Here is a 54002-nt window from a genome sequence, read left to right as displayed (position 1 = left end):
CCGTCGTCGTACTTGCCCCTCGGGAAGGCGATGGCCGTGCCGGAGCCGTCGCGGGCCGCCCGGTCGATGTAGGGGCCGCCGGGGAAGGGCAGGCCGAGCACCCGCGCCACCTTGTCGAACGCCTCGCCCGCGGCGTCGTCCACCGTGGAGCCGAGCGAGACGACGTCCTTGGCGACGTCGGGGACCAGCAGCAGGGAGGAGTGACCTCCCGAGACGAGCATGGCGATGCACGGCTTGGGCAGGGCGCCGTGTTCGAGCTGGTCCACGGCCACGTGGGCGGCCAGGTGGTTCACCCCGTACAGCGGGACGCCGAGGCCCAGCGCGTACGCCTTGGCGGCGGCGACGCCGACCAGCAGCGCGCCGGCCAGCCCCGGCCCGGCGGTCACCGCGATCGCGTCGATGTCGGAGAAGCGCAGACCCGCCTGCTCCAGCGCCCGCTCGACGGTGGGGGTCATCGCCTCCAGGTGCGCCCGGGACGCCACCTCGGGCACCACCCCGCCGAAGCGGGCGTGCTCCTCGACGCTGGAGGCGATCGTGTTGGCCAGCAGGGTGTGCCCCCGGACGATGCCGATCCCGGTCTCGTCGCAGGAGGTCTCGATGCCCAGGACCAGGGGTTCGTCACTCATCAATGAGATCCTTCCGCATCGTGATCGCGTCGGTGCCGTCCTGGTAGTAGCGGCGGCGCAGGCCGAGCCGGACGAAGCCGAACCGCTCGTACATCGCCTGCGCGGCGGGGTTGTCGGCGCGCACCTCGAGGAAGACCGACCGCGCGCCGCGCCTGCCGGCCTCGGCCAGCAGCTCGGTGAGCAGGGCGCCGCCGACCCCGGTGCGCCGCCGGCCGGCCGCGACGGCGATGGTCTGCACGTCCGCCTGGTCGCCGGCGGCGAAGAGCCCGGCGTAGCCGATGATCCCCTCACCGGTCTCGGCCACCACGTAGTGACGGGTCCCGGGCTGCCCGGCGAGCTCGTCGCGGAGCATGCCCTCGCTCCAGGCGTCCGCCGGGAAGGTGTCCCGCTCGATCTCCATCACGGCGGGCAGGTCGTCCCCGGTCATCGGGCGCAGCGTCACGGCCATCAGGTGACCTTCTTGGGCGCGGCGGGAACCTGCGCGTCGGGGCGGCGGAGGTACACCGGGCGGGGCAGGCTCAGCACGGGGTGCGTGCCGCTCTCCACGACCTCGCGGACGTCGGGCTCGCCGAGCTGCTCGGCGGCCAGCGACGCCAGCGCCCCCGCGAAGGGGTACTCGGGGGCGTCCGCCAGCCGGGAGGCGCCGACGACCTCGGCGTACATCCGCGCGCCCGCACCGACGAGCGGGAGGTCGCCGGGCAGGTCGTGGGGGCGGCTCACCGCGGGGCCGGACAACCGGGTCCGCATGTCCTCGTAGTGGCCCCAGAACACCTCCTTGCGGCGGGCGTCGGTGGCCACCAGGAACGGCTCGGACAGCCCGCTGCCGTAGGCGACGGCGTCGAGCGTGCACACGCCGTACGCCGGGACGCCGAGCGAGGCGGCGAGGGCCTGGGCGGTCATCAGGCCGACCCGCAGGCCGGTGTAGGGACCGGGTCCGGCGCCCGCGACGACGACGGTGACGTCGGCGAGCGCGGCGCCGGCCTCCCGCAGGACGGTCTCGATCGTGGGCACGAGCAGTTCGCCGTGGCGGCGGGCGTCGACGGTCGTCGACTCGGCGAGGACCCGTTCACCGTCGTGCAGCGCTGCGGTGACGGCGGGGGTCGCGGTATCAAAGGCCAGGACCAGCACGAACAGTTAGCCTAGTCCGTCGCGCGGGAGCCGGGACCGCCCGGGCGGATCAGGTCCTGGGGTCGGCCCGTTTGACCAGGGTGGCGTAGACGATGACGTTGTCGCGGTACTCGTGGCGGTCCCAGTCGAAGTCCCCGCCGCAGGTGATCAGCCGCAGGCCGTCCTGGAGGTAGACCTTGTCCGCCGGGAAGCGGTCCTTGCTCACCCGCTCGACGGAGTCCACCCGGTACTGGGCGACGTCGCCGTCGCTGCGCCTGACCTTGACGACCTGCCCCTCACGGATGTCCTTGAGCCGGTAGAAGACCGCGGGGTCGGTCTTGGTGTCCACGTGCCCGAGGATCACCGCGGGGCCCTCGTCGCCGGGCACCGCGGTGCCCTTGACCCAGCCCGCCGCGTTCGGCTTGTCGTACGGCGGGAGCTCGACCTCGCCGTTCTTGACCCCGAGCCTCATCAGGGGCGCCTTGATGCCCAGCGAGGGGATCTCCACGCGTTCGGGCACCACCGGGTCGCGGATCTCCGGGACGTCGACGCCCGCGCCCCGGAAGAGCACCATGACGAGGCCGGTGACGAGGCCGGCGGTGATGACGTGCGACCAGCGCGTGGGTGCGGCCATCGGCGGCTACGAACGCCGTCGCCTGGCGATCGCGACCCCCGTGCCGCCCACCAGGGCGGCGGCCAGCAGCACCCCGGGCACCCCGAGCGGCGAGCCGTCGTCGTCCGGGCCGCCGGCCGCGGTGCCTCCGCCGCCGGTGGAGGGCGCGCGGGTGCTGATGACGGTCCGGGTCGGCCGGGGCCTCGGCCTGCGGGTCGGCTCTTCGGACGCCTCCTCGGTGGGGGCGGCGCTGGGCCTGGTCTCGCCGACCACCCGGAGGCTCGCCTTGCCGGTGTCGTTGGTGCCCTCGCAGCGGGCGTTGACCTCGTAGACGCCGGCCGCGGTGCCGGGGGCCACGGTGGCCTGGCCCCGGACCCACGGCCGCGGGGTCGGCGTGGCGCTCGACGAGGGGGCGGGGCTGGGCGTGACCAGGATCGGGTCGAGGGTCACCGCGGTACGGAAGATCCGGGACGACCCGGTGCCGCGATGCTCCGGCCCGCCCTGCGGGATCGGGCAGTTGGCCAGGATCCACACCTTCTGCCCGGCCTTGACCCGGGCCGGCTGGAGCTGGACCTCGATGTCGCCTCTGCCGGCGGACGTCTGCGACGCCGCGGGTGAGGTGGTCGCCCCCGGCTCGGAGTCCGCCTCGGCCGTGCACCCGGTCACCCCGAGCAGAGCGAGGCCACCCAGAGTGGCCCCCAGAACCGCGGCATGCTTGACGCTTGGCACCGTCGCACTCCACTTCCACTCCGGCCGACGACCCTCGCCCGGCACCACTGCACCTGTTCCCCTTAAAACAAGGGCAAACCCGCTTGGGTCAATCATCGATTTCGATGATCTATACCAACTCGGACGCGGAACGGACGCTCCGGGTTCCGGTCAGACGACACCCTCCCACCGGGCGCCGACCCCGCGCAGCCGTACGGCGCGCTCCTCGCCGGTATCGCCGCGCTCGATGGAGATCTCCAGCCGGTCCTCGGCGAGTCCCTCGACCAGGCCCTCGCCCCACTCCACGACCGTCACCGACTCCTCCAGCGAGGCGTCGAGGTCGAGGTCGTCGACCTCCAGGTCACCGCCCAGCCGGTAGGCGTCCGCGTGCACGAGCGCCGGCCCCCCGGACAGCGAGGGGTGCACCCGGGCGATGACGAACGTCGGCGAGGTGATGGGGCCGCGCACCTTGAGGCCGTCGGCGATCCCCTGGACCAGGGTCGTCTTGCCCGCGCCCAGCGGCCCGGACAGCACCGCCAGGTCACCCGGGCGCAGCAGCCCGGCGAGCTCCCTGCCCAGCTCCCGCATCTCCTCGGCGGTCGCCGCGATTCTCACTTCTCGATCAACTCCCCTGCGATGGTCACGTCCCGCGAGCCGCGTCCGGCGGCCCGGTCATCCGCGCGGGCCTCAGGCATCGGTCCCGCCGGCCTCGCCCGTCCCGTCGGAGTCGGTCCCGCCGGTGCCGGCGCCGTCGGCATCGGCGGCCTCGTCGGCGAGTGCCCGCTTGATCAGGTCGCGCAGCGCGTCGTTGACCACGGCGGGCCGTTCGAGCTGGACCAGGTGCGAGCTGTCGGGAACCTCGGTGAACCGGGCGCGGGGCAGCGCCGCCGCCATGGCCTTGCTGTGGTCCACCGGCGTCAGCCAGTCCTTGTCCCCCACGATGATGGAGGTCGGCACGTCGTCCAGCACTCCCAGGGCGGCCAGCTTGTCGTGGGACATCAGCGCCGGGTAGAAGTCGGCGATCACCTCGAACGGGGTGGAGCGGATCATCGACTCGATGAAGTCCACCACCGTGGGGCTGACGTTCGCGGCGTCACCGAAGCCCAGGTGGCGCAGCATCAGGAAGGCCAGGTCGTTGGCCGCCTCCCGGCCGCGGTCCACCAGCGCGCCCCGGCGGCCCAGCAGCGAGACCGTGCCCGGGGTGACCGTGTGCACGGCCCTGGCCAGCAGGGCGGGCAGTCCCAGGGAGACCTCGCCCAGCCTGCCGGCGGAGGTGGAGATCAGCGCGACCCCCCTGATCTTCTCCTCGAACAGCTCAGGGCGGCGGTCGGCCAGCGCCATGATCGTCATGCCGCCCATGGAGTGGCCCACCAGCACGCACGGGCCGGGTACCAGTTCCTCGATCACCTCGGCGAGGTCCTCGCCCAGCCGGTCGATGAGGACGCCGTGGTCGTCGACCGACGCGCGCGGCGAGCGCCCGTGGGAGCGCTGGTCCCACAGCACCATCCGGTAGGAGTCGAGCAGGTCGCGCCGCTGGTAGTGCCAGGAGTCGAGGTTGAGGGTGTAGCCGTGGCAGAACACCACGGTCAGCGGGGCGTCCTCGGGCCCGTCGACCTCGGCGTGCAGGACCACGCCGTCGGAGGCGGTGACCGCGACGGGCCGGCCGCGCAGCTCGCCGAACGGCTCGCCGGCCTCCAGGTCGGGCCGGAGCCTGATGCGGCCGATGGCGTAACGCTTGGCGAAGGCCGCGGCGGCCACCCCGGCGGACGCGGCGCCGACGAGCGCGCCGGCGACCCCCACCCTGCGCCGTGTGGCGATGCCCATGCGACCCCCTGACGTGCCTCTCACCGGTGAACGCGCGGGACCCGCGAACCGATCCGGGTCACGATCTCATACGAGATCGTGCCGAGGGAATCCGCCCATTCCTGGGCGGTCGGCTCGCCGTGCGAGCCGTCGCCGAACAGGATCACCTCGTCGCCCTCGGCCAGCGGGTCGTCCCCCACGTCGATCATGAACTGGTCCATGCAGACCCGTCCGGCGATGCGGCGGCGCCGTCCACCCGCCATCACCTCCGCCCGATTTGTCGCATATCGCAGAACGCCGTCCGCATACCCGAGGGGCACCAGTCCAAGCGTGGTCTCGCGATCCGTGACGTAAAGGTGCCCGTAGGACACCCCGGATCCGGCCGGAACCCGCTTGGCCAGCGCGATCCGCGCGGTCAGGGTCATCGCCGGGCGCAGGCCGAAGTCCCCGAGGGCGGGCACCGGGCTCAGGCCGTAGACCGCGATGCCGGGACGGACCATGTCGTAGCGCGCCCGCGGCAGCGTCAGCGTCGCCGCCGAGTTGGCGATGTGCCGGACCACGTGGGAACCCGCGACGCCCGCCTTCTCCGCCATGGCCAGCGCGTCGTCGAAGACGGCGAGCTGGGATGCGACCGACGGGTGCCCCGGCTCGTCGGCGCAGGCGAGGTGCGACCAGATCCCGGCGACCTCGATCGTCCCCTCCGACTGCCGGGCCAGGGCCCGGTCGAGCAGCGCGGGCCAGTCGCCGAACGCCGCGCCGCCGCGCGACAGGCCGGTGTCGATCTTCAGATGCAGCCGGGCGGTCCGGCCGGCGCGGACCGCCGCCTCGGCGATCCGGTCCACCAGGCCGGGTGCCCCGGCCGACAGCTCCACGTCACGGCCGACCGCCTCGTCCAGCGGCTCGCCCGGAGGGATGATCCACGACATGACCGGCGCGGTGACGCCGGCGTCGCGCAGTTCGAGGGCCTCGCGGATGTAGGCGGTGCCCAGCCGGGCGGCCCCGCCCTCCAGCGCGGCCCGCGCGCAGGCGACCATGCCGTGCCCGTAGCCGTCGGCCTTGACCACGGCCATGACGTCCGCCCCGGGGGCCCGCCCGGCCAGCAGGGCGACGTTGTCCCGGATCGCGGACAGGTCCACCCGCGCCTCGGCGGGCGTCGTCGGGAAGCTCATCTTTCCAGTTTGGCAGCTCGGCCGTCCTCCCGGAGCCGGTCCGTGACCTCCCTGACCGCCTCCGGGACGCCTTCCAGGACGTCCCACGCCGAGACCGGCCCGTTCCGCCCGGCCAGGCCGTGCAGGTACGCCGCGCAGGAGGCCGCGTCGTACGGTCCCAGCCCGGCGGCCAGCAGCGCGCCCGCGACCCCGGCCAGCACGTCGCCGGTGCCCGCGGTGGCCAGCCACGGGCTGCCGGTGAGGTTGATCCTGACCGGCCGCTCGTCCTCGGCGACCACGGTGGTCGATCCCTTCAGCAGGGTCGTCACGCCCAGCTCGTCCGCGGCCCGCCGCGCGTACTCCACCCTGCGGGCCTCGATCCGCGATCTCGGCACGCCCAGCAGCCGCGACAGCTCACCCGCGTGCGGGGTGATCAGCACCGGCGCGGAGCGGCGCAGCAGCGATCGGTTCCCGGCGACCAGCGTCAGGCCGTCGGCGTCCACCAGCACCGGGACGTCGCTCGCCAGCACCGAGCGGGCCACGGCGAGCGCCTCCGGTCCGGTGCCCAGGCCGGGCCCGAGCACCCACGCCTGCACCCGTCCGACCTCGCCGATCCCCTCGCCCGGTTCGAGCGGGGTGATGACGACCTCGGGCCAGCGCGCCCGCACCTGGGCCACGGGCTCGGCGGGACCCGCGTAGCGGACCATCCCCGCTCCCGCCCGGACCGCCCCGCCCACGGCCAGCACCGCCGCGCCGGTGTAGAGGTGGCTCCCGGCCGCGACGCCCACGACGCCCCGGCGGTACTTGTCGGACTCCACGCCCGGCCGGGGCAGCATCAGCGCCACGTCGGGGCCGGTGAGCGCCGACGCCCCGGGGTCGGGGAGATACGGTCCCAGCCCGATGTCCACCAGCTCGACCCGGCCGGCGCGGGCCGCGCCCGGGTCGACGAGCAGCCCGATCTTGCGGGCCCCGAACGTGACGGTGACGTCCGCCCGGACCGCCGGCCCGTCGACCCGCCCGGTGCTCGCGTCCACCCCGCTCGGCACGTCCACCGCGACCACCGTCGCGGGCCCCTCGGCGGCCAGCCGGGCCAGGGTCGCGTACGGCTCGCGCAGCGCGCCCGTCCCGCCGATCCCCACGAGCCCGTCCACCACGAGGTCGGTTCCGTCGAGGAGGCGCCGCACCCCGGCGCCCACCGCCGCGCCCTTCCCGGATTCCTTCCCGGAGTCCTTCCCGGAGTCCTTCCCGGAGTCCTTCCCGGTCTCCCCCGCGGGACCCGTCGCGGGATCCGTCACAGGGCCCCGCGCGGGGCCCGCCGCTCCGGCACCCGCCGGGGCCTCCCGGGTCGCGCCGCCGAGGTCCGTCACCCGGCCCCCGGCCCGCCGCAGCGCCGCGAGCCCGCCCTCGTGGGCCCGCGTCCCGGCCAGTACGGCGTGCACCCGGGCACCCCGGGCGGCGAGCCGCGCCCCGGCGTACAGGGCGTCGCCGCCGTTGTCCCCGCCGCCGGCCAGCACCACGACGCGGGAGCCGTACACCGTCCCGAGGACTCCGGCGCAGACGACCGCGAGGCCCGCGGCGGCCCGGTCCATGAGCGTCCCCTCGGGCAGCCTCGCCATGAGCGCCGCCTCGGCGGCCCTGATCTCATCGGAGGTGTACGCGGTCAGCATGGCTCCGACGGTATCCCGCGACGATCTCCGGCGCGTGCTCCGGCGCGGCCCGCCGTACGGCCGGCCCGCCGTCGCGCGTTCCCGCGCCCGCCACGCCCCGCCGCGCCCTCACCGCCTTCCCGCGTCGCCGCGCCGTACGACCGGTCGGCGGGGCGGGGCGGCGGGGCGCGGTCAGGCTTCGGCGATCACGTAGGCGATGGCGACGCCCCCGTCGTGGGTCAGCGAGAGGTGCCAGCGCCCCACGCCCAGCCGCTCCGCGACCTCGGCGACCCGGCCGCTGACGTGCAGCTCCGGCCGGCCGTGCGGGCCGCGGCGCACCTCGGCCTCCAGGTGCTCCAGCCCCGGCGGGGCGCCGAGCGCCTTGGCCACCGCCTCCTTGGCGGCGAAACGCGCCGCCAGGGAGGGCACCGGCAGGTCCCGCTCGGCCTCGGTGAACAGCCGCTCCCGCAGGGCGGGGGTCCGCTCCAGCGCTTCTTCGAGCCGGGCGACGTCCACGACGTCCACCCCGATGCCCACGATCACCGCCTCAGGCTACAAGCCGCGCCCGTCCCCGCCCCGCTCCGGCGGCTACTCCACGGTCACCGACTTGGCCAGGTTGCGGGGCTGGTCGACGTCGTGGCCCTTGGCGGTGGCCAGCTCGCAGGCGAAGACCTGCAGCGGCACCGCGGCCACCAGCGGCTGGAACAGGGTCTCCACGGCGGGGACGCGGATCAGCGTGTCGGCGTAGGGCTCCACCGCGGTGTCCCCCTCCTCGGCGATCACGATGGTCCTGGCGCCGCGTGCCCGGATCTCCTGGATGTTGGACACGATCTTGTCGTGGATGACCCGCTGACCCGACGGGGAGGGGACCACCACGACGACGGGCAGACCCTGGTCGATCAGCGCGATCGGGCCGTGCTTCAGCTCCCCGGCCGCGAATCCCTCGGCGTGCATGTAGGCCAGCTCCTTGAGCTTCAGCGCCCCTTCGAGGGCGACGGGGAAGCCCACGTGCCGGCCGAGGAAGAGCACGCACCGCTCACCGGCCAGCGAGCGGGCCAGCGCGCGGACCGGCTCCATGGTCGCCAGCACCTCCTCCACCTGGGCGGGCATCCCGGCCAGCCGGTCCAGGACCTGGGTGATCTCGTCGCCGAACTTCACACCGCGGACCTGCGCGATGTACAGGGCGACGAGGTAGCAGGCGACGAGCTGGGTGAGGAACGCCTTGGTGGAGGCGACGGCGATCTCCGGACCGGCGTGCGTGTAGAGGACGGCGTCGGACTCGCGCGGGATCGTGGAGCCGTTGACGTTGCAGATGGCCAGCACCCGCGACCGCTGCTCGCGGGCGTGCCGTACGGCCATCAGCGTGTCCATGGTCTCGCCCGACTGGCTGATCACGACGACGAGCGTGTCGCGGTTGAGGATGGGGTCGCGGTAGCGGAACTCGCTGGCCAGCTCGACCTCGCACGGAACCCGGGCCCAGTGCTCGATCGCGTACTTGGCGATGAGACCGGCGTGGTAGGAGGTCCCGCACGCGACCACGATGATCTTGCTGACGTCCCGCAGCTCCTGGTCCGACAGCCGCATCTCGTCCAGGGTCAGCAGCCCGTCGGAGCCGATCCTGCCGAGCAGCGTGTCGGCGACCGCCCGCGGCTGCTCGGCGATCTCCTTGAGCATGAAGTGGTCGTAGCCGCCCTTCTCCGCGGCGGAGGCGTCCCAGCCGACGTGGTAGTCGCGCGTCTCGGCCGGGGCCCCATGGAAGTCGGTGACCGTGATCCCCTCGTCCCGCAGCTCGACCACCTGGTCCTGGCCCAGCTCGACGGCCTCACGGGTGTAGGCGATGAACGCGGACACGTCCGAGCCGAGGAAGTTCTCCCCCTCGCCCCGCCCGACGACCAGCGGCGAGTTGCGGCGGGCGCCCACCACCACGCCGGGCTCGTCGGCCGACACGGCCAGCAGCGTGAACGCCCCCTCCAGCCTCCGGCACACCCGGCGCATCGCCTCGGCCAGGCCGTCGGCGGCGTGCCGCTCCAGCAGGTGCGCCACCACCTCGGTGTCGGTGTCCGACAGCAGCTTGTGCCCGTCGTCCTCCAGCTCGGCCCGGAGCTCGGCGAAGTTCTCGATGATGCCGTTGTGGATCACCGCGATCCTGGAGCGGCAGTCGGTGTGCGGGTGGGCGTTGCGGTCGGTCGGCGCGCCGTGGGTCGCCCAGCGGGTGTGCCCGATGCCGACCGTCGCCTCGGGGAGGGACCGCGACGTCAGCGCCGAGCGCAGGTTGGCCAGCTTCCCGGCCCGCTTCTCCACGGCCAGTTCCCCGGAGGGACCGACCAGCGCGATGCCGGAGGAGTCGTAGCCGCGGTACTCCAGCCGGCCCAGACCCTCGACGGCGACCTCGACCGCCGGCCGATGGCCGACATATCCCACTATTCCGCACATGTCCCAACCTCCTTCTTCCTGTGAGATCGACCGACGAGCCTATGGAGAACCCCCGGATGAAACCAAGAATCCTGCCCGCCATCGGGCAGGACCTGCCCCGGACGGAACCGCGCATGCCCGGACCCGCGCGGAGCGGTCCCCGGCGGATCAGTACGCTTGCTGGCTATGACCAACGGGTGGGAGGCGACTCCGTACGTGGAGCTGAGCCGCGAGCAGTGGAGCGGTCTCCGCAGGAACACGCCGCTGACGCTTACCGAGGACGAGCTGGAGGAGCTGCGCGGCGTCGACGACCCGATCGACCTGGCCGAGGTCACCGACATCTACCTGCCGCTCACCCGGCTGCTCAACCTGCACTTCACCGGGGGCAGGCAGCGCGGCGCGGCGGTCAGCACCTTCCTCGGGACGGGCGCCGGGCCCGCGCCGTACATCCTGGGCATCGCCGGCAGCGTCGCCGTCGGCAAGTCCACCACCGCCCGGCTGCTGCACACCCTGCTGGCCCGCTGGCCCGAGCACCCGCGGGTGGACCTGATCACCACCGACAGCTTCCTGTACCCCAACGCGGTCCTCACCGCCCGGGACATCACGCACCGCAAGGGCTTCCCGGAGAGCTACGACCGGCGGGCCCTGGTCAGGTTCGTCGCCGACGTCAAGGCCGGCCGGCCCGAGGTGACCGCCCCGGTCTACAGCCACCTGGAGTACGACATCGTCCCCGGCGCGACGCAGACCGTCCGCCGGCCCGACATCCTCATCGTCGAGGGCCTCAACGTGCTGCAGCCCGCCCCGCCGGCCGCCCTCGCGGTCAACGACTACTTCGACTTCTCCATCTACGTGGACGCCAAGGTCGAGAACGTCCGGGACTGGTACCTCGACCGCTTCCACAAGCTGCGCCGTACCGCCTTCGAGGATCCGCGGTCCTACTTCCGGCACCTGGCCCAGCTGTCGGACGACGAGGCGACCGAGTTCGCCAGGAACGTCTGGCGCGACGTCAACGAGCGCAACCTCGTCGAGAACATCGCCCCCACCCGGGGCCGGGCCGACCTGGTGCTGCACAAGGGCTCAGACCACTCCGTGCGCCGGGTGGGACTGCGCCGCATCTGACGGGTAGGAGGAGTCGCGTGCTGCATCTCCGCGTGATCAGCCCGTCCGAGCGGACGGAGGAGGTCCTCGGCCTGCTCGACGAGGCCGTCGGCGTGGCCAACGTCGTCGTGCTGCACGGCGCGGCCCGCTCCCCCAAGGGCGACCTCGTGCAGTTCGACATCGCCCGCGAGGCCGCCAGCGAGATGATCGACTGCCTGCGCGACCTCGACCTGGACACCGTCGGGTCCATCGCGGGCGAACGGGTCGACCTGTCGGTCTCCGAGGTGGCCGCCCGCGCGGAGGAGGAGGCGCCCGGCCACGGCGACGACGCGGTGATCTGGGACGAGCTCGCCCAGCGGGTCGAGGACGACACCGAGCTGAGCTGGGCCTTCCTGGCGTTCCTGGTGATCGCCACACAGATCGCGGCGGTCGGCGTGATCGTGAACTCGCCGATCCTGATCGTCGGCGCGATGGTGCTCGGCCCGGAGTTCGGCGCGGTCGCGGCCGTCTGCTTCGGCCTGCTCAGAGGCGACCGGCACCTGATCGTCCGTGCCCTGCGCACGCTCCTGACCGGGTTCGCGGTCGCCATAGCGGTCACGCTCGCCTGCGCGCTGGCCTTCCGCGCGCTGGGCTGGATCGACCCCGCCACGCTGCGCGGGCACGAGGAGATCGAGTTCATCGTCAAGCCCGACCGCTGGTCGATCGTCGTGGCGCTGCTGGCCGGGGCGGCCGGGGTGCTGTCGGTCACCGCGGGCAAGTCCTCGGCCCTGGTGGGCGTCTTCATCTCGGTGACCACCGTTCCCGCCGCCGGATACCTCTCCGTCGCCGTCGCCCTCGGCCGCTGGGACGACGTGACGGGCTCGGTCACCCAGCTCGCGGCGAACATCGCCGGCATGGTCGTCTCCGGTACGGTCACCCTGGTCGTCCAACGGGCCTACTGGTCGCGGTTCGGCGTACGGTTCCCCACGCGCGGGTCACGCGGCGGGGGGCCGGGACTCCCACGGGTCGGCCGGTAGGGATCGCGGCCGGCGGGAACCGGACGGAAGCCCGGACCCGGCGAAAGCCCGAGCCGGGCGGAGACCGTACGGCCGGAACCGGGCGGCAGCCCGAACCGGGTGAAAACCGTACGGCCGGAGCCGAACCGGCCTTTCGGCCGAGGCGGATTCGTCCGCACGGCGGAGGAACCAGGCACGGCCGGTGGATAGTGTCCGGGTATGACTATCCTCGCCACCGAGGGACTCACCAGACGATTCCCCCGGGTGACGGCACTCGACGGGCTCACCGTCGAGGTCGGCCCCGGCGTGACCGGCCTGGTCGGCGCGAACGGCGCGGGCAAATCGACGCTGATCAAGATCCTGCTGGGTCTGCTCGCGCCCTCGGCCGGCCGCGCCGAGGTGCTGGGCATGGACGTGACGACCCGGGGCGCGGAGATCCGCGGGACCGTCGGGTACATGCCCGAGCACGACTGCCTGCCCCCCGACCTGTCCGCCACGGAGTTCACCGTCCACATGGGCCAGATGGCCGGCCTGCCGCGCACGGCGGCCCGCGAGCGCGCCGCCGACGTGCTGCGCCACGTCGGCCTGTACGAGGAGCGCTACCGCGCCATGGGCGGCTACTCCACCGGCATGAAGCAGCGGGTCAAGCTGGCCCAGGCCCTGGCGCACGATCCCCGGCTGGTCCTCCTGGACGAGCCCACCAACGGGCTGGACCCCCAGGGGCGCGACGAGATGCTGGCGCTGATCCGCAGGATCGGCACCGAGTTCGGCATCAGCGTGCTCGTCACCTCCCACCTGCTGGGCGAGCTGGAGCGGATCTGCGACCACGTCATCGTGATCGACGGCGGCAGGCTGCTGCGCTCCTCCCCCATCTCCGACTTCACGCAGACCACCCGGACCGTCGTGGTGGAGGTGGAGGAGGGCCGCGACGCCCTGGCCGCCCGGCTCACCGAACTGGGCGAGACCGTCACCCCGCACGGCCGGACGCTCCTGGTGGAGGTCGGCGAGCCGGAGACCTTCGACACGCTCCGCGACGCCGTCTGCGACCTCGGCCTGCACCTCGTCCGCATGGAGCAGGGCCGCCAGCGCATCGAGGACGTCTTCCGGGAGCCCGCCGATGCCTGACCTGCCCGGCCCGCCGGACGACCGGAACCGGCCCCGCCCGCCCGACCAGCCGGACGACCTGACCGGCCGCGACACGCCCATCCGCCCGGACGGGCCCCCGGCGGGCCCCGGTCGCACCCGCGAGAGGACCGCCGTGCCCGAGACGCCCCCAGCGCCCTCCGGCGCGCTCACCCCGGCCCCCGCCGGGGTCATCCACGACATCGGCTACCGCCACTACGAAGGGGTACGGCTCGGCCGCGCCCACGCCGTCGCGGCGCTGACCCTGCACACCCTGCGCGGGGTGTTCGGACTGGGCCGCCCGGCCCGATCGAAGATCATCCCGTTCGCGCTCGCGACGGTCATGATGTTCCCCACGGTCGTATCCATCGGGGTCATGGCGCTGATCAAGCGTGAGGGGATCATCACCTACACCGGTTACGCGACCATCATGCAGGTCGTGATCGCCGTCTTCCTCGCCGCGCAGTCCCCCTACACCGTCGCGCCCGACCTGCGCTTCCGGGTGCTGCCGCTCTACCTGTCGCGGCCGGTGCGGCTCGTCGACTACGTCGGTGCCAAGGTCGCCGCGATGACCGCGGCGATGTTCCTGATCCTGGCCGTCCCGCTCACCGTGCTGTTCATCGGCGAACTGGTCATCGACCTGCCCGGCCCGACCAACGTCTCCGGCTATCTCACCGCCCTCGCCGGGGCCGCCGTCCTCGCCGTGACGCTGTCCTGCCTGGGCGTGGCGATCGCCTCCTTCACCCCGCGGCGCGGCCTGGGCGTCGCCGCGGTCATCGCGTTCTACCTGCTCACCTCGGCGGTCTCGGGTGCGCTCGCGGCGATGCTGGAATCGGTGAACGACTACACCGCCGCCGCGTGGGCGTGGATGATCAATCCGTTCTTCCTCGTGGACGCCGCGGTCCAGGTGGGCGTCTTCGGCGCGAAGGCGTCCGGCCCCACCACCTACCCGGCGGGCGCCGGCGTCGCCGTGACGATCCTGGCCGTGGCCCTGCTGATCGCCCTGTCCGTGACCGCCCTGATCCTGCGCTACCGGAAGGCGGCCTCGCAATGAGGATCGAACTGGCCCAGGTCTCCCGCTGGTACGGCAACGTCGTCGCCGTCAACGACGTCACCATGACCATCGGCCCCGGCGTCACCGGCCTGCTCGGACCCAACGGCGCCGGCAAGTCGACGCTCCTGCACATGATGGCCGGGTTCCTCGCCCCGTCCAGCGGCACGGTGACCCTCGACGGGACGAAGATCTGGCGCAACCACCGCGTCTACCGCTCCATCGGCCTGGTCCCCGAGCGTGAGGCCGCCTACGGCTTCCTCACCGGCCGGCAGTTCGTGCTGTCCGGAGCCCGGCTGCACCGCCTCCCCGACCCCGAGGACGCCGCCCGCAAGGCGATCGCCCTGGTCGAGATGGAACCCGCCGGGGACCGCAGGATCGAGACCTACTCCAAGGGGATGCGGCAGCGGATCAAGGTCGCCGCCGCCCTCGTCCACGACCCGCAGGTCCTCCTGCTCGACGAGCCCTTCAACGGCATGGACCCGCGCCAGCGCATGCACCTGATGGAGCTGGTCACCGGCATGGGGGCGGCGGGCAAGACCATCCTGTTCAGCTCGCACATCCTGGAGGAGGTCGAGCGCGTCGCCCAGCACATCGAGGTCATGGTCGCCGGCCGGCACGCCGCCTCCGGCGACTTCCGCGAGATCCGCCGCAGGATGACCGACCGGCCGCACGTGTTCCGGATCCGCTCCAGCGACGACCGCCGCCTGGCGTCGGCCCTGGTCGCCGACCCCTCCTCCAGCGCGGTCTCCCTCACCGGGCAGGGCCTGGAGGTGCAGGCCGTCGACTTCCGGCGGTTCACCCACCTGCTGCCCAGGGTCGCCCGAGACGCGGGGGTGCGGATCACGCAGGTCTCCCCTGCCGACGAGGACCTCGAAAGCGTCTTCTCCTACCTGATCGACAGGAGCAGCTGATGAACGGTGTCATCGCCGGGATCTCCTACCGCGCGCTGCTCGGCCGCAGAAGGATCTGGCTGCTCGTCCTGCTCCCACTGGTGCTCCTCGGCCTGGCCGTGCTGCTGCGCTGGATCGGCGAGGCCGGCGAGCAGGCGACCATCACGCTCCTGCAGACCTTCGCCATCGGCACGATGCTGCCGCTGCTCGGCCTGATCGCGGGCACCGGCGTGATCGCCCCTGAGATCGAGGACGGCACGGTCGTCCACCTGCTGTCCAAGCCGATCTCCCGGCCGGTCATCGCGCGGACCAAGTTCGCCGTCGCCGCCTCCCTGCTCGCCCTGTTCGGCGCCGTCCCGACCTTCGCCGCGGCCTACCTGCTGGTCGGCTCCGAGTCCGGCATCGCGTACGGCTTCACCGCCGGCGCCCTGGCCGGGGGCGTCGCGTACGCCGCGGTGTTCATGCTGCTGGGCATCATCACCCGGCACGCGGTCACGATCGGCATCGCCTACGCCCTGGTGTGGGAGGGCGTGGTCGGCAACTTCGTCCCGGGCGCCCGCAGGTTCTCCATCCAGCAGTGGGCCCAGACCGTCGCCGACCAGGTGTCGTCATCGGCGTTCCTGTCCACCGGGATCGCGATCGGCTTCGCCTCCGTCGCCCTGCTGGTCGTCACCGTCGGCGCGGTCGTCTGGGCCGGTCACCGCCTGCGGGGCTTCTCCCTCACCGGCGACGAGTAGTTCCGGCGGCATGCGCGCCCCGGCGAGGGGGCGCGCATGTACCGTTCACACATGAGGTCTCTGACGGAGCTGCGTCTCACCGAGTTCAAGACCTTCCGCGACGAGACGCTCCCACTGGGTGGCATGACGACGCTCATCGGCCGCAACAGCAGCGGTAAGTCGAACGCGCTGGACGGCTTGGAGGTGCTCTCCCGCCTGGCGTCCGGAGCGGACCTCGTCGACGCGCTCGACAGCAGGCGGGGCGATGAGGGTCCACTGCGAGGAGGCATAGAAGGGTGTCCTCCCCATGGAAGCGACAGATTCCAGTTGGGCTGCACTCTTCTCTCCCTCGATCGGATCGATAAGGGATATTTCCTGGTCAAACTCGATATCACCGTCCAGGTCCATCCGGAACCTGAGATCCTCAGTGAGACACTCGTCGGCATCTCCGAAAAACACCGTTCAACTCGGAACCCGCAAGGCCGGATAGCCCATGATCTGCTGAGGACGGTGGACACCCAGCCGGGGTCCGGCAGCATCGACGCCTCCTGGTACAACGGTCGCCCGGGTCGTGACCCTCGGGCGTCGTTCCGCTCCACACGACTGCTCACCAGCCAGCTTCCACTGCGGCTCCCGGGCGAGACGGAGGCCGAGCGCCGGGTGGTCGCCGCGGCGGAAGACGTCCTGGAGGCGCTTCGCGGGGTCTTCCACCTGGACCCTGTGCCACACCTGATGCGGCAGTACGTTCCCAGCCGTGACACGCGGCTGAGGAGAACCGCGGAGAACCTCTCCGCAGTGATCGGTCACATGGAGCGGCACGACCCCGATCGGTTCCGGCAGCTCGTCGCTCGCGTGCGCGATCTCGTCGAGCATGACGTGGCCGGAATCGAGATCATCCGCTCCCAGCTCAACGACGTCATGGTGGCCCTGCGCGAGGACGGGGCGGTCACTCCGGCCAGGGAGATGAGCGACGGCCTGCTGAGGTTCACCGCGATCGCCACGAGCCTGCTCCGCCAGGGGCGGGACCTCGACCTCGGCGGGCGCGGCGCGGAGGATGACCGCAGATCACCGATTCTGGTCATCGAGGAGTTGGAGAACGGCCTGCACCCCTCTCAAGCCAGTCAGATACTAGATCTGGTCAGGCAGGCCACACAGGAGGACGCCTCCCAAGTGATCTTCACCACGCACAGCCCCGCCTTGCTCTCCGCCCTGGACGCGGATGATCACAAACGTGTCGTCGTCTGCTCCCGTGATCGCAATACCGGTCTCTCCCGTCTCCGGGGGCTTTCGAAGATGGAGGGGTATCCCAGCCTGATGGCCCAGGGCGATCTCGGCACGGTCGTCACCTCCGGCCTCCTGGAGCAAACCCCCGCCCGCGAGCGCGATTTCACCGAGTTCGACCGGCTGATGGGAATCGGCTGACGGTGAGACGCAGGGTGGAGTTCGTCGACACGTCGGTGCTCTGCAACATCCTCGACGTCCCCGGTAAGAACCAGAGCCGGAAGAACGTGGTACGGCAGTGGCGGGAAGAGAAGAGGGACTGCGACCTCATCCTGCCCGTCACCGCGGTGATCGAGACGGGCAACCACATCGCCCAGCTCCCGGACGGCCGGATTCGCAGGGATCGCGCCGAGAGGCTTCAGCAGCTCCTCGAACTGGTCATCACCGGCCAGGCACCCTGGGTCCTGCACACCGTCGAGTGGGGAGAGGACTTCCTCCGGCGGCTCCTCGCCGGAGCCGGCACCGGAACACCGTTCTCCGATCACGTGATGGCGAAACTCGGCCTGGGAGACCTCTGCATTCTCACGGAACGGGAGCTCTATCGGAGCAGGGTGACCGGGGTGGAGGTCGGCATCTGGACGCTCGACGGCCAGCTCCATTCCCACTCGTGACGAAGGGGGGCGGGGGGGGGGGGGGGGGGGGGGGGGCGGCCCCCCCCCCCCCCCCGCCCCCCCCCCCCCCCCCGGCGGGGGGGGGGGGGGGGGGGCGGGGGCCCCCCCCCCCCCCCCCCCCCCCCCCCTTCGTTCGAACGCTCCGGCGGTCCGGTGGTCAGGCGCAGGCCGTGCGGACGACCTGGGCCAGGCGGTCCGCCATCAGCTCGGCCTGCTCCGCCGAGGCGGCCTCGACCATGACGCGGATCATCGGCTCGGTGCCGCTCGGCCGGATCAGGACCCGGCCGGTCTCCCCGAGCTCCGACTCCGCCACGGCGACCGCCGCCGACAGCTCCGGAACCGAGGCCTTGGTCCGGTCGACGTCCTTGACGTTGATCAGGACCTGCGGCATCCGGGTCATCACCGAGGCGAGCTCCGCCAGTGGCCTGCCCTCGCGGGCGACCGTCTGCAGCAGATGGAGGGAGGTCAGCACGCCGTCGCCGGTGGTGGCGTGGTCGAGCATCAGGACATGACCCGACTGCTCGCCGCCGAGGTTGTAGCCGCCCGCCTTCATGGCCTCCAGCACGTAGCGGTCGCCCACGGCGGTCTCGACCACCTCGATGCCGGCGTTCCGCATGGCGATCTTGAAGCCCAGGTTGGACATGACCGTTGCGACCACGGTGTCGGCCGCCAGCCTGCCCTCGGCGCGCAACGCCAGGGCGAGCACCGCCATGATCTGGTCACCGTCGACCACCTCGCCGGTGTGCGCCACCGCCAGGCAGCGGTCGGCGTCGCCGTCGTAGGCGATGCCGACGTCGGCCCCGCCGGAGACCACGGCCTCCTGGAGCCGCTCCAGATGGGTGGAGCCGACCCCGGCGTTGATGTTGAGACCGTCCGGGCTCGCGCCGATGGTCTCGACCGTCGCGCCGGCCCTGCGCAGAACCTCGGGGGCGACCACGTGGGCCGCGCCGTTGGCGCAGTCGACGACCACCCGCAGGCCGTCCAGACGGCCCGTCATGGTGGACAGCAGATGGGACACGTAACGGTCGGCCTCGCCGTACGCCTCGCGCACGCGGCCGACCGCGGCGCCGACCGGGCGGTCCCACTTCTCGCCGAGGCGCCGCTCGATCTCGTTCTCCACCGCGTCGGGCAGCTTGTGACCGGTGCGGGTGAGGAACTTGATCCCGTTGTCGGGGGCGGGGTTGTGGGAGGCGGTGATCATCACGCCCGTGTCGGCTCCGAGAGCCGTGGTGAGGTAAGCGACCGCCGGGGTGGGCAGCACGCCGAGCCGGAGGACGTCCACGCCGGACGACGCGAGGCCGGCGACCACGGCGGCCTCCAGGAACTCTCCTGAAGCCCGCGGGTCCCGGCCCACGACCGCGACGGGGCGGTCGTGCCGCCCCGTACCGGCGTTGAACGCTCCGGCGTCGCCGAGGACATGAGCCGCGGCCACGGACAGCTCCATGGCCAGCTCGGCCGTGAGGTCGCTTCCCGCGACCCCACGGACCCCGTCGGTGCCGAAGAGGCGCCCCAACTTAACGCTTGCTGTACTGCGGAGCCTTGCGGGCCTTCTTGAGGCCGTACTTCTTGCGCTCGGTGGCGCGGGCGTCACGGGTCAGGAAGCCGGCCTTCTTCAGCGGCGGGCGGTTGACCTCGACGTCCAGCGTGGCCAGCGCACGGGAGAGGCCCATGCGCAGGGCGCCGGCCTGGCCGGTCACGCCGCCGCCGTCGATGCGGGCGATGACGTCGAACTGGTCCTCGGCGCCGAGCGTCACGAAGGGCTCGTTGACGATCTGCTGGTGGACCTTGTTCGGGAAGTAGACGTCCAGCGGACGGCCGTTGATCGTCCACTTGCCGGTGCCCGGCACGATGCGGACGCGGGCGACGGCCTCCTTGCGGCGGCCGGTGCCGTAGGAGTTGCCCGTCGTGATGGGCTTGCGGACGGCGGCCTCGCCGCCGGCAACGGACTCGGTGGTGTACTCGGAGGGGAACTCCTCCGACAGAAACGTTTCCTGCTCACCCTCGACGGGCGTCTCGACACCGGTGGGCTCAGCCACGGTTCTCCTCTTACTTTCCTACTTGGCGCCGGCCGTCGGACCGGCGCTGCTGGCGATAAGCAGCTGGGCGACTACTGGGCGATCTGGTTCAGCTCGAACGGCACCGGCCTCTGAGCCTGGTGCGGGTGCTCGGAGCCGGCGTAGACCTTGAGCTTCTTGATCATCTTTCGGCCGAGGGCGTTCTTGGGGAGCATGCCCCGCACGGCCTTCTCGACGGCGCGGTCAGGACGCTTGTCCATGAGCTCGCCGTAGGTCATGGAACGCAGACCGCCGGGGTAGCCCGAGTGGCGGTAAGCCTTCTTCTGCTCCAGCTTGTTGCCGGTCAGGGCGACCTTGTCGGCGTTGATGACGATCACGAAGTCACCGGTGTCGACGTGGTTGGCGAAGGTCGGCTTGTGCTTACCGCGAAGCAGGATCGCGACGTGGCTTGCCAGCCGGCCGAGCACGATGTCGGTGGCATCGATGATGTGCCACTGACGCTCGACTTCAGCAGGCTTGGGTGTGTACGTGCGCACGGTCGTATGCCTTCTTTGCTCGCGTCTTCGGGACTGTCGGAAACGACAGCGGCTTGGTCGGTAGGTGCGGGCACACGACAGCCCGGACCTTCCGTCTCCCAGCCTTCAGGAGATGACGCCGGACGCGCCGCGTATCGGTCTTGACGAAGGAGACCAATTCGCACACAACAAACTAAGAGGGTACCGGTGATGGAGGGTACGGGTCAAAGAGACCCGGCCACACGCCGGTGCCTGCGACCAGTGTACCCATGCCAGGCGACTGCTCCGGGATCGCCGCACCCGGCTCACCAGAACGGTTCCGCTACGTTCCGGGCATTCTCTTCTTCCTCTTACGAAACATCTCTATCTTTGACAGCGGTATGTGGCAGTCCCCTCACGCCCGGCGCACCCATCGGTCCAGCCTTCGCCGCATGGGGCTGTTCGCATGCCTGACCCTCGTTCTGCTGCTGGGGTTCCTGCTCGGCAGGAACAGCCGCGAGACGACGACCACCGGCCAGGTGTACCTGAACAACGCCGACCCGGCGCGCCCCTCTCCCTCGGCCGCCGGAGGGCGGCCCGACGGCCGGGGCCCGCTCGCCCGGGTCGTGCGCCCCACCGCCCCCGTGACGTCCTCGCCACGGCCCACCGCGCGTGCCAGCAGGGGCCCGCGCCACCCCCTCACCGACCCCACCGAGGACGCCCCCCGCTATCTCAACGGCGACGACACGGGCACGACCCGGGTCATGACGTCCCTGAGCGCGATGGAGCGCGACGTCGTCCGGCTGACCAACGCCCAGCGCAGGCGGGCCGGCTGCGCGCCGCTGCGGATCGACGCGCGGCTGGTCAGGTCCGCCCGGGTCCACTCCGCCGAGATGGCGGCCAGCGGGCTCTTCTCCCACAACTCCCCCGACGGCGCCTCGCCCTGGAAGCGGATGGAGGCGGCCCGCTACCGCGACGGCGGCGCCGAGAACATCGGCCGCGGCTACTTCACCGCCGCCGAAACGGTCCGCAACTGGATGGCCAACCCCGGCCACCGGCGCAACATCCTCGACTGCAGGCTCGCCGCCACCGGGGTCGGGCTCGCCGAGGGCCCGGACGGCCCCTGGTGGACGCAGGATTTCGGCTACAGCTAGACCCGCGCCGCGGGGAGGGGGGCCCCGGCGGGGCCCCGGGCCGATCCGCGCGGGCGGGCCGCGGGCGGGCGGAAGATCTGAAGCACATGGCCTAGTCTCGGCGCATGGGTTTTCCCGGTGAACCGCCGCGCCGCCAGCCGTACGTCCTGCCCGACGCGCCGACGCCGCCCTCGCGCGGTGAGCACCCGCCAGGGTCCCCGCCGCACGACCGGCCCGGGGTCACGCCCACCGGTGACGGCGGCTGGTTCGCCTCACCGGGCAGGCCCTCCGAACAGCCGTACGGTGCCTCCGAGCCCCGCGGCGGATCCGGGCAGCCGTACGGCGCGCCGCAACCGCCCCCGGAACGCCACGAGGCCGCACCGTCCGCCGGGGAGTCGCCCGCCGGGGAGGACGCCGGGTCCGGCGCCGCGCCGTACGAGCGGACCTCCCGGCGGCGCACGGGGTCCCCCCGCGCCACCGGGGAGCCGGCCGGAGCGCCCGAGCAGCCGCGCCAGGCGATGTGGAGCCCCTACGACGAGGGCCCCCGCTCCTACCGGCCGTTCATCTTCATCGGGGCCGGGCTCGCCGTGCTGGTCGCCGCCGGGTTCGGCCTGGCGGCCCTCGCCGGCTCCGACGACGTCCCGCCGTCCGCCACCGCGAGCCCGCCGGCCGAGAGCTCGGGCGCGCAGCTGCCCGACGTGCCGGACGGCAAGTTCGGGTTCGCCGCCTCGCGGACCACCGACCCCGGCAGGCTCACCCTCGACGAGCTGTTCAAGCGGAAGAAGGTCGCGCACGGCGGCCAGAGGTTCGAGATGACCGTCCGCAGGAACGACACCAAGTGCAAGGACGCCGTGGTGGGCGACAAGCTGCAGAAGGCACTGACCGGCGGCAAATGCAACCAGCTGCTGCGGGCCAGCTTCCGCGACGCCTCGGGGAAGATCATCGGCACCGTCGGGGTCGCCAATCTCAAGACCTCGGCCTCGGCGTCCAAGGTCGTCTCCACGGTGCGGGGCAAATCCCTGGAGGAATATCTCAAGGCGCTGCCCGGTAAGGACAAAGTCACCAAATCTCTCGGCAGCGGCGAGGCGTTCGCCGGCGGATGGACCCACGGCCACTACGCCGTGCTGGTCTGGTTCCAGTACAAAGACGGGCATCTGCCGAAGAAGACCGAGGTCAAGAAGCTGAACCAGGCGGCCTTCGGGGCCGTCGACGCGACCGTCACGCCCGCGCTGGAGGCACGCTCGCTGACCGGCAAGCGCCCCTGACGGAGGGCTCGCCCGCCTGTCTCCGGCCGGGAGACGGGCGGGCCGATACGGCCCCGGACGCCCATACCCGCCTGACGATCTTGCGGCTATCGCTACGCTTCCCCGTATGCGTGGCCAGGAATCCGGGTCCGAGCACGAACGCGAAGCCGAACGTTCGGCCGCACCGACGACGCCTCCGCCGAGTTTCGGCCAGCCTTCGCCGCCGGTGCAGCGGACCGCCCCCTCAGGTGACGACCAGCCCTACGACCAGTCCCGGGACCCCTCGGCGTGGCCGGAGCAGGCTCCGGGCGCGGCCCAGCCGTGGACGGTCCCCGACGACGGCGCCCCCTACGACTGGTACGCCGACCCCGACGACGAGGCGCAGGCCCCACGGCCCTCCCAGCCTCCACAGTCCTTCCAGCCGCCGCAGCCCCCTGCCTCGCGGCCCGGCGTCCCGCAGCCCGGGGCGCCCACGCCGCCGGGGCGCTCCGGGCCGCCGTGGGCGGGCCCCGCGACCCCGCAGAGCCCGCAGAGCCCTCAGAACGCCCAGAGCGCCCAGGGCGGCGGCTCCGGGGCTCCTCCGTGGGCGGCGGCTCCGCAATCCCCTCAGGAGGCTCCTCGGGACCCCTCCTCACCACCCTGGGCCCCGCAGGCGGGAGCGGCGGGCACATCCGCCCCCTCTCCGTCCGGCCCGGCGTGGGCGGCCCCGCCGGCTCCGGAGCAGCCCGGCGGCCCCGGCGGCGGGTCACCCGTCCCGCTGACCACCGCGCCGATCGTGCCGGGGGCCCCGCCCTGGCAGCCGCCGCCCGCCTTCACCGCGGCCGCCGCCGGGATGCAGGTCTGGCCCTCCACCGAACCCGGGGCCCATGACGGCCCGCGGTGGCCTGCCGCCACCGGCGAGCCGGTCTGGACCGAGCACGACGACGCCGCGGGCCGTCCCGGCGGGCCGGGCGGCGTCGCCGTCCGGCCACCCGGCGCGGACGGCCCCGGGGGCGACCCCGCCGCCGAGGCCGGGTCCGGCGGTGCGGCCGCCGCGGAACGGCCCGCCGGGCCCGCGGGCCCCGGGCAGGACGCGCCCGCGGGGGGGACCGTCCCCCCGCGCGTGCCCGACCAGGATCAGGCGGCCGCAGGAGCGGCCGCCGCCGGCTCCCCCGGCGCCGTCCCCGCGCCTCCCGGCTCCCCCGGCGCCGTCCCCGCGGCTTCCGCCGTACCGGACGCGACGCCGGAGGCGGCCTCGCAGGCGCCCGCCGGGCAGTCCCCACCGGGCGCGCCGCACCCGGCGCGCGAGGGCTCGGCGGCCTCCGAGGCATCTGAGGCCTCTCCCTTGCCCCCCGGCCCTCTGCCCGCCGGTCCCGCGCCGGCCGGGGAGGCGGCCCCGCCGGGCGGCATACCCGAGCTGCCGCCGCTCTTCCCGCCCATCCCCGCGGCGCAGACGGCCCAGCCGCCCGTCCCGATACAGGCGGTCGCGCAGGAGCGCGGCCCCTTCACCCCACCCTCGGCGATGGTTCCCGTCCAGTTCGCCCCGCAGGCCGCGCCCCCCGCCACCCGGCGGAACCGGGTCGTGATCCTGGCGGCCGCGGCGGTGGTCCTGGCGGCCGGCGTCGGCACCGGCGTCGTCCTCGTCCAGCGGTCCTCCGACGATCCGAAACCGCCGGCCGTGGCCCAACCGGCCCCCACCGCCGGGGACACCGGTCCCACGGACCCCCCGGCGGCCACGGAGGAACCTCAGCTGACCGACGCCCAGGTGATCAACTCGGAGAAGACCGACCCCGGCAAGATGACCGTGACGGACGCCTTCACCAAGAAGGTCACCGTGGGCTCGGCCACCTTCGTCCGGGTCAAGACCGACGTCGCCAAGCAGTGCCAGGAGGCGGCGGCCGGGAAGTTCGCCAGCGCGCTGAGCAACCGCGACTGCCGGCAGGTGCTGCGCGCGACGTACGTGGACAAGAAGCGGAAGTACGCCGTGACCACCGGGATCGCCGTGCTGCCCGACCGGGCGTCGGCCATCGCGGCCGACCAGGAGAAGAACCTCGGCACCAACCTGTGGTTCCGCGGCCTGTCCGGGGCCGCCGGATCCGGGGCCGAACGCGTGAGCATCGCGGGCGGCTACGCGTCGGGGATGGTGTGGGGCCGCTACATCGTCTTCAGCTACGCCACCTTCAGCGACGGCCACACCCCGACCGCCAAGGAGAAGGTCCTCGGCAGGGTCAGCGGAGCCTTCCGGGACGCGACCGCCAAGGCCGTCGAGAAGCGCGCGGTCGCGGGGCAGGCCGGTCAGACCGGCGGCGCGTCCGTCACCGACTGAGCGTGCGCACCCGGCGGGTCTCCTTGGCCCGCCGGGCCAGCTCCCCGGGCTCGGGGTAGCGCACCTCCTCCAGGCAGAGGCCGTGCGCCGGCGCGACGCGCACCCCGGAGTCGCGCACGGCCCGCGTCAGCACCCCGCCCGGCCAGTCCACCGGCAGGCGGCCCTCGCCGACGGGCAGCAGCGCCCCGATGAGCGCGCGGACCATCGAGTGGCAGAACGCGTCGGCCACCACGGTGGCCACGAGGAGGTCGCCCTCTCGCACCCAGTCGAGCCGCTGCAGTTCGCGGATCGTGGTGGCTCCCTCGCGCTTCTTGCAGAACGCGGCGAAGTCGTGCTCGCCGAGCAGGGTTCGCGCCGCCTCGTTCAGTCTGCCGAGATCGAGGGGCCGGCCGTACCAGACGACCTCGTGACGGCGGAGCGGGTCCACCCCGCCGGCGGCGTCGCAGACCCGGTAGGCGTAGCGGCGGGACACCGCGGAGAACCGCGCGTCGAAGCCCTCCGGGGCCGCCGTGACGCCGTGCACCCTGACGTCCGGCGGGAGGATCCCGGCGAGCCTGCGGCGCAGCACGGGCAGCCGTACGGCGACGCCCTCCGCCGTCTCGGGACCGGGGAGGGGCTCGGTCCGGCGGTGCCGGCTGTCCAGTGCGCCCAGCATCGCGGCGTCCACGTCCACGTGCGCCACCTGGCCCCGGGCATGGACCCCCGCGTCGGTCCGGCCGGCCACGGTCAGCGCCGGCGGATCGGGGACCCTGAGGACCTTCCCGAGCGCCTCCTCGATCTCCCCCTGGACCGTCCGCCGACCCGGCTGCCTGGCCCAGCCGGAGAAGTCGGTGCCGTCGTAGGCGAGGTCCAGGCGCAGCCGTACCACGATGTTCCTCCCTTGAGCGCCTTCAAGCCCTTGAGCGCCCGAGTCCTTGAGCACCCGAGTCCTTGAGCTCCTGAGTCCCCTGATGAACGTGGAACGGGCCCGGCACCCGGGAAAGGGATGCCGGGCCCGTTCAGCGGGCCTGACGGATCAGGCTTCGTCCTTCTTGGCCTCGGTCTCCTCGGCCTTCGGAGCCTCGGCGGTCTCCTCGGCCGGGGTCTCCTCGGTCTCCTCGACCTTGGTCTCCTCGGCCTTGGGGGCCGGGGTCGCCGGGGCCGCGGTGGTGCGGACCGTGTTCAGCGGCTCGGACACCAGCTCGATGACGGCCATCGGGGCGGCGTCGCCCTTACGGTTGCCGATCTTGGTGATCCGGGTGTAGCCACCGGGACGCTCGGCGAAGGTCGGGGCGATCTCCGTGAACAGGTGGTGGACGACGCCCTTGTCGCGGACGATGGTCATCACCTGGCGACGGTTGTGGATGTCGCCCTTCTTCGCCTTGGTGATCAGCCGCTCGGCCAGCGGGCGGAGCCGCTTGGCCTTGGCGACCGTGGTGGTGATCCGGCCGTGCTGGAACAGCTGAGTGGCCAGGTTCGACAGGATCAGCCGCTCGTGAGCGGGGCTTCCACCGAGACGGGCACCCTTGGCGGGCTGAGGCATTTCGATCTCCTTGTAGTTAACCCGCCCCGGCCGTACGAGGTACCGGGGTCGGGCCGGCGGGCCTCAGTGGCCCCCGATTGATGAAACTCAGTACTGCTCGGTCTCGACGTACGCGCTGTCGTCGTCGTCGTAGCCGCCGCCGGCCACCGCGGTCGGGTCGAACCCGGGCGGGGAGTCCTTGAGCGCGAGCGTCATCTCGTGCAGCTTCTGCTTGACCTCCTCGATGGACTTCGCACCGAAGTTGCGGATGTCCAGGAGGTCCTGCTCGCTGCGGGCCACGAGCTCACCCACGGTGTGGATGCCCTCGCGCTTGAGGCAGTTGTAGGAGCGGACCGTGAGGTTCAGCTCCTCGATCGGCAGCGCCAGGTCGGCGGCCAGGGCCGCGTCCGTCGGCGACGGGCCGATGTCGATGCCCTCGGCCTCGACGTTCAGCTCGCGGGCGAGACCGAACAGCTCGACGAGGGTCTTGCCGGCCGAGGCCACCGCGTCGCGGGGCTTCATGCACGGCTTGGTCTCGACGTCCAGGATCAGACGGTCGAAGTCGGTGCGCTGCTCGACACGGGTCGCCTCGACCTTGTAGGTGACCTTGAGCACCGGGGAGTAGATGGAGTCGATCGGGATCCGGCCGATCTCCTGGCCCGGCTGCTTGTTCTGCGCGGCGGAGACGTAGCCGCGACCGCGCTCGACGGTCAGCTCCATCTCCAGCTTCGCCTTGCCGTTCAGGGTGGCGATGCGCAGCTCGGGGTTGTGCACCTCGACGCCCGCGGGGGGCGCGATGTCGGCGGCGGTGACGTCACCGGGGCCCTGCTTGCGCAGGTACATCACGACCGGCTCGTCGTGCTCGGAGGACACGACCAGCTCCTTGAGGTTCAGGATGATGTCGGTGACATCCTCCTTGACCCCCGGAACGGTCGAGAACTCGTGCAGCACGCCCTCGATGCGGATGCTCGTCACGGCCGCGCCCGGGATGGACGACAGCAGCGTGCGGCGCAGCGAGTTGCCGATGGTGTAACCGAAGCCCGGCTCCAGCGGCTCGATGACGAACTTGGAGCGGGTCTCCTCGAGGGACTCCTCAAGGAGGGTCGGACGCTGAGCGATCAGCATGTGGGTTCTCCCCTTGCATGGCGACGCCCGCTATTTGACGTCGCTCGTTACAAACAGCATAGGTGCCGTACGGCTGAGCCGTACGGCACCCGTGTGAGCGCTACTTGGAGTAGAGCTCGACGATCAGCTGCTCCTGGACCTGCGTGTCGATCTGCTGGCGGACCGGGAGCTGGTGGACCAGGACGCGCATGGCCTCGGGGGCCACACCCAGCCAGGCCGGGAAGGTCCGGTCACCGGCGGTGGCGCGGGCGACCTCGTAGGGCAGCAGGTTGCGCGAACGCTCCCGCACCTCGACGATGTCGTGCTCGCGCACGCGGTACGACGGGATGTCGACCTTCTTGCCGTTCACCAGGAAGTGGCCGTGGCGCACCTGCTGACGGGCGGCGTCGCGGGACTCGGCGAAACCGGCGCGGTAGACCACGTTGTCGAGACGGCTCTCCAGGATCTGGAGGAGGTTCTCGCCGGTCTTGCCGCCCTTGCGGTTGGCTTCCTCGTAGTAGTTGCGGAACTGCTTCTCGAGGATGCCGTAGATGCGGCGGGTCTTCTGCTTCTCACGAAGCTGGAGCTGGTACTCAGACTCCTTCGGACGGCCGCGGCCGTGCTCACCCGGCGGGTAAGGACGGATCTCGATGGGGCACTTCGCGGACTCGCACTTCTTGCCCTTGAGGAAGAGCTTGGTCTTCTCCCTGCGGCAGAGCTTGCAGTCCGCACCCGTGTAACGAGCCATTTTCTATCTTCTCCTGGGCGTCAGACGCGACGGCGCTTGGGCGGACGGCAGCCGTTGTGCGGCACGGGGGTGACGTCCTGGATGGACCCGACCTCGAGCCCGGTCGCCTGCAGCGAGCGGATCGCGGTCTCACGGCCGGAGCCGGGGCCCTTGACGAAGACGTCGACCTTGCGCATGCCGTGCTCCATGGCGCGGCGGGCGGCGTTCTCGGCGGCCATCTGGGCGGCGAACGGGGTGGACTTGCGAGAGCCCTTGAACCCGACGTGGCCGGCGCTGGCCCAGGAGATCACGTTCCCGTTCGGGTCGGTGATCGAAACGATCGTGTTGTTGAACGTGCTCTTGATGTGGGCGTGCCCATGAGCGACGTTCTTCTTTTCCTTGCGACGCACCTTCTTGGGCGCGCCCTGGCGGCTCTTAGGAGGCATAGCTTGCCTTCACTCCTGAGGTCTTCGGTCCTGCGGCTACGCGGACTACTTCTTACCGGGCTTCTTCTTGCCGGCGACGGTCTTCTTCTTGCCCTTGCGGGTACGCGCGTTGGTCTGCGTGCGCTGACCGTGCACGGGAAGGCCGCGGCGGTGCCGGATGCCCTGGTAGCACTGAATCTCGATCTTGCGGCGGATGTCGGCCTGGACCTCGCGGCGGAGGTCACCTTCGATCTTGAAGTTGGCCTCGATGTAGTCACGCAGCGGGACGAGCTCGTCGTCCGTGAGCTGGTGAACGCGAAGGTCGCCGTTCACGCCGGTGGCCGCGAGGGCCTCCAGCGCGCGGGTGCGGCCGATTCCGTAAATGTAGGTGAGAGCGATCTCCAGCCGCTTGTCGCGGGGGAGGTCGACGCCAACCAGGCGAGCCATGGTCGGGCATTCTCCTTCGTTGTGGCGGAGGTCCTGCGCCGCACTGCCCCTCCCCATGCCCAGGGGCGAGGGCCCCGGCCTCCGACCGGGGGTCTCCCGCGTGGTCCGGCCCGATGCGGGCCGCCTGCGCGGGCGTGAGACGCGCTTGCGTTTTACGGCCCCACATGGGACGAGTCCGCCACGTGGAGCGGACTCATGTAAGGCCTTGTTCTGCGACTAGCCCTGGCGCTGCTTGTGGCGCAGGTTGTCGCAGATCACCATGACGCGACCGTGCCGGCGGATCACCTTGCACTTGTCGCAGATCTTCTTGACGCTCGGCTTGACCTTCATAGTCCTAATTCGTCCCTCAGACGCTTACTTGTATCGGTAGACGATCCGCCCACGACTGAGGTCGTAGGGGCTCAGTTCGACGACAACCCGGTCGTCGGGAAGGATCCGGATGTAATGCATTCGCATCCGCCCGCTGATGTGGGCCAGGACCTTGTGGCCGTTGTCGAGTTGCACCCGGAACATCGCGTTCGGGAGCGACTCAACCACAGTGCCCTCGATCTCGATGGCGCCGTCTTTCTTGGCCATGGCCCTCGCGTTTCACTGATCGGTCGTCTGAGGCATCGGAACACTAAGCAGCCGCGACCACGCGCTTCGATGAGAGCGGCGGTTGCGAAACCGCCGACACGCAATGGTCATAGTGAACCGAAGAAGGAGTGTACGGCACCGGGCGGTGAAATGCGAAACAGACGGCCGGTACCTTGACACAACCGCTATCCAGGATACCTCAGATCAGGCCGTCCTCACGCGCCGGCGAGGTCTCGCGGGCATCGCGCGCCCTGCGGCCGCTCGCCAGGGTCAGCCCCGCTCCCAGCACCGTCACCACGATGGCGAGCGCCCCGAACAGCCACAGCGTCCGGGCGACGGACGCCGCCCCCGTCTCCCGCCCCGCCTCTCCTCCGGGGTGTCCGGCGGGCTGCGGCGCGCCCACCGTGAACATGCCGTTGTACGGCCCGCCCCTGACGCACCGGACCGTGACGACGTAGGAGCCGGGGGTGGCGTCGAAGCTGACGCGGGCGGTGCCGTACATCGCGCCGTCGTGGTCGCCGAGCCGGGCGGAGGTGGTGTCGAAGGCGGCGGAGTAGGCGACCGCGGGGGCGACGCACGGGTCGACGGAGACGATCACGAGCTGTCCCGGACGGGCCGTGGACGGGGTGACGCTCACGTCGTCCCCCGCTGCGGCGCCGCCGGCGAGCACGAACGCGGCCGCGCACATCCCGAGGACTCTCGCGCACGTCGCGACGTCGCGACCAGGCCCCATCGCCCACCCCCACCTCACGGCCCACCGATGGCGATCATGTACCCGGTCGCCCGCGGGGCAAGGCCCTCGGGGAGTAAAGATCACGCACAACGCCGGAAAGGCCCCGGCGGCGGGGTGTCGTCAGCGGTCCCCGCGGCGGCCCGCCGAGAGCAGCGTGATGACCAGCAGGACCATGCCCCACGGCCCCATCACCCACAGCGGCCAGGGATAGGGGAAGTCGAGGCCGCTCACCAGGCCGACGAAGAACCAGATCCCCCAGTTGATCGCGACGGCCACCGCCCAGACCTGCCACGCCTCCCTGATGTCGCCGGACTTCTTGCCGGACTTGGCCTTCGCACGGCGCTCCGGCTGCCGGGAGGCGGGCTCGGGGAGGCTCCGCAGGTCGACGTCGGGGAGGTCGGAGGTCAGCCGGGCCAGCTCACCGTAGGTCTTGCTGGTGTAGAGCTGCTCCAGACGCTCGTCGAACTCCTCCGTGCTGAGCCGGCCCTGCGCGTAGTGCTCTCTCAGCGCCGCGGCGACCCTGTCACGGTCACCGTCAGAGGCACGCATCTCCGGACCAACCGCCATCGGCATCACATCCGCTCACCGGCGGGCAGGTCGCCTAGCCCGCGTCTCCCAACAGGTCGGCAAGCCGCTCTTTCCCCCCGTCAAGGGCGGTCAGTACCCACGGACCATTATCGGTCACCGCGACGCTGTGTTCGAAGTGCGCGGACGCCTTTCCGTCGACGGTCACGACGGTCCAGTCGTCGGCCAGCACCCTGGTCCGGTCGGTGCCGAGGTTCAGCATCGGCTCGACGGCGAAGCACATGCCCGCCTCGAAGCGCGGCCCGCGGCCCGGGCGGCCGTGGTTGGCGACCCACGGGTCCATGTGCATCTCGGTTCCGATGCCGTGCCCGCCGTACTCCTGGGGGATGCCGTAGCGGCCCTGGGAGCGGACGTACCTCTCGATCTCGTGGCCGATGTCGGAGAGGTGGCGGCCGACGGTGAGCGCGGCGATGCCCCGCCACATGGCCTCCTCGGTGACCCGCATCAGCTCGGTCAGCTTGGGATCCACCTCGCCCACCGGAACCGTGATCGCGGAGTCGCCGTGCCAGCCGTCGAGAATGGCCCCGCAGTCGATCGAGATGACGTCGCCCTCGCGCAGCGGGCGCCGGTCACTCGGAATCCCGTGGACGACCTCGTTGTTCACCGACGCGCAGATCGTCGCCGGGAAGCCCTGGTAACCCTTGAAGGAGGGGATCGCGCCCTCGTCCCTGATGGCCTTCTCCGCGATGCCGTCGAGGTCCAGCGGGGTCATCCCCGGCTGGACGCTCTCGCGGAGCAGTCGCAGCGTCCGGCCGACCACCAGGCCCGCCGCCCGCATCTTCTCCAGCTGTTCGGGCGTCTTCAGCTGGATTCCGTGCCTGTTCTTCTTGAACACGTGCGCACCCCCTGGGGTGGTTCAACGGGCGGTCGAGGAGCCCAATTCCCCCGATTCTGCCCTAAATGACAACACGCCACCCGTGGAGTTCCCATGGGTGGCGTGCTGGATGAGATTTCCGGCCTGCCGGCCCGCCTCGCGGGCCGTTCCCCGGGCCATGACCCGGGAGCCGACCCGAGCCGGCCGTTCCCGCGCCGGGCCGTTCCCGGACCCGGACGGGCCGCTCGCGAACCGGGACCCGGGCGGATCACTTCCGGACCGGGATCTAGTCGGCGAAGGGGCGCAGAGCCTCCATCGCGCGCTGGGTGATCTCCTCCACCGGGCCGGTGGCGTCCACACCGATCAGGATGCCCTCGTCGGCGTAGAAGGAGACGAGCGGGGCGGTCTGCTCCTGGTAGACCTCCAGTCGGTGGCGGACGGTCTCCTCGGAGTCGTCGTCACGCTGGTACAGCCGACCGCCGCAGACGTCGCAGACGTCGTCCTTCTTGTCGTCGAAGTCGACGTGCCAGATGCGGCCGCACTGGCCGCAGGTGCGGCGCCCCGCCAGCCTGCGCACGACCTCCTCGTCGTCGACCACGAGCTCGAGGACGACGTCGAGGGCCGCGCCGAACTCCGAGAGCATCTTCTTCAGGATCTCGGCCTGGGGCACGTTCCTGGGGAAACCGTCGAGCAGGAAACCGTCCTGCGCGTCGCTCTCCGCGAGGCGGTCGCGGACCATCGCGATCGTCACCTCGTCGGGCACGAGGTCGCCGCGGTCCATGTACTCTTTGGCAATCCTGCCGAGCTCCGTGCCGCCCGAGACGTTGGCACGGAAGATGTCACCTGTCGAGATCTTCGGGATGGACAGGTTCGATGCGATGAACTGGGCCTGCGTCCCCTTACCCGCTCCGGGGGGCCCGACCAGGACGAGACGCACTACTTCAGGAAGCCTTCGTAGTTGCGCTGCTGGAGCTGGCTCTCGATCTGCTTCACGGTGTCGAGACCGACACCAACCATGATCAGAATGCTCGTTCCTCCGAACGGGAAGTTCTGACTCGCACCGACGACCGCGAGCGCGACGATCGGCACCATGGCGATCAGGCCCAGATACAGCGCGCCGGGAGCGGTCAGCCTCGTGAGCACATAGTTCAGGTACTCAGCCGTCGGCCGGCCCGGGCGGATGCCCGGGATGAACCCACCGTACTTCTTCATGTTGTCGGCGACTTCAACGGGGTTGAAGGTGATGGACACGTAGAAGTAGGTGAAGAAGACGATGAGCAGGAAGAAAGTGACCATGTACGCCGGGGTGTCGCCCCGCACCAGGTTCTGGTCGATCCACTGGACGACCTGGTTCGGCTCCTCCGCGGAGTTGCTGAAGAGGGTCGTGACCAGCTGCGGGAGATACAGCAGCGAGGAGGCGAAGATGACGGGGATGATGCCCGCCTGGTTCACCTTCAGGGGGATGTAGGTCGAGGTCCCGCCGTACATCCGGCGGCCGACCATGCGCTTGGCGTACTGCACGGGGATCCGGCGTTGCGCCTGCTCGACCATGACCACCAGGGCGATCATCGCGATACCGGTGATGATCACCACCGCGAAGACGAAGGCGCCCTTCTGGCGGGCGATGTTCAGCAGCTCGGCCGGGAAGACCGCGATCACCTGGGTGAAGATCAGGATGGACATGCCGTTGCCGACGCCACGGTCGGTGACGAGCTCGCCCAGCCACATGATGACGCCGGTGCCGGCGGTCATCGTCAGCACCATCGTGACGATGGCGAAGATGTTGTTCTTGTCGATGAGGATCTCTTCGCGGCACTGCGGGAACAGCTGCCCGCTGCGCGCGAGGGCGATGAAGGCGGTGGACTGCAGGATCGCCAGGCCGATCGTCAGATAACGCGTGTACTGCGTGATCTTCGTCTGGCCCGCCTGCCCCTCCTTCTTCAGCGCCTCCAGCCGGGGGATGACCACAACGAGGAGCTGGAGGATGATGCTCGCGGTGATGTAGGGCATGATGCCCAGCGCGAACACTGAAAGTTTCAGCAGGGCGCCACCGCTGAACAGCTGCACCATGCCGTAGATGTTTCCGGAATCGCCGGCCTGCGCCTGCTGGAGGCATCGGGCGATGTTCTCGTTGTTTACACCCGGGGTCGGAAGAACCGAACCGAGTCGGAAAAGCGCGATGATGCCCAGTGTGAAGAGCAGCTTCTTGCGCAGGTCCGGCGTACGGAACGCTCGGGTAAACGCGGTCAGCACGGTCCCTCCTGCGCGCCTGAAAGGCGAGGTCGGTCAACGATGGTGCGGGGGTGGCGCATCTTACTATCTCAAGTCAACGAGCCCGCGGAAATGAGTAGTCGAAGCCCACTGTCCAGCGAACTCTAACGCACTACGGGCGCGGGGGCCCATTATGAGCCCCCGCGCCACGTCATGCCATGCCTACAGCTCGGAGACGGAGCCACCGGCAGCGGCGATCTTCTCCTTCGCGCTGGCGGAGAAGGCGTGCGCCTGCACGTTCAACGCCACGGAGATGTCGCCGGTACCGAGCACCTTCACCGGCTGCCTCTTGCGGACCGCACCCTTGGCGACCAGCGCCTCGACGGTGACGTCGCCACCCTCGGGGAAGAGCTCGCCGAGCCTGTCCAGATTGACGACCTGGTAGGTCGTCTTGAACATGGCGTTGGAGAAGCCCTTCAGCTTGGGCAGGCGACGCTGGAGCGGAACGTTGCCACCCTCGAAACCGGGGGTGTTGGTGGTCCTGGCGTGCGTGCCCTTGGTGCCACGGCCCGCGGTCTTGCCCTTGGACGCCTCGCCGCGACCCTTGCGGATCTTCGACTTGTTGGCGCCGGGGGCCGGCCGCAGGTGGTGAATACGGAGCGGAGTGTTCTCTGCCATGTCTAGTCGACCTCTTCCACGGTGACGAGGTGCGTCACCACGGAGACCATGCCGCGGATCTCCGGGCGGTCCTCCTTGACGACGACGTCGCCGATGCGCTTCAGACCGAGCGAGCGCAGCGAATCACGCTGGTTCTGCTTGCCGCCGATCTTCGAGCGAACCTGGGTGATCTTCAGGCGTGCCATCGCCTAGCTCACCGCCTTAGCCGCCGCCGCCTCGGCGATGCCCTCGGCGCGAGCCTTGAGCATGGCCTTGGGGGCGACGTCCTCGATCGGCAGGCCACGGCGGGCGGCGATCTCCTCGGGCCTGCTGAGGCCCTTCAGAGCCGCCACGGTGGCGTGCACGATGTTGATCGGGTTGTCCGAGCCGAGCGACTTGGACAGCACGTCGTGGATGCCGGCGCACTCCAGCACGGCGCGCACCGGGCCACCGGCGATGACACCGGTACCGGGCGAGGCCGGACGGAGGAAGACGACGCCGGCCGCCTCCTCACCCTGCACGATGTGCGGGATGGTGCCCTGGATGCGGGGCACGCGGAAGAAGTGCTTCTTGGCCTCCTCGACGCCCTTGGCGATCGCCGCGGGCACCTCCTTGGCCTTGCCGTAGCCGACGCCGACCAGACCGTTGCCGTCGCCGACGACGACGAGGGCGGTGAAGCTGAAGCGCCGACCGCCCTTCACGACCTTGGCCACTCGGTTGATCTTCACGACGCGCTCGATGTACGAGACGCCCTTGTCGGCGTTGCCACCGCGGCGGTCGTCACGACGACCATCACGCCGCTCGCCACCGGCGGCGCCACCGCGACGCGGTGCTCCAGCCATTAGTGGTTCCTCTTCTCATTCGTAAGACGGGCCATCAGAACTCCAGCCCGCCTTCGCGGGCGCTGTCCGCGAGGGCCGCGATGCGGCCCGCGTAGCGGTTGCCACCGCGGTCGAACACGACGGCGGTGATCCCGGCGGCCTTGGCCCGCTGAGCGAGAAGCTCGCCGACCTGCTTGGCCTTGTCGGTCTTGGCGCCCTCGGCCGAACGCAGGGAGGCGTCCATGGTGGAGGCGCTCACCAGCGTGTGGCCCTGAGCGTCGTCGACGATCTGGACGAACAGGTGCCGCGTGGAGCGGTTGACGACCAGGCGCGGACGCTGAGCCGTACCGACGACCTTCTTGCGGACTCGGCCGTGGCGGCGGGCCCGCGAGACGGCGCGAGCGGCCGTGTGCTTGCCGAACGCAGTCTTGCCAGCCATGCCTACTTACCAGCCTTTCCGACCTTGCGGCGGACAACCTCGCCCTGGTAACGCACACCCTTGCCCTTGTACGGGTCGGGCTTGCGCAACTTGCGGATGTTCGCGGCGATTTCGCCGACCTTCTGCTTGTCGATGCCGTCCACGTGGAACAGCGTCGGCTTCTCGACGCGGAAGGTGATGCCCTCCGGAGCGTCGATGACCACCGGGTGACTGAAGCCGAGGGAGAACTCGAGCTGGTTCGGGCCCTTGGCCTGGACGCGGTAACCGACGCCCACGATCTCCAGGGTCTTGGAGTATCCCTGGGTCACACCGGTCACCATGTTGGCGATCAGCGTGCGGGACAGGCCGTGCAGCGCACGGATCTTGTTCTCATCGCTGGGGCGCGTGACGGTCACATTGCCGTCATCACCCTTGGCGACCTCGATCGGCTCAGCGACCGTGTGTGAAAGCGTGCCCTTGGGGCCCTTGACCGTGACGTCCCGGCCATCGATGGCGATGTCCACTCCGTTCGGTACAGGGATGGGCAGCCGTCCGATTCGCGACATGCTGTGACTTCTCCCTTCTACCAAACGAAGGCGAGGACTTCCCCGCCCACTCCACGCTTGCCGGCCTGCTTGTCGGTCATGAGACCGCCGGACGTCGAGATGATCGCGACGCCCAGCCCGCCCAGGACCCGAGGCAGGTTGTCCTTCTTCGCATAGACCCGCAGGCCGGGCTTGGAGACCCGGCGCAGGCCAGAGAGCGAACGCTCACGGTTCTGCCCGAACTTGAGCTCCACCACGAGGTTCTTTCCAACCTTGGCGTCCTCGACGCTCCAGGACTGGATGTAACCCTCCTGCTGGAGGATCTCGGCGATGTGCGCCTTGATCTTCGAGTACGGCATCGCCACGGTGTCGTGGTACGCCGAGTTCGCGTTTCGCAGACGCGTGAGCATGTCTGCGATCGGGTCGGTCATCGTCATGGCCGGTGGCCTTCCTCACCGCGGTTTCCCCAGGGGACCTGCGGTGCGGTCATGGGCGCCTGGGACGGCGCCCGGTGAATGGACTTACTGGTGCGGCCGGCGGCGCCGCGCGGCTCCACGGACCCCTGCGGGACCCGTACGGCCGCGCGGACGGCTACCAGCTCGACTTGGTGATGCCGGGCAGCTCGCCCCGGTGCGCCATCTCGCGGAAGCAGATGCGGCACAGGCCGAACTTCCGGAAAACGGCGCGCGGGCGACCGCAGCGCGAGCACCGAGTGTACGCCCGGACCTCGAACTTGGCCTTGCGAGCAGCCTTGACCTTGAGCGACGTCTTCGCCATGATCAGGCCTCCTTGAAGGGGAATCCGAGGTGCTTGAGCAGCGCCCGGCCCTGGTCGTCGGACTTAGCGGTGGTCACGACGGTGATGTCCATGCCCCGCTGGCGGTCGATCCTGTCCTGGTCGACCTCGTGGAACATGACCTGCTCGGTGAGGCCGAAGGTGTAGTTGCCGTTGCCGTCGAACTGCTTGGGCGACAGACCGCGGAAGTCACGGATACGCGGCAGCGCCAGCGACAGCAGCCGGTCCAGGAACTCCCACATCCGGTCGCCGCGCAGCGTGACGTGGGCGCCGATCGGCATGCCCTCACGCAGCTTGAACTGGGCGATGGACTTGCGGGCCCGGACGACGGCCGGCTTCTGACCGGTGATCGCGGTGAGGTCGCGGACGGCGCCCTCGATGAGCTTCGAGTCGCGAGCGGCCTCGCCGACGCCCATGTTCACCTTGATCTTGGTGATCGTGGGCACCAGCATGATGTTCTCGATCCCGAACTCCTCACGCAGCTTCGCGATGATCTCCTCGCGGTAGCGCTGCTTGAGGCGCGGGGCGGGCCGCGCGGCCTGGACGGTCTCGGTGGTCTCAGCGGTCATCAGTTGTCCTCACCCGACTCGTCGGAGGCGGACTTGGCCGACTCCTTCTTGGCAGGCTTCTCGTCATCCTTGAGCTTCTTGACGTTGCTCACGTGGATGGGAGCCTCCATGGTCTGCACACCGCCGGTCTTGGCGCCGCGCGGGCCCTGGTGGGTCTCCTTGGAGTGCTTCTTGATCAGGTTGACGCCCTCGACCACCACGCGGTCCTCGCGCGGGAAGGCGGCGATCACCCGGCCCTTGGCACCCTTGTCCTTGCCGGCGATGACCTGGACCAGGTCACCCTTCTTCACATGCAGCTTCGGCATTTACAACACCTCCGGCGCGAGCGAGATGATGCGCATGAACTTCTTGTCACGCAGCTCGCGTCCGACCGGACCGAAGATACGCGTGCCACGAGGGTCACCGCTGTCCTTGATGATGACGGCGGCGTTCTCGTCGAAGCGGATGTAGGAGCCGTCGGGCCGGCGGCGCTCCTTGACAGTGCGGACGACGACCGCCTTGACGACGTCGCCCTTCTTCACGGTGCCGCCCGGAATGGCGTCCTTGACCGTGGCGACGATGATGTCGCCGATTCCCGCGTAGCGCCGGCCCGAGCCACCGAGCACGCGGATGCAAAGGATCTCCTTGGCACCCGTGTTGTCGGCGACCTTGAGCCGCGACTCCTGCTGGATCACTTGTACTCCTGTTTGTCTCGCCGGTTCTCACCCTCGGGTGAGCCTTGCGGAACCTGCTGGGTCTTTTTCCCCCGGGACAGCCCTGCTGACGGGTTCGCCCGTCGCAGCCTACGCGGTGCGACGGGGTCCTCCCGCCCGCGGGCCGCCGCCGCAGGCGGGGCGAAGATCTTCTTCGCCCCCTTGGACACCACCGTGGGGAGTGAACGGGTCACTCCCCACGGGGCGCGTTCGTTACTTGGCCTTCTCGAGGATCTCGACGACCCGCCAGCGCTTGCTGGCCGACAGCGGCCGGGTCTCCATCAGAAGGACGCGGTCGCCGACGCCGCAGGCGTTGGCCTCGTCGTGCGCCTTGTACTTGGTCGTCCTGCGGATGACCTTGCCGTACAGCGGGTGCTTGACGCGGTCCTCAACGGCGACCACGACGGTCTTGTCCATCTTGTCGCTGACCACCAGGCCCTCACGGGTCTTGCGGTAGTTCCGCGCCTGGGTCGTGCTCTCAGCGGTCTCAGCCATCGACCGACTCCTTCTCAACCGTAACGATGCCGAGCTCCCGCTCACGCATCACGGTGTAGATACGGGCGATCTCGCGGCGGACGGCGCGCAGCCGCCCGTGGCTCTCCAACTGGCCGGTCGCGGCCTGGAAGCGGAGGTTGAACAGCTCCTCCTTGGCTTCCTTCAGCTTCTGGACCAGGGTGTCCTGGTCCTCCACCCGCAGCTCACCGGCGGTCAGGCCCTTAGCCATCACGCCTCACCCACTTCACGCTTGACGAACCGGCACTTCATCGGGAGCTTGTGCATCGCACGACGCAGAGCCTCACGGGCCACCGGCTCGGCGACACCCGACAGCTCGAACATGATGCGGCCGGGCTTGACGTTGGCGATCCACCACTCCGGCGAACCCTTACCGGAACCCATGCGGGTCTCGGCCGGCTTCTTGGTCAGCGGACGGTCCGGGTAGATGTTGATCCAGACCTTGCCGCCACGCTTGATGTGCCGGGTCATGGCGATACGAGCCGACTCGATCTGGCGGTTGGTCACGTAGGAGTGCTCAAGCGCCTGGATGCCGAACTCGCCGAACACGACCCTGGTGCCGCCCTTGGCGGCGCCGTGACGGTCAGGCCGGTGCTGCTTGCGGTGCTTGACCCTGCGAGGGATCAGCATGGTCAGCTCCCTTCAGCACCCGGCTGCGCAGCCGGGCCGGTCTCGGGGGCGGCCTGCGAGGCCGCCTCGTTCCTGGGGGCGCGGTCACCGCGACCGGCGCCACCGCGGCGCGGACGGTCACCGGCGCCACGGCGGGGACGGTCGGCGCCGCCGCCACGACGGTCGTCGCGGTCACGACGCTGGCCGGCACGGGCACCGGCGGCGGCCGCCTCGCGCTCGGCGCGGCTCGTCGGGGCCTCACCCTTGTAGATCCACACCTTCACGCCGATGCGGCCGAAGGTGGTGCGGGCCTCGTAGAGGCCGTAGTCGATGTCGGCGCGGAGCGTGTGCAGGGGCACGCGGCCCTCGCGGTAGAACTCCGAACGCGACATCTCGGCACCGCCCAGACGGCCGGAGCACTGCACCCGGATGCCCTTGGCGCCGCTCTTCATCGCCGACTGCATCGCCTTGCGCATGGCCCGCCGGAACGAGACACGGCTGGACAGCTGCTCGGCCACGCCCTGCGCGACGAGCTGGGCGTCGATCTCAGGGTTCTTGACCTCGAGGATGTTCAGCTGGACCTGCTTCTTGGTCAGCTTCTCGAGGTCACCGCGGATCCGGTCGGCCTCGGCGCCGCGGCGGCCGATGACGATGCCCGGACGGGCGGTGTGGATGTCGACCTGTACCCGGTCGGTGGTCCGCTCGATCTCCACCTTGGAGATGCCGGCCCGCTCCATGCCCTTCTTGAGCATGCGGCGGATCGCCACATCCTCGGCAACGTACGACTTGTAGAGCTTGTCGGCATACCACCGGCTCTTGAAGTCGGTCGTGATGCCGAGGCGGAACCCGTGCGGGTTTACCTTCTGACCCACTAGCGGGTCCTCCCCTTCGGCTCGCGGGACTCCACGATCACGGTGATGTGGCTCGTCCGCTTGTTGATCCGATAGGCACGGCCCTGGGCGCGGGGACGGAACCGCTTCAGGGTCGGGCCCTCGTCGACCCACGCACGGCTCACGAAGAGCGTGCCGGGGTCGAGCTTGAAGTTGTGCTCCGCGTTCGCAATGGCGCTCGACAGCACCTTGTACACGGTCTCGCTCGCCGCCTGGGGAGCGAACTGCAGCACGGCCTGCGCCTCCGAAGCGGGCAGCCCGCGAATGAGGTCCACCACGCGGCGGGCCTTCATGGGCGTGTGGCGCGCGAACCGCACCTGAGCCCTGGCTTCCATCGCTTACTCCTCTTACTTCTGCTTCGCTGAGGCGCTTACCGCCGGCTGCGGCGGTCTTCCTTGACGTGGCTGCGGAACGTCCGCGTGGGGGCGAACTCACCGAGCTTGTGACCGATCATCGACTCGGTGACGAACACCGGGACGTGCTTGCGGCCGTCGTGGACGGCGATCGTGTGGCCGAGCATGTCGGGCACGATCATGGAGCGCCGAGACCACGTCTTGATGACGTTCTTGGTGCCCTTTTCGTTCTGCGTGTCCACCTTCTTCTGAAGGTGGTCGTCCACGAAGGGACCCTTCTTAAGGCTACGTGGCATTTTGGCTGCTCCTACCGCTTCTTCCGCTTGGTCCTACGGCGGATGATCAGCCGGTCGCTGGCCTTGTTCGCCGCACGAGTACGACCCTCGGGCTTGCCCTTGGGGTTCACCGGGTGACGGCCGCCGGAGGTCTTACCCTCACCACCACCGTGCGGGTGGTCGACCGGGTTCATCGCGACACCGCGAACGGTGGGGCGCTTGCCCTTCCACCGCATACGGCCGGCCTTACCCCAGTTGATGTTGCCCTGCTCGGCGTTGCCGACCTGACCGATGGAGGCCCGGCAGCGGACGTCGACCTGGCGCATTTCGCCGGAGGGCATGCGCAGCGTGGCGTACTGGCCCTCCTTGGCGAGAAGCTGGATCTGCGCGCCGGCGGACCGGCCCAGCTTGGCGCCACCGCCCGGACGGAGCTCCACCGCGTGGATGAAGGTACCGGTCGGGATGTTGCGCAGCGGGAGGCAGTTACCCGGCTTGATGTCGGCCGTGGGGCCGTTCTCGATCAGGTCGCCCTGCTTGAGGCCGGTCGGGCAGAGGATGTAGCGCTTCTCCCCGTCGGCGTAGTGCAGCAGCGCGATGCGGGAGGTGCGGTTCGGGTCGTACTCGATGTGAGCGACCTTGGCCGGGATCCCGTCCTTGTCGTGGCGCCGGAAGTCGATGATCCGGTAGGCGCGCTTGTGGCCGCCGCCCTGGTGGCGGGTGGTGACCCGGCCGTGGACGTTGCGGCCGCCCTTGCTGTGCAGGGGCGCCAGCAGCGACTTCTCGGGCGTGCTGCGCGTGATCTCGGAGAAGTCCGAGACACTGGCGCCGCGGCGACCCGGGGTCGTCGGCTTGAGCTTACGGATGCCCATCTTTTTCGTTCATCCTTTGTCGGTTGATCCGGCCGAAGGCCCCCCGTCGTGGGACGGGGGGCGTTCCGGCCGGGTACTTACGTGCGAGCGGGTCAGCCGACCTGACCGAAGATGTCGATCCGGTCGCCCTCGACCAGGCTCACGATCGCGCGCTTGGTGTTGGGACGCTGTCCGTAGCCGAACTTGGTCCGCTTGCGCTTGCCCTGGCGGTTGATGGTGTTGACGCTGGCCACCTTGACGCCGAAGATCTGCTCAATGGCGATCTTGACCTGCGTCTTGTTGGCCGTCTTCCGCACCAGGAACGTGTACTTGTTGTGCTCGTCGATCAGGCCGTAGCTCTTCTCGGAGACAACCGGCTTGATGATGATGTCGCGCGGGTCGGCGATCTTCTCCATCAGGCGTCTTCCTTCCCGCTCTTGCCCAGACGCTCCACGACCTGGTCGTACGCAGCCTGGGTGAAAACGACGTCGTCGTAGCAGAGCACGTCGTAGGTGTTCAGCTGCCCCGCGTCCAGCAGGTGGACCTCGGGAGCGTTGCGCAGGCTGAGCCAGGTGAGCTCGTCACCCTCGTCGACGACGACGAGCACGCTGCGAGCCTGCGTGATCTTCCGCAGCGACTCCAGGGCCGCCTTGGTCTTCGGGGTCTCACCCTCGACCAGGCCGCTGACCAGGTGAATGCGGCCGCCGTTGGCCCGGTCGGACAGGGCGCCGCGCAGCGCGGCGGCCTTCATCTTCTTGGGCGTCTTCTGGCTGTAGTCCCGCGGGACCGGGCCGTGAACGGTGCCGCCGCCGGCGAACTGCGGGGCGCGGGTCGAACCCTGACGGGCGCGGCCGGTGCCCTTCTGGCGGTACGGCTTCTTGCCGCCGCCGCTGACCTCACCGCGGGTCTTGGCCTTGTGGGTGCCCTGCCGGCGAGCGGCGAGCTGGGCCACGACGACCTGGTGGATCAGAGGAATGTTGACCTTGGCGCCGAAGATGTCTTCGGGCAGGTCGACGGTGCCCGACTTGGCTCCGCGCACGTCGAGGACGTCAATGGTGCTCACTTGGCAGCCCCCTTCTTGGCAGAGGTGCGGACGAGGACCAGGCTGCCGTTGGCGCCGGGGATCGCACCCTTGATCAGGATGAGATTCTTCTCGGCGTCCACGGCGTGGACCTTCAGGCTCTGGATGGTGGTGCGGACGTTGCCCATCCGACCGGCCATGCGCAGGCCCTTGAAGACGCGGCCCGGGGTGGCGCAGCCGCCGATGGAACCCGGCGAGCGGTGCTTGCGCTGGGTACCGTGCGAGGCGCCCAGACCCTTGAAGCCGTGCCGCTTCATGACACCGGCGAAGCCCTTGCCCTTGCTCTTGCCCGTCACGTCGACGAACTGGCCGGCCTCGAAGGTGTCGGCCAGCAGCTCCTGGCCGAGGGTGTAGTCGTTCGCGTCGTCGGTGCGGATCTCCGCGAAGTAACGGCGCGGGGTGATGTCGTGCTTGCGGAGGTAGTCGCCGAGCGGCTTGTTGACCTTCCGGGGGTCGACCTGTCCGAAGCCGAGCTGGATGGCGGAGTAGCCGTCCTTCTCGGTGGTGCGGACGCGGGTCACCACGCACGGACCGGCCTCGACGACGGTCACCGGGACCATCCGGTTGTCCGCGTCGAAGACCTGGGTCATGCCGAGCTTCTTGCCCAGGACGCCCTTGATCTGCTTAGCCATGTCAGTGCGTTCCCTCAGAGCTTGATCGAGATGTCAACGCCGGCGGGAAGGTCGAGTCGCATGAGCGAGTCGACCGTCTTCGGCGTCGGGTCGATGATGTCAATCAGCCGCTTGTGCGTGCGCATCTCGAAGTGCTCGCGGCTGTCCTTGTACTTGTGCGGCGAACGGATGACGCAGTACACGTTCTTCTCGGTCGGCAGCGGCACCGGGCCCGCGACCTTAGCGCCAGTCCGCGTCACCGTCTCGACGATCTTCTTGGCCGAAACGTCGATGACCTCGTGGTCATAGGCCTTGAGCCGGATGCGGATCTTCTGTCCCGCCATAATGGCCTCGGTGTCCTTCGCTGTCGTCTGAAAAAGTTGCGTGCGGCCTGTGGCCGCTGTGATGGCCGAGTCCGCCGGGCCTGGTGGCCCGTGCCGTCTCCGGCATGGCTTCCTCGTCCGTGCCCCACGTAGCAGACGCTTTCGGTCTGCGCTTTCTTCCGTGATCTGGCAGTTACTTCGGTCACTTCGGCCGAACCAACTGCGAGATCACGGTTCGTGGGTCGTGCCCGGCGGCACGTGCCGTACGGCACGGCCACCTCGTGGTGCGGCGGCCGGCCCTTTGGTCGAGGGCCGGCCGCCGCTCCGCGAGCGTACTACTTGAGGATCTTCGTCACACGGCCGGCGCCGACGGTGCGGCCACCCTCGCGGATCGCGAACTTGAGGCCCTCCTCCATCGCGATCGGCTGGATGAGCTGGACGGTCATCTCGGTGTTGTCACCGGGCATGACCATCTCGGTGCCCTCCGGCAGGTTCACAACGCCGGTCACGTCAGTCGTACGGAAGTAGAACTGCGGACGGTAGTTGTTGAAGAACGGCGTGTGGCGGCCGCCCTCGTCCTTCGAGAGGATGTAGACCTGACCCTCGAACTCCGTGTGCGGAGTCGTGGTGCCCGGCTTGATGATGCACTGGCCGCGCTCGACGTCCTCGCGCTTGATGCCACGGAGGAGCAGACCGACGTTGTCACCGGCCTGGCCCTCGTCGAGGAGCTTGCGGAACATCTCGACACCGGTGACCGTGGTGGTGGTCTTGGTGTCCTTGATGCCGATGATGTCGACGGTCTCGTTGACCTTGACGACACCGCGCTCGATACGGCCGGTGACGACGGTGCCGCGACCGGTGATCGAGAACACGTCCTCGATCGGCATGAGGAACGGCTTGTCGGTCTCACGGGTCGGCTCGGGGACGTTCTCGTCCACGGCGGTCATGAGCTCGATGATGCTGTCGCCCCACTTCTGGTCGCCCTCGAGGGCCTTCAGAGCGGAGACGCGGACGACCGGCAGGTCGTCGCCGGGGAACTCCTGAGCCGAGAGAAGCTCACGGACCTCGAGCTCGACGAGCTCCAGGATCTCCTCGTCGTCGACCATGTCGGCCTTGTTGAGGGCCACGACGATGTAGGGGACGCCGACCTGGCGGGCCAGGAGGACGTGCTCCTTCGTCTGCGGCATCGGGCCGTCGGTGGCGGCGACCACGAGGATCGCGCCGTCCATCTGGGCCGCACCGGTGATCATGTTCTTCACGTAGTCGGCGTGACCGGGGCAGTCCACGTGGGCGTAGTGGCGCTTCTCGGTCTGGTACTCGACGTGCGCGATGGAGATCGTGATACCACGAGCCTTCTCCTCGGGCGCCTTGTCGATCTTGTCGAACGGGGTCGCCTCGTTGAGCTCAGGGAAACGCTCGTGGAGCACCTTGGTGATCGCCGCGGTCAGAGTGGTCTTGCCGTGGTCGATGTGCCCAATGGTGCCGATGTTTACGTGCGGCTTGGTCCGCTCGAACTTGGCCTTGGCCACTGTCTGTCTCCTTAGAGATTCTGACTTGACTTTCGTCTTTTCACTCGGGCTTGGGGAGGCCGTCCCTCACGGGACCGGCCGGCGAGCCGTCTTTCTCCCCGCACCCTCCCGATGAGGAGGCGACCAGGTCGCCTCCGCCACCGGAACGGATGCCGGACCTACTCGCCCCGCACCTTCGCGACGATCTCCTTGGCGATGTGCGCAGGCACTTCCGCGTAGGAGTCGAACTGCATGCTGAAGCTGGCGCGCCCCTGCGTCTTGCTACGAAGGTCACCCACGTAGCCGAACATCTCAGAGAGCGGCACGAGCGCCTGGATGACACGCGCGCCGGCGCGCTCATCCATCGCCCGGATCTGCCCGCGGCGGCCGTTGAGGTCGCCGATGACGTCGCCCATGTAGTCCTCGGGGGTGGTGACATCGACAGCCATCACCGGCTCCAGGATTACGGCGTCCGCCTTGCGCGCGGCCTCCTTGAAGGCCATCGATCCAGCGATCTTGAAGGCCATTTCGGACGAGTCGACCTCGTGGAAGGCGCCGTCCTGCAGGGTGACCTTCACCCCGACCATGGGGTAGCCGGCGAGAACGCCGAACTCGGCGGCCTCCTGGGCGCCCGCGTCCACCGACGGGATGTACTCCCTGGGGATGCGGCCACCGGAGACCTTGTTCGCGAACTCGTAGCCGTCGTTGCCTTCGCCGAGCGGCTCGAGGTCGATGATGACCCGGGCGAACTGGCCGGAACCACCGGTCTGCTTCTTGTGGGTGTAGTCGACCTTCTCCACCTTGCGGCGGATGGTCTCCCGGTAGGCGACCTGCGGCCGGCCGACGTTGGCCTCGACCTTGAACTCGCGGCGCATCCGGTCGACGAGGATCTCCAGGTGGAGCTCGCCCATACCCCAGATGACGGTCTGGCCGGTCTCCTCGTCACGGCGGACCTGGAAGGACGGGTCCTCCTCGGCCAGCCGCTGGATCGCGGTGCTGAGCTTCTCCTGGTCGCCCTTGGTCTTGGGCTCGATCGCGACGTTGATGACCGGGGCCGGGAACGTCATCGACTCCAGGACGACCTGGTTGGCCGGGTCGCACAGGGTGTCACCGGTGGTGGTGTCCTTCAGACCCATCACGGCGACGATCTGACCGGCGTGCGCGGACGGGCGCTCCTCGCGCTTGTTCGCGTGCATCTGGTAGATCTTGCCGATCCGCTCCTTGCGGCCCTTCACGGAGTTGATGACTCCGGAGCCGGACTCGAGGGTGCCCGAGTAGATGCGGATGTAGGTGAGACGACCCAGGTGCTGGTCGGCCGCGATCTTGAAGGCGAGCGCGGAGAACGGCTCGTCCACGTCCGCGTGACGCTCCACGACCGCCTCCTCGTCACCGACCGCGTGGCCCTTGAAGGCCGGGATGTCGGTGGGCGCGGGGAGGTAGGCGACGATCGCGTCGAGCAGGGGCTGGACGCCCTTGTTCTTGAACGCGGTACCGGTCAGGACCGGGTTGATGGCGCTGGACAGCGTCGCGCGGCGGATGGCCGCGACCAGCTGCTCCTCGGTGGGCTCGACGCCCTCCAGGAAGAGCTCCATCAGCTCGTCGTCGTTCTCGGCCACGGTCTCCACGAGCTTGTCACGCCACTCGCGGGCGGCGTCGGCGTACTCGGCCGGGATGTCGACGACCTCGTACATCTCGCCCTTGGCCGCCTCGGCGCTCCAGAGCAGGCCCTTCATCTTCACCAGGTCGATGACGCCCTTGAAGTCGGCCTCGACGCCCCAGGGAAGCTGGATGACCGCCGGGGTGGCGTTCAGCCGGCTGACCATCATGTCGACGCAGCGGTGGAACTCCGCGCCGACGCGGTCCATCTTGTTGACGAAGCAGATGCGGGGCACGCCGTAACCGTCGGCCTGGCGCCAGACCGTCTCGGACTGAGGCTCGACACCCGCCACACCGTCGAACACGGCGACGGCACCGTCGAGGACGCGGAGCGAGCGCTCCACCTCGATGGTGAAGTCGACGTGGCCCGGCGTGTCGATGATGTTGATCGTGTGGCCGAGCCACTCGCAGGTCGTAGCGGCGGAGGTGATGGTGATACCACGCTCCTGCTCCTGCTCCATCCAGTCCATCGTGGCTGCGCCCTCGTGGACTTCACCGATCTTGTAGTTGATGCCGGTGTAGAACAGGATGCGCTCGGTCGTGGTGGTCTTGCCCGCGTCGATGTGGGCCATGATGCCGATGTTTCGCACCTTGGCCAGGTCAAGAGCGGTCGTGGTGGCCACTTCTCTCGCGTCCTCGTCGTCTCGTCGAACCCGCTGTTACCAGCGGTAGTGGGCGAAGGCCTTGTTGGACTCGGCCATCTTGTGGGTGTCCTCGCGCTTCTTGACGCTGGCGCCGAGGCCATTGCTGGCGTCGAGCAGCTCGTTCATGAGGCGCTCGGTCATGGTCTTCTCGCGACGGGCGCGGGAGTACTGCACCAGCCAACGCAGGGCCAGGGTGGTGCTGCGCGCGGCGCGCACCTCGACCGGGACCTGGTAGGTCGCACCGCCGACGCGGCGGCTGCGGACCTCGAGGGTGGGCTTGACGTTGTCCAGCGCGCGCTTCAGGGTGACGACCGGGTCGTTGCCGGTCTTCTCCCGAGCACCTTCGAGGGCGCCGTAGACGATGGACTGCGCGATGGAGCGCTTGCCGTCCAGGAGCACCTTGTTGATGAGCGCGGTGACCAGCGGCGAGTTGTGGACCGGGTCAGCCATGAGCTGACGACGGCCAGGAGAACCCTTGCGAGGCATTCTTACTTCTCCTTCTTCGCGCCGTAACGGCTACGGGCCTGCTTGCGGTTGCGGACACCCTGGGTGTCGAGCGAGCCGCGGATGATCTTGTAGCGAACACCCGGCAGGTCCTTCACACGACCGCCACGGACGAGCACGATGGAGTGCTCCTGAAGGTTGTGGCCGACACCCGGGATGTAGGCCGTGACCTCGATGCCGTTGGTGAGCCGGACACGCGCGACCTTGCGGAGGGCGGAGTTCGGCTTCTTGGGGGTCGTGGTGTAAACGCGCATGCAGGTGCCGCGTCGCTGGGGGCTGGCCTTGAGCGCCGGGGTCTTGGTCTTGGTGACCTTGTCCTGGCGGCCCTTGCGGACCAGCTGCTGAATCGTAGGCACCGCGTCTCCGTTCGTGCTTGCCGGTGATTCGAATGTTGTTGCCTTTGCAGGTACTGCCGGTGTCATGACCTGCGAAGTGGCCGCCCACTCCGACCCACGCGGTCGGGCGTGTCGCGCACTTGTCGCGCCAGCTCCGAGCCTGCCCGGTGGAGGGGGCCACGCGGCGCCTCTGCCGACTCCTCGCGGGAACCTGTCGACGCGCACGCATGAGGGCCCATGAAGACACGGGCACGGTGGGTAAGACTACCCAGTCAAGCGCAACACGTCAAAACCATCGCGCCTGCCGGCCGTCCCGGTGAACACCCGTATTCGTGCCATGACTCCCGCGGCCGGCTCACCGCCGGTCGCTGCTGGGTCCATGACGAGTTTACCGGTCGTGCGGGACTTCTCCGGCCGTTCTTCCTCTCAACGTCAGGACTTCACCGCAACATTCCGGTCAAGAGAGATCAACAGGGATTCGGCGGGAAGCGGGAAAGCGGACGGCGCCCGCCCCCGGAGGGGACGGGCGCCGTCGACGTCACACTCAGCGGTTGTACTGACCGAAGTCGTACTCCTCCAGCGGAACGGCCTCGCCGGAGCCCGAACCGAAGGTGTAGTCCGCCGCGGAGCCGTCGTAGCCGCCGACCGTGTACATCGCGGCCTTGGCCTCCTCGGTCGGCTCGACCCGGACGTTGCGGTACTGCGGCATGCCGGTACCGGCCGGGATGAGCTTTCCGATGATGACGTTCTCCTTGAGGCCGAGCAGGGAGTCGGACTTGGCGTGGATCGCCGCGTCCGTGAGCACCCTGGTCGTCTCCTGGAAGGACGCCGCCGACAGCCAGGACTCGGTGGCCAGCGACGCCTTGGTGATGCCCATGAGGACCGGACGGCCGGAGGCCGGCGTGCCCTGCTCCGCCACGCACTCGCGGTTCATCCGCTCGAAGCGGGGCCGCTCGACGAGCTCACCGGGCAGCATGTCGGTGTCACCCGACTCCAGCACGTTCACGCGCTTGAGCATCTGCCGAACGATGATCTCGATGTGCTTGTCGTGGATGGACACACCCTGCGAGCGGTAGACCTGCTGGACCTCGGCCACCAGGTGCAGCTGCACGGCCCGCGGGCCGAGGATGCGCAGCACCTCGTTGGGGTTGACCGCACCGGCGATCAGCTGCTGGCCCACCTTGACGTGCTGACCCTCCGAGACCAGCATCCGCGACCGCATCGAGACCTGGTAGGCGACCTCTTCGGAACCGTCGTCGGGAATGATGACGACCTTCCGGGTCTTGTCGGTCTCGTCGATGCGGACCCGGCCCTCGGCCTCGCTGATCGGGGCGACGCCCTTGGGGACGCGCGCCTCGAAGAGCTCCTGGACACGGGGCAGACCATGGGTGATGTCCGCACCCGCCACACCACCGGTGTGGAAGGTACGCATCGTCAGCTGGGTGCCGGGCTCGCCGATCGACTGGGCGGCGATGATGCCGACGGCCTCGCCGACGTCCACGAGCTTGCCGGTGGCCAGCGAACGGCCGTAGCAGGTGGCGCAGACACCGATCTTGGCCTCGCAGACCAGCGGGCTGCGGGTCCTGACGGTCTCCACCCCGGCCTCGACCAGCGCGGTGACGTGGATGTCGTTGATGTCGACACCCGCACTCACGATGACCTTGCCGTCCACCTCGACGTCCTCGGCCAGGATGCGGCCGTGCACGTTGCTCTCGCCGTTCTCGGGCTTGACCAGGTTGCCCTGCGCGTCACGCTCGGCGACGTGCAGCGGGACCGTACGGTCGGTGCCGCAGTCGATCTCGCGGACGATGACGTCCTGGGCGACGTCCACCAGACGCCGGGTGAGGTACCCGGAGTCGGCGGTCCGCAGCGCGGTGTCGGCCAGACCCTTCCGCTGTCCGTGGGTGGAGATGAAGTACTCCAGCACCGACAGGCCCTCGCGGAACGAGGCCTTGATCGGACGCGGGATCGTCTCACCCTTGGTGTTGGACACCAGACCGCGGATGCCGGAGATCTGCCGGACCTGCATCAGGTTTCCACGGGCGCCGGACTGGACCATCATCCAGACCGGGTTGCTCTTGGGGAACGCCTGCTGCATGTCGTCGGTCACGTCGCTGGTGGCGTGGGTCCAGATCTCGATGAGCTCCTGGCGGCGCTCCTCGTCGGTGATCAGGCCGCGCTCGTACTCCCGCTGGACCTTGTCGGCCCGGCGCTCGTACGACTCCATGATCGTGGCCTTGTTCGGCGGCGCGATGACATCCTCGATGGAGATCGTCACACCGGCCCGAGTCGCCCAGTAGAAGCCGGCGTCCTTGAGCGCGTCGAGCGCGGCCGCCACCTCCACCTTCGGGTACTTCTCGGCCAGCTCGTTGACGATGGCCGAGAGCTGCTTCTTGCCGACCTGGAAGTTGACGTACGGGTAGTTCGCCGGGAGCGTCTGGTTGAACAGGCAGCGGCCGAGCGTGGTCTCCAGGCGGTAGGGGTCGCCCGGCTCCCAGCCCTCGGGACCCTGCCAGCCGCGCGGCGGCGGGACGTCCCCGTCGAACCGGACCTGGATCGTGGCCTGGATGTCCAGCTCGCGGCGGTCGAAGGCCATGAGCGCCTCCGACACCGAGCCGAAGACCCGGCCCTGACCCGGCGCGTTCTCGCTCTCGTCCTTCTCGGTGGTCAGCGAGTACAGGCCGATGACCATGTCCTGGGTGGGCATGGTGACCGGCTTGCCGTCGGCCGGCTTCAGGATGTTGTTGGTGGACAGCATCAGGATGCGGGCCTCGGCCTGCGCCTCGGCCGACAGCGGCAGGTGCACGGCCATCTGGTCACCGTCGAAGTCCGCGTTGAACGCGGTGCAGACGAGCGGGTGGATCTGGATGGCTTTGCCCTCGACCAGCTGCGGCTCGAAGGCCTGGATGCCCAGGCGGTGCAGGGTGGGCGCGCGGTTGAGCAGCACGGGGTGCTCGGTGATGACCTCTTCGAGGACGTCCCACACGACCGGGCGGGCCCGCTCGACCATCCGCTTGGCCGACTTGATGTTCTGCGCGTGGTTCAGGTCGACCAGGCGCTTCATCACGAACGGCTTGAAGAGCTCCAGCGCCATCTGCTTGGGCAGACCGCACTGGTGCAGCTTCAGCTGCGGGCCGACGACGATGACCGAACGGCCGGAGTAGTCGACGCGCTTGCCCAGGAGGTTCTGGCGGAACCGGCCCTGCTTGCCCTTCAGCATGTCGCTGAGGGACTTCAGCGGGCGGTTGCCGGGGCCGGTGACCGGGCGGCCGCGGCGGCCGTTGTCGAACAGCGCGTCGACGGCCTCCTGGAGCATCCGCTTCTCGTTGTTCACGATGATCTCGGGCGCGCCGAGGTCGAGAAGACGCTTGAGGCGGTTGTTCCGGTTGATCACCCGGCGGTACAGGTCGTTCAGGTCCGAGGTCGCGAACCGGCCACCGTCGAGCTGCACCATCGGGCGCAGGTCCGGCGGGATGACCGGGATGCAGTCGAGGACCATGCCGTTGGGCGAGTTGCGCGTGTTCAGGAACGCGGACACGACCTTGAGACGCTTGAGCGCGCGGGCCTTCTTCTGGCCCTTGCCGCTGCGGATCGTCTCGCGGAGGTTCTCGGCCTCGGCGTCGAGGTCGAAGTTGGACAGACGCTCCTGGATGGCCTGGGCGCCCATGCCACCGCGGAAGTAGCGGCCGAAGCGGTCGCGCATCTCGCGGTAGAGCAGCTCGTCGCCCTCGAGGTCCTGGACCTTGAGGTTCTTGAAGCGGCTCCAGACCTCCTCCAGGCGGTCCAGCTCGCGCTGAGCCCGGTCGCGGAGCTGACGCATCTCGCGCTCGGCGCCCTCACGGACCTTGCGGCGCTGGTCGCCCTTGGCGCCGGCGGCCTCCAGCTCGGCCAGGTCGCCCTCGAGCTTCTTCTGGCGGGCCTCGACGTCGGCGTCACGGCGCTGCTCGATGTGCTGCCGCTCGACGGAGATCTTCGCCTCCAGCGACGGCAGGTCACGCTCGCGCAGTTCCTTGTCCACGTGCGTGATCATGTAGGCCGCGAAGTAGATGACCTTCTCCAGGTCCTTCGGGGCCAGGTCGAGCAGGTATCCCAGACGGGACGGCACGCCCTTGAAGTACCAGATGTGCGTGACCGGCGCGGCCAGCTCGATGTGGCCCATCCGCTCACGGCGCACCTTGGCCCGGGTCACCTCGACGCCGCAGCGCTCACAGATGATGCCCTTGAAGCGGACGCGCTTGTACTTGCCGCAGTAGCACTCCCAGTCCCGGGTGGGACCGAAGATCTTCTCGCAGAAGAGGCCGTCCTTCTCGGGCTTGAGGGTCCGGTAGTTGATGGTCTCCGGCTTCTTCACCTCACCGTGCGACCACTGACGGATGTCGTCCGCCGTCGCCAGTCCGATCCGAAGCTCATCGAAGAAGTTGACGTCCAGCATTTGTAATCCCCTCCTCAGCTTCTAGATCAGACCTCTTCGACACTGCTCGGCTCGCGCCGGGACAGGTCGATGCCGAGCTCCTCCGCGGCGCGGAAGACGTCCTCGTCGGTGTCGCGCATCTCGATCGACATGCCGTCGCTGGAGAGCACCTCGACGTTCAGGCACAGCGACTGCATCTCCTTGATGAGCACCTTGAAGGACTCGGGGATGCCCGGCTCGGGGATGTTCTCGCCCTTGACGATGGCCTCGTAGACCTTCACGCGGCCCAGCACGTCGTCGGACTTGATGGTCAGCAGCTCCTGCAGCGCGTAGGCCGCGCCGTAGGCCTCCAGCGCCCACACCTCCATCTCACCGAAGCGCTGGCCGCCGAACTGGGCCTTACCGCCGAGCGGCTGCTGGGTGATCATGGAGTACGGGCCCGTCGACCGGGCGTGGATCTTGTCGTCCACCAGGTGGAGCAGCTTCAGGATGTAGATGTAGCCGACCGAGATCGGGTGCGGGAACGGCTCGCCGGAGCGGCCGTCGAACAGCTTGGCCTTGCCGTTCGGGCCGACCATGCGGCCGCCGTCCCGGTTGACCAGGGTGCTGTCGAGCAGGCCGACGATCTCTTCCTCGCTGGCGCCGTCGAACACCGGGGTGGCCATGTTGGTTCGCGGCTCGACCTCGGCGAAGCCCTTGTCGCGCAGCCGTTCGGCCCAGGCCTCCTCGACGCCGGAGATGTCCCAGCCCCGGGCGGCGATCCACCCCAGATGGGTCTCCAGCACCTGCCCGACGTTCAT

At 69.9% G+C, this 54002-nt stretch carries 65 protein-coding genes (1 of these 65 running past the window's edge); 11 read left to right on the top strand and 54 right to left on the bottom strand.

The annotated features are described in order from the left end of the window. The 11 genes from tsaD to glmS all read right to left on the bottom strand — a co-directional run. On the bottom strand, nucleotides 1–626 hold the 5' portion of the coding sequence (tsaD, locus tag ACZ6W9_RS00325) for a tRNA (adenosine(37)-N6)-threonylcarbamoyltransferase complex transferase subunit TsaD (protein ID WP_389958064.1). 406 nt of this gene lie to the left of the window's left edge; 626 of the gene's 1032 nt are visible here — the first part of the coding sequence; the start codon lies at nucleotides 624–626; the stop codon falls past the left edge of the window. Next, a complete protein-coding gene (gene rimI / locus ACZ6W9_RS00320; RefSeq protein ID WP_389958062.1) occupies nucleotides 619–1074 on the bottom strand; it encodes a ribosomal protein S18-alanine N-acetyltransferase in 456 nt (151 codons plus the stop codon). The genes tsaD and rimI overlap by 8 nt, the downstream gene beginning before the upstream one ends. Further along, the gene (tsaB, locus tag ACZ6W9_RS00315; RefSeq protein WP_389958059.1) at nucleotides 1074–1754 is read right to left on the bottom strand and encodes a tRNA (adenosine(37)-N6)-threonylcarbamoyltransferase complex dimerization subunit type 1 TsaB; all 681 of its coding nucleotides are present in this window, start codon (nucleotides 1752–1754) and stop codon (nucleotides 1074–1076) included. Before tsaB ends, rimI begins: the two co-directional genes overlap by 1 nt. Before the next feature lie 49 nt (nucleotides 1755–1803). After that, complete coding sequence (locus ACZ6W9_RS00310) at nucleotides 1804–2367, bottom strand: class F sortase (protein WP_389958057.1); 564 nt, start codon at nucleotides 2365–2367, stop codon at nucleotides 1804–1806. 6 nt (nucleotides 2368–2373) lie between these two features. Continuing rightward, nucleotides 2374–3075 carry a cupin domain-containing protein gene (locus ACZ6W9_RS00305; RefSeq protein WP_389958055.1) on the bottom strand — a complete coding sequence of 234 codons (702 nt, stop codon included), beginning with the start codon at nucleotides 3073–3075 and terminating at the stop codon, nucleotides 2374–2376. 150 nt (nucleotides 3076–3225) lie between these two features. Beyond that, complete coding sequence (tsaE, locus tag ACZ6W9_RS00300; RefSeq protein WP_389959247.1) at nucleotides 3226–3642, bottom strand: tRNA (adenosine(37)-N6)-threonylcarbamoyltransferase complex ATPase subunit type 1 TsaE; 417 nt, start codon at nucleotides 3640–3642, stop codon at nucleotides 3226–3228. A gap of 99 nt (nucleotides 3643–3741) precedes the next feature. Further along, entirely contained in the window at nucleotides 3742–4878 is a 1137-nt protein-coding gene (locus tag ACZ6W9_RS00295; RefSeq protein ID WP_389958053.1) for an alpha/beta fold hydrolase, read from the bottom strand. 20 nt (nucleotides 4879–4898) lie between these two features. After that, complete coding sequence (gene alr / locus ACZ6W9_RS00290; RefSeq protein WP_470116456.1) at nucleotides 4899–6026, bottom strand: alanine racemase; 1128 nt, start codon at nucleotides 6024–6026, stop codon at nucleotides 4899–4901. Further along, a complete protein-coding gene (locus ACZ6W9_RS00285; RefSeq protein WP_470116455.1) occupies nucleotides 6023–7672 on the bottom strand; it encodes an NAD(P)H-hydrate dehydratase in 1650 nt (549 codons plus the stop codon). The genes alr and ACZ6W9_RS00285 overlap by 4 nt, the downstream gene beginning before the upstream one ends. Nucleotides 7673–7843: 171 nt before the next feature. Beyond that, entirely contained in the window at nucleotides 7844–8194 is a 351-nt protein-coding gene (locus ACZ6W9_RS00280; protein WP_389958045.1) for a holo-ACP synthase, read from the bottom strand. Nucleotides 8195–8239: 45 nt separating this feature from the next. Beyond that, entirely contained in the window at nucleotides 8240–10084 is a 1845-nt protein-coding gene (gene glmS / locus ACZ6W9_RS00275) for a glutamine--fructose-6-phosphate transaminase (isomerizing) (RefSeq protein ID WP_389958042.1), read from the bottom strand. Between the two features lie 165 nt (nucleotides 10085–10249). On the opposite strand from glmS, the gene coaA reads away from it, so the two are divergent. The 8 genes from coaA to ACZ6W9_RS00235 all read left to right on the top strand — a co-directional run bounded on the left by coaA (nucleotide 10250) and on the right by ACZ6W9_RS00235 (nucleotide 17830). Beyond that, entirely contained in the window at nucleotides 10250–11182 is a 933-nt protein-coding gene (gene coaA / locus ACZ6W9_RS00270) for a type I pantothenate kinase (RefSeq protein WP_389958039.1), read from the top strand. 17 nt (nucleotides 11183–11199) lie between these two features. Continuing rightward, on the top strand, nucleotides 11200–12177 hold the full coding sequence (locus ACZ6W9_RS00265) for a DUF389 domain-containing protein (RefSeq protein WP_389958036.1): 978 nt from the start codon (nucleotides 11200–11202) through the stop codon (nucleotides 12175–12177). A gap of 198 nt (nucleotides 12178–12375) precedes the next feature. Next, complete coding sequence (locus ACZ6W9_RS00260; RefSeq protein ID WP_470116454.1) at nucleotides 12376–13281, top strand: ABC transporter ATP-binding protein; 906 nt, start codon at nucleotides 12376–12378, stop codon at nucleotides 13279–13281. Next, nucleotides 13274–14332: an ABC transporter permease gene (locus ACZ6W9_RS00255; protein ID WP_389958031.1), complete on the top strand. Its 1059-nt coding sequence runs from the start codon at nucleotides 13274–13276 to the stop codon at nucleotides 14330–14332. Before ACZ6W9_RS00260 ends, ACZ6W9_RS00255 begins: the two co-directional genes overlap by 8 nt. Next, nucleotides 14329–15243: an ABC transporter ATP-binding protein gene (locus ACZ6W9_RS00250; protein ID WP_362942287.1), complete on the top strand. Its 915-nt coding sequence runs from the start codon at nucleotides 14329–14331 to the stop codon at nucleotides 15241–15243. Before ACZ6W9_RS00255 ends, ACZ6W9_RS00250 begins: the two co-directional genes overlap by 4 nt. Continuing rightward, entirely contained in the window at nucleotides 15243–15959 is a 717-nt protein-coding gene (locus ACZ6W9_RS00245; protein ID WP_362942284.1) for an ABC transporter permease, read from the top strand. Before ACZ6W9_RS00250 ends, ACZ6W9_RS00245 begins: the two co-directional genes overlap by 1 nt. 51 nt (nucleotides 15960–16010) lie before the next feature. Next, nucleotides 16011–17360 carry an AAA family ATPase gene (locus ACZ6W9_RS00240; RefSeq protein ID WP_389958026.1) on the top strand — a complete coding sequence of 450 codons (1350 nt, stop codon included), beginning with the start codon at nucleotides 16011–16013 and terminating at the stop codon, nucleotides 17358–17360. 2 nt (nucleotides 17361–17362) lie between these two features. Further along, complete coding sequence (locus tag ACZ6W9_RS00235) at nucleotides 17363–17830, top strand: hypothetical protein (RefSeq protein WP_389958023.1); 468 nt, start codon at nucleotides 17363–17365, stop codon at nucleotides 17828–17830. Between the two features lie 157 nt (nucleotides 17831–17987). Here the strand turns inward: ACZ6W9_RS00235 and glmM are convergent, their stop codons facing one another. The 3 genes from glmM to rplM all read right to left on the bottom strand — a co-directional run bounded on the left by glmM (nucleotide 17988) and on the right by rplM (nucleotide 20381). Then, nucleotides 17988–19343 carry a phosphoglucosamine mutase gene (gene glmM / locus ACZ6W9_RS00230; RefSeq protein ID WP_470116453.1) on the bottom strand — a complete coding sequence of 452 codons (1356 nt, stop codon included), beginning with the start codon at nucleotides 19341–19343 and terminating at the stop codon, nucleotides 17988–17990. 1 nt (nucleotide 19344) lies between these two features. Beyond that, complete coding sequence (gene rpsI / locus ACZ6W9_RS00225) at nucleotides 19345–19866, bottom strand: 30S ribosomal protein S9 (RefSeq protein ID WP_362942278.1); 522 nt, start codon at nucleotides 19864–19866, stop codon at nucleotides 19345–19347. A 71-nt stretch (nucleotides 19867–19937) separates the two neighbouring features. After that, nucleotides 19938–20381 carry a 50S ribosomal protein L13 gene (gene rplM, locus ACZ6W9_RS00220; protein ID WP_362942275.1) on the bottom strand — a complete coding sequence of 148 codons (444 nt, stop codon included), beginning with the start codon at nucleotides 20379–20381 and terminating at the stop codon, nucleotides 19938–19940. 410 nt (nucleotides 20382–20791) lie between these two features. Here rplM and ACZ6W9_RS00215 point away from each other — a divergent pair, with 410 nt between their 5' ends. The 3 genes from ACZ6W9_RS00215 to ACZ6W9_RS00205 all read left to right on the top strand — a co-directional run bounded on the left by ACZ6W9_RS00215 (nucleotide 20792) and on the right by ACZ6W9_RS00205 (nucleotide 25021). After that, nucleotides 20792–21493, top strand: coding sequence for a CAP domain-containing protein (locus tag ACZ6W9_RS00215; RefSeq protein ID WP_389958017.1), 702 nt, complete (start codon nucleotides 20792–20794; stop codon nucleotides 21491–21493). Nucleotides 21494–21597: 104 nt separating this feature from the next. Next, nucleotides 21598–22737 (top strand): hypothetical protein, encoded by a 1140-nt coding sequence (locus ACZ6W9_RS00210; RefSeq protein ID WP_470116452.1) that lies wholly within the window; start codon nucleotides 21598–21600, stop codon nucleotides 22735–22737. Nucleotides 22738–22843: 106 nt separating this feature from the next. After that, on the top strand, nucleotides 22844–25021 hold the full coding sequence (locus ACZ6W9_RS00205) for a DNA polymerase III subunit gamma/tau domain-containing protein (protein WP_470116451.1): 2178 nt from the start codon (nucleotides 22844–22846) through the stop codon (nucleotides 25019–25021). Here the strand turns inward: ACZ6W9_RS00205 and truA are convergent. The 40 genes from truA to ACZ6W9_RS00005 form a co-directional block, all read right to left on the bottom strand. Next, nucleotides 25011–25889: a tRNA pseudouridine(38-40) synthase TruA gene (truA, locus tag ACZ6W9_RS00200; RefSeq protein ID WP_362942263.1), complete on the bottom strand. Its 879-nt coding sequence runs from the start codon at nucleotides 25887–25889 to the stop codon at nucleotides 25011–25013. The two genes, ACZ6W9_RS00205 and truA, sit on opposite strands and share 11 nt — an antisense overlap. A 147-nt stretch (nucleotides 25890–26036) precedes the next feature. Beyond that, entirely contained in the window at nucleotides 26037–26543 is a 507-nt protein-coding gene (gene rplQ / locus ACZ6W9_RS00195; protein WP_470116450.1) for a 50S ribosomal protein L17, read from the bottom strand. Nucleotides 26544–26630: 87 nt separating this feature from the next. Then, on the bottom strand, nucleotides 26631–27647 hold the full coding sequence (locus ACZ6W9_RS00190; RefSeq protein ID WP_362942257.1) for a DNA-directed RNA polymerase subunit alpha: 1017 nt from the start codon (nucleotides 27645–27647) through the stop codon (nucleotides 26631–26633). A gap of 100 nt (nucleotides 27648–27747) precedes the next feature. Then, nucleotides 27748–28374, bottom strand: coding sequence for a 30S ribosomal protein S4 (gene rpsD, locus ACZ6W9_RS00185; protein ID WP_362942254.1), 627 nt, complete (start codon nucleotides 28372–28374; stop codon nucleotides 27748–27750). Nucleotides 28375–28394: 20 nt separating this feature from the next. Next, nucleotides 28395–28799, bottom strand: a complete 405-nt coding sequence (gene rpsK, locus ACZ6W9_RS00180; RefSeq protein ID WP_020542285.1) for a 30S ribosomal protein S11 — start codon at nucleotides 28797–28799, stop codon at nucleotides 28395–28397. Between the two features lie 45 nt (nucleotides 28800–28844). Next, complete coding sequence (gene rpsM / locus ACZ6W9_RS00175; RefSeq protein WP_362942251.1) at nucleotides 28845–29225, bottom strand: 30S ribosomal protein S13; 381 nt, start codon at nucleotides 29223–29225, stop codon at nucleotides 28845–28847. Between the two features lie 216 nt (nucleotides 29226–29441). Further along, nucleotides 29442–29555, bottom strand: coding sequence for a 50S ribosomal protein L36 (gene rpmJ, locus ACZ6W9_RS00170; RefSeq protein WP_003956441.1), 114 nt, complete (start codon nucleotides 29553–29555; stop codon nucleotides 29442–29444). Between the two features lie 24 nt (nucleotides 29556–29579). Beyond that, nucleotides 29580–29801 carry a translation initiation factor IF-1 gene (gene infA / locus ACZ6W9_RS00165; protein ID WP_012887858.1) on the bottom strand — a complete coding sequence of 74 codons (222 nt, stop codon included), beginning with the start codon at nucleotides 29799–29801 and terminating at the stop codon, nucleotides 29580–29582. Between the two features lie 199 nt (nucleotides 29802–30000). Then, entirely contained in the window at nucleotides 30001–30489 is a 489-nt protein-coding gene (locus ACZ6W9_RS00160) for a hypothetical protein (protein ID WP_470116449.1), read from the bottom strand. A gap of 165 nt (nucleotides 30490–30654) precedes the next feature. Further along, nucleotides 30655–31083 carry a DUF1707 SHOCT-like domain-containing protein gene (locus tag ACZ6W9_RS00155; protein ID WP_389957999.1) on the bottom strand — a complete coding sequence of 143 codons (429 nt, stop codon included), beginning with the start codon at nucleotides 31081–31083 and terminating at the stop codon, nucleotides 30655–30657. A gap of 52 nt (nucleotides 31084–31135) precedes the next feature. Beyond that, nucleotides 31136–31954, bottom strand: coding sequence for a type I methionyl aminopeptidase (gene map, locus ACZ6W9_RS00150; RefSeq protein ID WP_362942242.1), 819 nt, complete (start codon nucleotides 31952–31954; stop codon nucleotides 31136–31138). 265 nt (nucleotides 31955–32219) lie between these two features. Further along, nucleotides 32220–32870: an adenylate kinase gene (locus ACZ6W9_RS00145; RefSeq protein WP_362942239.1), complete on the bottom strand. Its 651-nt coding sequence runs from the start codon at nucleotides 32868–32870 to the stop codon at nucleotides 32220–32222. Continuing rightward, nucleotides 32870–34186, bottom strand: a complete 1317-nt coding sequence (secY, locus tag ACZ6W9_RS00140) for a preprotein translocase subunit SecY (RefSeq protein ID WP_362942236.1) — start codon at nucleotides 34184–34186, stop codon at nucleotides 32870–32872. Before secY ends, ACZ6W9_RS00145 begins: the two co-directional genes overlap by 1 nt. 180 nt (nucleotides 34187–34366) lie before the next feature. Next, complete coding sequence (gene rplO, locus ACZ6W9_RS00135; protein ID WP_362942233.1) at nucleotides 34367–34822, bottom strand: 50S ribosomal protein L15; 456 nt, start codon at nucleotides 34820–34822, stop codon at nucleotides 34367–34369. A gap of 2 nt (nucleotides 34823–34824) precedes the next feature. Next, nucleotides 34825–35007, bottom strand: a complete 183-nt coding sequence (gene rpmD, locus ACZ6W9_RS00130) for a 50S ribosomal protein L30 (protein WP_068896549.1) — start codon at nucleotides 35005–35007, stop codon at nucleotides 34825–34827. Between the two features lie 3 nt (nucleotides 35008–35010). Further along, the gene (gene rpsE / locus ACZ6W9_RS00125; RefSeq protein WP_179819682.1) at nucleotides 35011–35643 is read right to left on the bottom strand and encodes a 30S ribosomal protein S5; all 633 of its coding nucleotides are present in this window, start codon (nucleotides 35641–35643) and stop codon (nucleotides 35011–35013) included. 34 nt (nucleotides 35644–35677) lie between these two features. Then, on the bottom strand, nucleotides 35678–36061 hold the full coding sequence (gene rplR, locus ACZ6W9_RS00120; RefSeq protein ID WP_362942229.1) for a 50S ribosomal protein L18: 384 nt from the start codon (nucleotides 36059–36061) through the stop codon (nucleotides 35678–35680). A gap of 2 nt (nucleotides 36062–36063) precedes the next feature. Then, on the bottom strand, nucleotides 36064–36606 hold the full coding sequence (gene rplF / locus ACZ6W9_RS00115; protein WP_389957993.1) for a 50S ribosomal protein L6: 543 nt from the start codon (nucleotides 36604–36606) through the stop codon (nucleotides 36064–36066). 17 nt (nucleotides 36607–36623) lie between these two features. Continuing rightward, nucleotides 36624–37022: a 30S ribosomal protein S8 gene (gene rpsH, locus ACZ6W9_RS00110; protein WP_362942223.1), complete on the bottom strand. Its 399-nt coding sequence runs from the start codon at nucleotides 37020–37022 to the stop codon at nucleotides 36624–36626. A 154-nt stretch (nucleotides 37023–37176) separates the two neighbouring features. Beyond that, nucleotides 37177–37362 (bottom strand): type Z 30S ribosomal protein S14, encoded by a 186-nt coding sequence (locus ACZ6W9_RS00105; RefSeq protein WP_068896544.1) that lies wholly within the window; start codon nucleotides 37360–37362, stop codon nucleotides 37177–37179. Between the two features lie 2 nt (nucleotides 37363–37364). Further along, on the bottom strand, nucleotides 37365–37949 hold the full coding sequence (gene rplE / locus ACZ6W9_RS00100; RefSeq protein WP_389957991.1) for a 50S ribosomal protein L5: 585 nt from the start codon (nucleotides 37947–37949) through the stop codon (nucleotides 37365–37367). Continuing rightward, entirely contained in the window at nucleotides 37949–38245 is a 297-nt protein-coding gene (gene rplX, locus ACZ6W9_RS00095; RefSeq protein ID WP_389959244.1) for a 50S ribosomal protein L24, read from the bottom strand. The genes rplE and rplX overlap by 1 nt, the downstream gene beginning before the upstream one ends. Nucleotides 38246–38254: 9 nt before the next feature. Next, entirely contained in the window at nucleotides 38255–38623 is a 369-nt protein-coding gene (gene rplN, locus ACZ6W9_RS00090) for a 50S ribosomal protein L14 (protein WP_179819688.1), read from the bottom strand. Between the two features lie 231 nt (nucleotides 38624–38854). After that, on the bottom strand, nucleotides 38855–39136 hold the full coding sequence (gene rpsQ, locus ACZ6W9_RS00085) for a 30S ribosomal protein S17 (RefSeq protein WP_179819689.1): 282 nt from the start codon (nucleotides 39134–39136) through the stop codon (nucleotides 38855–38857). Continuing rightward, nucleotides 39129–39365, bottom strand: a complete 237-nt coding sequence (gene rpmC / locus ACZ6W9_RS00080) for a 50S ribosomal protein L29 (RefSeq protein ID WP_362942211.1) — start codon at nucleotides 39363–39365, stop codon at nucleotides 39129–39131. The genes rpsQ and rpmC overlap by 8 nt, the downstream gene beginning before the upstream one ends. Continuing rightward, entirely contained in the window at nucleotides 39365–39784 is a 420-nt protein-coding gene (rplP, locus tag ACZ6W9_RS00075) for a 50S ribosomal protein L16 (RefSeq protein ID WP_184538242.1), read from the bottom strand. Before rplP ends, rpmC begins: the two co-directional genes overlap by 1 nt. A gap of 2 nt (nucleotides 39785–39786) precedes the next feature. Beyond that, nucleotides 39787–40635: a 30S ribosomal protein S3 gene (gene rpsC / locus ACZ6W9_RS00070; protein ID WP_362942208.1), complete on the bottom strand. Its 849-nt coding sequence runs from the start codon at nucleotides 40633–40635 to the stop codon at nucleotides 39787–39789. Continuing rightward, nucleotides 40635–40988 carry a 50S ribosomal protein L22 gene (rplV, locus tag ACZ6W9_RS00065; RefSeq protein ID WP_362942205.1) on the bottom strand — a complete coding sequence of 118 codons (354 nt, stop codon included), beginning with the start codon at nucleotides 40986–40988 and terminating at the stop codon, nucleotides 40635–40637. Before rplV ends, rpsC begins: the two co-directional genes overlap by 1 nt. A 35-nt stretch (nucleotides 40989–41023) precedes the next feature. Further along, on the bottom strand, nucleotides 41024–41302 hold the full coding sequence (gene rpsS / locus ACZ6W9_RS00060; protein ID WP_362942202.1) for a 30S ribosomal protein S19: 279 nt from the start codon (nucleotides 41300–41302) through the stop codon (nucleotides 41024–41026). Between the two features lie 11 nt (nucleotides 41303–41313). Next, entirely contained in the window at nucleotides 41314–42150 is an 837-nt protein-coding gene (gene rplB / locus ACZ6W9_RS00055; protein WP_362942200.1) for a 50S ribosomal protein L2, read from the bottom strand. Nucleotides 42151–42242: 92 nt separating this feature from the next. Continuing rightward, a complete protein-coding gene (gene rplW / locus ACZ6W9_RS00050) occupies nucleotides 42243–42545 on the bottom strand; it encodes a 50S ribosomal protein L23 (protein WP_189246832.1) in 303 nt (100 codons plus the stop codon). Beyond that, on the bottom strand, nucleotides 42545–43192 hold the full coding sequence (rplD, locus tag ACZ6W9_RS00045; RefSeq protein WP_470116448.1) for a 50S ribosomal protein L4: 648 nt from the start codon (nucleotides 43190–43192) through the stop codon (nucleotides 42545–42547). The genes rplW and rplD overlap by 1 nt, the downstream gene beginning before the upstream one ends. Continuing rightward, nucleotides 43189–43842 (bottom strand): 50S ribosomal protein L3, encoded by a 654-nt coding sequence (rplC, locus tag ACZ6W9_RS00040; RefSeq protein WP_389957979.1) that lies wholly within the window; start codon nucleotides 43840–43842, stop codon nucleotides 43189–43191. Before rplC ends, rplD begins: the two co-directional genes overlap by 4 nt. A 14-nt stretch (nucleotides 43843–43856) precedes the next feature. Next, entirely contained in the window at nucleotides 43857–44165 is a 309-nt protein-coding gene (gene rpsJ / locus ACZ6W9_RS00035) for a 30S ribosomal protein S10 (RefSeq protein ID WP_030912931.1), read from the bottom strand. Between the two features lie 314 nt (nucleotides 44166–44479). Then, nucleotides 44480–45673 carry an elongation factor Tu gene (gene tuf / locus ACZ6W9_RS00030; RefSeq protein WP_362942190.1) on the bottom strand — a complete coding sequence of 398 codons (1194 nt, stop codon included), beginning with the start codon at nucleotides 45671–45673 and terminating at the stop codon, nucleotides 44480–44482. 158 nt (nucleotides 45674–45831) lie between these two features. Next, entirely contained in the window at nucleotides 45832–47880 is a 2049-nt protein-coding gene (fusA, locus tag ACZ6W9_RS00025; RefSeq protein WP_389959241.1) for an elongation factor G, read from the bottom strand. A gap of 87 nt (nucleotides 47881–47967) precedes the next feature. Next, nucleotides 47968–48438: a 30S ribosomal protein S7 gene (gene rpsG / locus ACZ6W9_RS00020; RefSeq protein ID WP_179819699.1), complete on the bottom strand. Its 471-nt coding sequence runs from the start codon at nucleotides 48436–48438 to the stop codon at nucleotides 47968–47970. 2 nt (nucleotides 48439–48440) lie between these two features. After that, a complete protein-coding gene (gene rpsL / locus ACZ6W9_RS00015) occupies nucleotides 48441–48812 on the bottom strand; it encodes a 30S ribosomal protein S12 (RefSeq protein WP_012887826.1) in 372 nt (123 codons plus the stop codon). A gap of 523 nt (nucleotides 48813–49335) precedes the next feature. Continuing rightward, nucleotides 49336–53223 (bottom strand): DNA-directed RNA polymerase subunit beta', encoded by a 3888-nt coding sequence (locus ACZ6W9_RS00010; RefSeq protein ID WP_362942181.1) that lies wholly within the window; start codon nucleotides 53221–53223, stop codon nucleotides 49336–49338. Between the two features lie 26 nt (nucleotides 53224–53249). Then, a partial coding sequence (locus ACZ6W9_RS00005) for a DNA-directed RNA polymerase subunit beta (RefSeq protein WP_470116447.1) occupies nucleotides 53250–54002 on the bottom strand: 753 nt, incomplete at its 5' end.

The organism is Streptosporangium sp. NPDC053982, from assembly GCF_055585205.1.
Note: the sequence above shows the minus strand (reverse complement) of the source record. Positions and strands in the feature narration are given on the sequence as shown.

What these genes read in the sequence shown, in the direction of transcription:
- rimI (WP_389958062.1), bottom strand. Translation starts at nt 1,074, where the DNA reads ATGGCCGTGACGCTGCGCCCGATGACCGGGGACGACCTGCCCGCCGTG.
- ACZ6W9_RS00310 (WP_389958057.1), bottom strand. Translation starts at nt 2,367, where the DNA reads ATGGCCGCACCCACGCGCTGGTCGCACGTCATCACCGCCGGCCTCGTC.
- tsaE (WP_389959247.1), bottom strand. Translation starts at nt 3,642, where the DNA reads ATGCGGGAGCTGGGCAGGGAGCTCGCCGGGCTGCTGCGCCCGGGTGAC.
- ACZ6W9_RS00295 (WP_389958053.1), bottom strand. Translation starts at nt 4,878, where the DNA reads ATGGGCATCGCCACACGGCGCAGGGTGGGGGTCGCCGGCGCGCTCGTC.
- alr (WP_470116456.1), bottom strand. Translation starts at nt 6,026, where the DNA reads ATGAGCTTCCCGACGACGCCCGCCGAGGCGCGGGTGGACCTGTCCGCG.
- ACZ6W9_RS00285 (WP_470116455.1), bottom strand. Translation starts at nt 7,672, where the DNA reads ATGCTGACCGCGTACACCTCCGATGAGATCAGGGCCGCCGAGGCGGCG.
- glmS (WP_389958042.1), bottom strand. Translation starts at nt 10,084, where the DNA reads ATGTGCGGAATAGTGGGATATGTCGGCCATCGGCCGGCGGTCGAGGTC.
- coaA (WP_389958039.1), top strand. Translation starts at nt 10,250, where the DNA reads ATGACCAACGGGTGGGAGGCGACTCCGTACGTGGAGCTGAGCCGCGAG.
- ACZ6W9_RS00260 (WP_470116454.1), top strand. Translation starts at nt 12,376, where the DNA reads ATGACTATCCTCGCCACCGAGGGACTCACCAGACGATTCCCCCGGGTG.
- ACZ6W9_RS00255 (WP_389958031.1), top strand. Translation starts at nt 13,274, where the DNA reads ATGCCTGACCTGCCCGGCCCGCCGGACGACCGGAACCGGCCCCGCCCG.
- ACZ6W9_RS00250 (WP_362942287.1), top strand. Translation starts at nt 14,329, where the DNA reads ATGAGGATCGAACTGGCCCAGGTCTCCCGCTGGTACGGCAACGTCGTC.
- ACZ6W9_RS00245 (WP_362942284.1), top strand. Translation starts at nt 15,243, where the DNA reads ATGAACGGTGTCATCGCCGGGATCTCCTACCGCGCGCTGCTCGGCCGC.
- ACZ6W9_RS00240 (WP_389958026.1), top strand. Translation starts at nt 16,011, where the DNA reads ATGAGGTCTCTGACGGAGCTGCGTCTCACCGAGTTCAAGACCTTCCGC.
- ACZ6W9_RS00215 (WP_389958017.1), top strand. Translation starts at nt 20,792, where the DNA reads ATGGGGCTGTTCGCATGCCTGACCCTCGTTCTGCTGCTGGGGTTCCTG.
- ACZ6W9_RS00210 (WP_470116452.1), top strand. Translation starts at nt 21,598, where the DNA reads ATGGGTTTTCCCGGTGAACCGCCGCGCCGCCAGCCGTACGTCCTGCCC.
- ACZ6W9_RS00205 (WP_470116451.1), top strand. Translation starts at nt 22,844, where the DNA reads ATGCGTGGCCAGGAATCCGGGTCCGAGCACGAACGCGAAGCCGAACGT.
- rplQ (WP_470116450.1), bottom strand. Translation starts at nt 26,543, where the DNA reads ATGCCTCAGCCCGCCAAGGGTGCCCGTCTCGGTGGAAGCCCCGCTCAC.
- ACZ6W9_RS00190 (WP_362942257.1), bottom strand. Translation starts at nt 27,647, where the DNA reads ATGCTGATCGCTCAGCGTCCGACCCTCCTTGAGGAGTCCCTCGAGGAG.
- rpsD (WP_362942254.1), bottom strand. Translation starts at nt 28,374, where the DNA reads ATGGCTCGTTACACGGGTGCGGACTGCAAGCTCTGCCGCAGGGAGAAG.
- rpsK (WP_020542285.1), bottom strand. Translation starts at nt 28,799, where the DNA reads ATGCCTCCTAAGAGCCGCCAGGGCGCGCCCAAGAAGGTGCGTCGCAAG.
- rpsM (WP_362942251.1), bottom strand. Translation starts at nt 29,225, where the DNA reads ATGGCTCGCCTGGTTGGCGTCGACCTCCCCCGCGACAAGCGGCTGGAG.
- rpmJ (WP_003956441.1), bottom strand. Translation starts at nt 29,555, where the DNA reads ATGAAGGTCAAGCCGAGCGTCAAGAAGATCTGCGACAAGTGCAAGGTG.
- infA (WP_012887858.1), bottom strand. Translation starts at nt 29,801, where the DNA reads ATGGCCAAGAAAGACGGCGCCATCGAGATCGAGGGCACTGTGGTTGAG.
- ACZ6W9_RS00160 (WP_470116449.1), bottom strand. Translation starts at nt 30,489, where the DNA reads ATGTGCGCGGCCGCGTTCGTGCTCGCCGGCGGCGCCGCAGCGGGGGAC.
- ACZ6W9_RS00155 (WP_389957999.1), bottom strand. Translation starts at nt 31,083, where the DNA reads ATGCGTGCCTCTGACGGTGACCGTGACAGGGTCGCCGCGGCGCTGAGA.
- rplO (WP_362942233.1), bottom strand. Translation starts at nt 34,822, where the DNA reads ATGGCAGAGAACACTCCGCTCCGTATTCACCACCTGCGGCCGGCCCCC.
- rpmD (WP_068896549.1), bottom strand. Translation starts at nt 35,007, where the DNA reads ATGGCACGCCTGAAGATCACCCAGGTTCGCTCGAAGATCGGCGGCAAG.
- rpsE (WP_179819682.1), bottom strand. Translation starts at nt 35,643, where the DNA reads ATGGCTGGAGCACCGCGTCGCGGTGGCGCCGCCGGTGGCGAGCGGCGT.
- rplR (WP_362942229.1), bottom strand. Translation starts at nt 36,061, where the DNA reads ATGGCTGGCAAGACTGCGTTCGGCAAGCACACGGCCGCTCGCGCCGTC.
- rplF (WP_389957993.1), bottom strand. Translation starts at nt 36,606, where the DNA reads ATGTCGCGAATCGGACGGCTGCCCATCCCTGTACCGAACGGAGTGGAC.
- rpsH (WP_362942223.1), bottom strand. Translation starts at nt 37,022, where the DNA reads ATGACGATGACCGACCCGATCGCAGACATGCTCACGCGTCTGCGAAAC.
- ACZ6W9_RS00105 (WP_068896544.1), bottom strand. Translation starts at nt 37,362, where the DNA reads ATGGCGAAGACGTCGCTCAAGGTCAAGGCTGCTCGCAAGGCCAAGTTC.
- rplE (WP_389957991.1), bottom strand. Translation starts at nt 37,949, where the DNA reads ATGACCGCTGAGACCACCGAGACCGTCCAGGCCGCGCGGCCCGCCCCG.
- rpsQ (WP_179819689.1), bottom strand. Translation starts at nt 39,136, where the DNA reads ATGGCTGAGACCGCTGAGAGCACGACCCAGGCGCGGAACTACCGCAAG.
- rpmC (WP_362942211.1), bottom strand. Translation starts at nt 39,365, where the DNA reads ATGGCTAAGGGCCTGACCGCCGGTGAGCTGCGGGTGGAGGACCAGGAC.
- rplP (WP_184538242.1), bottom strand. Translation starts at nt 39,784, where the DNA reads ATGCTGATCCCTCGCAGGGTCAAGCACCGCAAGCAGCACCGGCCTGAC.
- rplV (WP_362942205.1), bottom strand. Translation starts at nt 40,988, where the DNA reads ATGGAAGCCAGGGCTCAGGTGCGGTTCGCGCGCCACACGCCCATGAAG.
- rpsS (WP_362942202.1), bottom strand. Translation starts at nt 41,302, where the DNA reads ATGCCACGTAGCCTTAAGAAGGGTCCCTTCGTGGACGACCACCTTCAG.
- rplB (WP_362942200.1), bottom strand. Translation starts at nt 42,150, where the DNA reads ATGGGCATCCGTAAGCTCAAGCCGACGACCCCGGGTCGCCGCGGCGCC.
- rplW (WP_189246832.1), bottom strand. Translation starts at nt 42,545, where the DNA reads ATGGAGAAGATCGCCGACCCGCGCGACATCATCATCAAGCCGGTTGTC.
- rplC (WP_389957979.1), bottom strand. Translation starts at nt 43,842, where the DNA reads ATGGCTAAGCAGATCAAGGGCGTCCTGGGCAAGAAGCTCGGCATGACC.
- rpsJ (WP_030912931.1), bottom strand. Translation starts at nt 44,165, where the DNA reads ATGGCGGGACAGAAGATCCGCATCCGGCTCAAGGCCTATGACCACGAG.
- fusA (WP_389959241.1), bottom strand. Translation starts at nt 47,880, where the DNA reads ATGGCCCACATCGACGCGGGCAAGACCACCACGACCGAGCGCATCCTG.
- rpsG (WP_179819699.1), bottom strand. Translation starts at nt 48,438, where the DNA reads ATGCCTCGCAAGGGTTCTCCTGGCCGTCGTCAGCTCATGGCTGACCCG.
- ACZ6W9_RS00010 (WP_362942181.1), bottom strand. Translation starts at nt 53,223, where the DNA reads ATGCTGGACGTCAACTTCTTCGATGAGCTTCGGATCGGACTGGCGACG.